Below are 43,886 nucleotides of genomic sequence, written 5' to 3' on the forward strand. Positions count from 1 at the left end.
TAAGTTCGAGATTATAACGTTCCTTCGATATCTCCAATAATCTTAACGTATATACATTATCCGACAACGTCTTTCCAAAAACATTTGCGAGCCGCGCAGCAAAGGCAGGACTAACATCAGTTGCAGAAACATCAAGATAGCCATCCTTGGCATTAAGAACAACATCAATATGGCTTTTTGTGGCTCGCAGTGTCGCATTACGGCTAGCAGTTCCGTAGTGCTTCGACAAGTTCATTTTTTTTGCGACCTGCTCAACCAATACCTCGTTGTTTAGAGCCCAGTTGTATACCGGCGCATTCTTCGATGGCGCAATTTTCAGTATCGCCGTATAGCGATCTGGAAGCGTAAACATCACGCAAGCAGCCACAATACCAGCTACGATTGGCAAGGCAATTAGCGCATGCCTATATCGATTCATTAGTATGAAAATATCCCGCAACGTGATATCCGTCTCTTGGGCTTTTCCCTGCAAATTATCAGAAGACATATAACCAGTGCCAAGTAGGCAATTCGCAATTAGAATCAAGAGCGCCCCAAATGGGGCGCTTCATTTTTTTAAATCAAGAAGCTGCATTAAAACCAGAAGCCAGCAGAATCATTTTGGTGATTCAACCTCGGCAGGTTGTACTCAAACCGCTTCTCGCTGCGCCACGCGCCCTCTTCCACGCGCGTTTCGAGCACAGCACTCATGATCGGTAGATTGCCGACCACAGCAATCAGGCGGCCACCAACGGCAAGTTGGTCTTTCAGTACCTGCGGCACGGCATCGAGCGAGGCGGTGACAATAATGACGTCGTACGGCGCCTTGGCGGCGAAGCCATGGCTGCCATCGGCAAGTTCGACATGGGCGTTCTTGATGCCGGCGCGCAGCAGGTTTTGCTCAGCGGCGGCCTTGAGGGCCGGGTCAATCTCCACGCCGTGCACTTCGGCAGCGAGGCCTGCCGCCAGCGCCATCAGGTAGCCGGTGCCGGCGCCGACCACCAGTACGCGGTCAGCCGGCTTGAGGCCCACTTCCTGCAGCAGGCGGCCTTCAACCTTGGGGGCGAGCATACAGGCGCCGTTGCCGAGCGGCAGTTCGGTATCGACAAAGGCGAGGTTTTTCTTGTCGTCGGGGACGAAATCCTCGCGCTTCACATCGAGGAAACGCTGCAGCACCTGCTGGTCGAGCACGTCCCACGGGCGGATTTGCTGTTCAACGAGAAAGTAGCGCGCGCGTTCCCAATCCATCTGACATAACCCCAATAAAAACAAGCCGATAAAGGCACAGTTAAATTAAATAACTTGTCATTATCCCACAGCTTCTATACGGTGACAGCTCTGTTTTCGCTAGGGGTTCCGCTACTTACCTTCCTCGGTATGTCAGCGGATGAGAGAGTCCCTCAGCACCTGATCCGGCTCATACCGGCGTAGGGAAGCGAATCCGTCGGCACGCTCGTGGCCGGCGTGTGCCTCTCCTGCGCCTTCTCACTTTGCAGGAGGCCTATCCTTGAACAAGCCCACCGAATTTCGCGCCAGCGACGCCCATGTCGACCAAGCTGCGATCCAGCCCTTGCCCAATTCACGCAAGGTCTATGTCGAAGGCTCACGCCCCGACATCCGCGTGCCGATGCGCGAAATCACCCAGACCGATACGCCAACGAGCTTCGGCGGCGAGCAAAATCCACCGATCTATGTCTACGACTGTTCCGGCCCCTACACCGATCCGCAGGCGCACATTGATGTGCGCCGTGGCCTCGCGCCGATCCGCGCAGCCTGGATCGATGAACGGGGTGATACGGATCTGCTGACCGGCCTGACCAGCGACTATGGCCGCCTGCGCGAGGCGGACGCCAGCCTCGACCCGCTGCGCTTCGAGCTCACGCGCAAGCCGCGCCGCGGCAAGCCCGGCGCCAATGTCACGCAGATGCACTACGCGCGCTGCGGCATCATCACCCCGGAAATGGAATACATCGCCATCCGCGAGAACCTGCAACGCGAAGCGTACATGGAGTCGCTGCGCGCGCTGGGAGCCAAGGGCGAGAAGATGGCAACGATGATGCTGCGCCAGCATCTGGGCCAGTCGTTCGGTGCTGCAATCCCGCCGGTGATCACGCCCGAGTTCGTGCGCGAGGAAGTGGCACGTGGCCGCGCCATCATTCCCGCCAACATCAACCACCCGGAACTGGAGCCGATGATCATCGGCCGCAATTTCCTGGTGAAGATCAACGGCAATATCGGCAACAGCGCCGTCACCTCGTCGATCAACGAGGAAGTGGACAAGATGACTTGGGGAATCCGCTGGGGTGCCGACACCATCATGGATCTGTCCACCGGTAAGAACATCCACGAAACCCGCGAGTGGATCCTGCGCAATTCGCCCGTGCCGATCGGCACCGTGCCGATCTACCAGGCGCTGGAGAAGGTCGATGGCAAGGCCGAGGACCTGACCTGGGCGCTGTTCCGCGACACGCTGATCGAGCAGGCCGAGCAAGGCGTGGATTACTTCACCATCCACGCCGGCGTGCTGCTCCGATACGTGCCGCTCACCGCCAACCGGATGACCGGCATCGTCTCGCGCGGCGGCTCCATCATGGCCAAGTGGTGCCTCGCGCACCATCAGGAGAACTTCCTCTACACGCATTTCGAGGAAATCTGCGACATCATGAAGGCTTACGACGTCAGCTTCTCGCTCGGCGATGGCCTGCGCCCCGGCTCGGTGTGGGATGCGAACGACGACGCGCAGTTGGGCGAACTGAAAACACTGGGCGAGCTGACGCAGATCGCATGGCAACACGACGTGCAGACCATGATCGAAGGCCCCGGCCATGTGCCGATGCAGCTGATCAAGGAGAACATGGACCTGCAGCTGGAATGGTGCGACGAAGCGCCGTTCTACACCCTCGGCCCACTGACCACCGACATCGCCCCCGGCTACGACCACATCACCTCGGCCATCGGCGCGGCGCAGATCGGCTGGTATGGCACCGCCATGCTTTGTTACGTCACCCCCAAGGAGCACCTGGGGCTGCCAAACAAGGATGACGTCAAGGAAGGCATCATCACCTACAAGCTCGCCGCCCACGCGGCCGATCTGGCCAAGGGCCACCCCGGCGCGCAGATCCGCGACAACGCGCTCTCGAAGGCGCGCTTCGAGTTCCGCTGGGAAGACCAGTTCAACCTGGGCCTCGACCCGGACCGTGCCCGTGAATTCCATGACGAGACGCTGCCACAGCAGGGTGCCAAGGTGGCGCACTTCTGCTCGATGTGCGGCCCGCACTTCTGTTCGATGAAGATCACCCAGGACGTGCGAGATTTTGCCGAGAAGCAGGGCATCGCCGAGGCCGAAGCGCTGCGGAAGGGCATGGAAGTGAAATCGATCGAGTTCGTGAAGCAGGGCGCCCAGGTCTATCACAAGGCCTGATCGCCGCCGTCGATGCGGCGGGCTAGCGTTTGCCGCGCCGATGGCATTTCAAGAACATGCTCGATTCAACTGCGAAGGGCCAGCCTGACCGCCCTGCCCGCGACATACCGCTCAGCACCGCCGTTGGAGCAAGGCTGCTCCGGTACTCCAGCAGATGCAGGCGCTGGGTACAGGAATCCGTCAGCCCCCGCCATGTCGCTGTTTTGGACCGGTGATCGGATCGGACCCGGTCCAGCGCGACAAGTGGCTGGCAAAAGCCGAACTTTTGGGCCATGCCGAAGCCTGACCCAAGTCGGCGGTCCTCGGGCGGGTGGCTGGCGGAAATCGACGGACGTTCAAGAACTTGCAGCAATCGCTGTCTATGCTGCGAGTTCTGACGCCTGTGTGGACGAGCGCAAGGACAGGACCGCGATGCAAGACTACAGCCCCATCTCGTGCGAGCTGCACGACTACCTGGAAATCGCCTGCACCTATCGCTACCCCTTGCTGGTGGAGCGTCACGGCGCGCCCGATTGCGAAGGCGTGGCCATCGATGTGTTCGGCGCCCGCGGCAGCGAATTCCTGCGCCTCTCCACCCGCGACGGCGTGCTCGATGTGCGTTTGGACAAACTGGTCGCCATCACGCCGCAGCATCAGGGTGCGCGTTTCGGCCGCGTTGTCTACCGCGGCCACTGAGCAGGTTGCGGAAAGCGCCGACGCGCATCACCCAGGCACGCGCTAAGCTCCAGCCATCCCCTTGCCGGAGCCTTCCATGGATGTCACCGCCGACTGGCTCGCCCGCCTGCCCAAGACCGAGCTGCACCTGCATATCGAAGGCACGCTGGAACCGGAGTTGATGTTCGCGCTGGCGCAGCGCAACGGCGTGCGCCTGCCATACGATTCGGTCGAGGCAGTGCGCGCCGCCTACGATTTTGCCAACCTGCAATCCTTCCTCGATCTCTATTACGCCGGCGCCGGCGTGCTGCTGACCGAGCAGGATTTCTACGATCTCACCGCAGCCTACCTGTTGCGCTGCCGCGCCGACCGCGTCGTGCATACCGAGCTCTTCTTCGATCCGCAAACGCATACCGCACGCGGCGTGCCCTATGCCACCGTGCTCGCCGGCATCCGCCGCGCACTGACCGACGCACACGAGCAGTTCGCCATCAGCTCCAAGCTGATCCTCTGCTTCCTGCGTCATCTGTCGGAGGAGGAAGGCTTTGCCACGCTGCGCGAGGCCGAGCCCTATCTCGACCTGATCGATGGCGTGGGCCTCGATTCCAGCGAAGTCGGCCACCCACCGGAGAAATTCGCCCGATTGTTCGCCCGCTGCAAGGCGCTGGGCCTGCCGCGGGTAGCCCACGCCGGGGAAGAAGGGCCACCTGACTACGTATGGCAGGCGCTCGACCTGCTCGATGTCTGCCGAATCGACCATGGTGTGCGGGCGCTGGAAGATCCTGCCCTCGTCGACGAACTGAAACGTCGACGGATTCCGCTCACCGTCTGCCCCCTATCCAACATCCGGCTCAAGGTGTTCCAACGATTGTCGGATCACAACCTGCGCGCGCTGCTCGAAGCGGGCCTCGTCGCCACGGTGAACTCGGACGACCCGGCCTACTTCGGCGGCTATGTCGGTGAAAACTGGCGTGCCTGTGCCGCGGCGCTGCAGCTGACACGGGCCGAGCTCAAGCAGCTGGCCGTGAACGGCTTTACCGGCAGCTGGCTGCCCGAGGTGGAACAGGCGCGCTGGATCGCCGAGATCGAGGCGATGTAGCCGCCGTACATCAGGGTTAGCCGCAGGCACACAGCGCACGGCGGATCGGCGACACTCGCGTATCGCCCCGACCCTGCCTTGCCATGTCCCAACGCACCACCGGCATCCTGCTGATCCTGCTCTCCGCCGTCGCCTTCGGCCTGATGCCCATCTTCGGCACCTGGGCCTACGCGGCCGGCGTCGATACCCAGGGCCTGCTGCTCATCCGCTTCAGCGTGGCTGCCCTGGTGATGGTCGCCATCATGGTCTGGCGCGGTGCGCGCTGGCCAAGGGGCCGCCTGCTGGCCGGGCTTGCCGCGATGGGCGGTATCGGTTACGCCGGGCAAGCGTTCAGCTACTTCACCGCGCTGCAGTACGCCAATGCCGCGCTCGCCGCATTGCTGCTCTATCTCTATCCGGCCATCGTCACCGTGCTGTCTGCCTGGTTGCTGCGCGAGCGGCTACGCCGCCGCGTGTGGGCGGCGCTGGCGCTGGCCTCGCTCGGACTGGTACTGACCATCGGTACGGCGCTCTCCGGCAAGGCCATCGGCATCGCCTTCGGCGTCGCCGCGGCGCTGATCTATTCGTGCTACATCCTCGCCGGCAGCCGGCTCACGCCGCAGGCCGGTGCACTGCCTTCCGCCACCGTGGTGATGCTGGCCGCCGCTGTGGTGCTGTGGGGTTCAACCGCCTTTGCCACACCACACTGGCCGGCCACCGGTAGCGGCTGGGGTGCAACCTTGGCCATCGCCATCGTTTCCACAGTGATCGCCATCTTCGCCTTCCTGGCCGGGCTCGATCATCTGACCGCCGCCGAAGCGTCAACCTTGTCGACGCTGGAGCCGGTGGTCAGCGTGCTGCTCGCCGCCTGGCTGCTGGCGGTGCCATTGACCGGGCTGCAGTGGCTGGGCGGTGCGGCCATTCTGGTTGCCGCGCTGGTGATCTCGCTGGCGCCGCCACTGCCGGCGCCGGAATAGCTGTAGCGGGCCGCGGCGGCCTAGAATGCCGGCCATGACTGCCCACATCCTGCTGATCGAAGACGAACCCGCCATCGCCGATACCCTGCTATTCGCGCTGCAGCGCGAAGGCTATGCGGTGGATTGGCAACGGCTGGCCCGCGATGGCGAAGCGGTACTGGCCGATGCGCAGTTAGTGATCCTTGATGTCGGCCTGCCCGACGACAGTGGCTTCGAAGTGCTGAAGCGCTTGCGCCGCCACAGCGAAGTGCCGGTGCTGATGCTGACCGCGCGCGCCGACGAGATCGACCGCATCGTCGGGCTGGAACTGGGCGCCGACGATTACGTGGTCAAGCCGTTCAGCCCGCGCGAAGTGGTGGCGCGGGTGCGCGCCATTCTCAAGCGGTTGCAACCGCGAGTGGCGGATACCGCCACGCCAGGCTTCGAGCACGACGCCGCCGGTCGGCGCATCCGTTATCGCGGCCAGTGGCTGGTGCTGACGCCATCCGAATACCGGCTGCTGGCGCTGCTGCTGTCCGCGCCTGGCCGGGTATTCAGCCGCGCCCAACTGCTCGATGCACTTGGCGAGGCCGCCGAGGACAGCTTCGAGCGCACCATCGACAGCCATGTGAAAAGCGTGCGCGCCAAGCTCAGGGACATCGCCGCCGAGGCCGACCCGATCGAGACGCACCGTGGCTTCGGCTACGCGCTCAAAGGCGCTGGCTGATGCGCTTCTCGCTGCGCATCTTCCTCGGTTACTTCCTCATCGTCGCGCTGTTAGCGTGGTACGTGGTCGACCTGATCCGCGACGAGATCAAGCCAGCCATGCGTCAGTCGGCCGAGGAAATCATGATCGATACCGCTAACCTGCTGGCCGAGCTGGTGCAGCCCGCCTTTCGCGATGGCAGGCTGGCCGACGGCGAGGTGGCACAGGCGATCGGACGCTACGTGGAGCGCTCGCCCAATGCGCGGATCTGGGGCGTGGCCAAGGGCGCGGTCGACATGCGCGTCTACATCACCGATGCGCGCGGCATCGTGCTGTTCGATTCCACCGGCAGCGCGGTCGGCCAGGATTATTCGCAATGGCGAGACGTCTACCTGACGCTGCGGGGCCGCTACGGTGCGCGCACCTCGCGCATCGAGTACGCCGACGACGCCACCACCGTGATGTACGTGGCCGCCCCCATCATCGAGGACGGCCGCATTGCCGGTGTGCTGACCGTGGCCAAGCCCAACCAGGCGATGCAGCCCTATATCGAGCGCGCCCACGGCAAGCTGTTGCGCGCCGGCTTGCTGGTGTTGGGACTAGGGCTGGCCTTCGGCGCAGCGTTCTCATGGTGGCTGTCGCGCGGCATCGGCAAGCTCACCGATTTTGCCCAGGACGTCAGCGCCGGTCGCCCGGCCGAGGTACCTGCGCTACCGGGCAACCGCGAGCTCGCGGTGCTGGCGCAGGCACTCGGCGAGATGCGCGAGCGGCTGGAGGGCAAGGCCTATGTCGAGCACTACGTGCACGGCCTCACCCATGAACTGAAAAGCCCGCTGGCCGGCATCCGCGGCGCGGCCGAACTGCTGGACGATGCCCTGCCCGACGCCGACCGCCAACGCTTCGCCGGCCACATCCGCCGCGAGGCGGAGCGGCTGCAGGCCATCGTCGACCGCCTGCTGGAGCTGGCACGGCTGGAGGCACGGCGCACGCTCGATCATGCCGAGCCAGTGCCGCTGCGCCCCGCGCTCGAGACGGTACTTACCGCGCTGGCACCGCAGCTCGACGCCGCCACCATCGCACTCGATCTCGCCATCCCCGAAGACGCCCGCGTGCGCGGCGAACGCTTCCTGATCGAGCAGGCGCTGCGCAACCTGCTGCAGAACGCCGCCGATTTCACGCCGACGCAGGGCGCGATCCGCATCGCCGCCGAGCGCACCGGCGGCGACTGGTTGATCACCATCGACAACGACGGCCCCGCCATTCCCGACTACGCCCTGCCACGACTGTTCGAGCGCTTCTACTCGCTGCGCCCGGACGGTACCGCCAAGGGCACCGGCCTCGGCCTTGCGCTGGCCCGGACCATTGCCGAGCTGCATGGTGGCAGCGCCACGGTCGGCAATGTCGCCAACGGCGTCAGCGCCCGGCTGCGGCTACCCGCCTGCTGAAAACCGGCCAGCCCAAGGGCCGGCCGGCTGCCGGTCACGGTGCGATGGTCATGCTGCCCACGGCGCACGTCACCCCCACCCGCTGCCAGCCGGTGATAGGGGCATTGGTATTGTTCCGGTACTGCACCAGCCAACCGCCGCGGTTGCCGTCCCAAGTCAACGTGCTGTACACGATGCTGGGGCCCACCGAGATGCCGGACGGTCCACCACTGATCGGCACCTCGCCCTGCTCGCACGCCGAAGCAACGAAATCCTCCTGGCCCGGCGCCAGATTGAGCGTCCGCTCATGGTGCCGCAGGATCAGCCGTACGCCGCCGGCTGCGGCGCAGGCGCCGAGCGAATTCCACGCCGACCAGCTGGTCGCCGCCGGCTGCTCGCCGATGGAATACCACTTGGCCTCATACAGCTGGTTGGCCTGGACCACCTTGGCTCCGGCGTTGTACCCGGTGCCGGATTGCCAGGCGGCCACCCCGCTGCATTCCGCAGCCTGAACCTGGCCAGACAACCACGCCGACAAACCCAACAGCGAGATGCAAATCCACTTCTGCTTCATGCCTACGCTCCTTCCATCCTGGTGAACGGCCTGATGGCCGAGCCGTCCATGCCGGATGCATGGATCGGTCCTGCAATTTAGGTTGCGGCACCGGCAACAACGGCTGCGGACCGGCCCAAAATCACCAATTGCAGGTTCGGCGCACGGCAAGTGGCTGATCCCACGGCATTTTCGGCGGATGCAAAACGGCCCTGCCATTCACCGATGGCAGGGCCGTTGGAGCACACACACCTCAGTGGGCGAGCGTGCGCTCGGTCGCGTCGTCCACGTCCTCGCCGAGGAATCCGCCGCTCTGGTGCGCCCACAGGCGGGCATAGAGCCCCCCCTGCGCCAGGAGCTCGGCATGCGTGCCCTCTTCGACGATCACGCCGTGGTCAAGCACGATCAGCCGATCCATCGCGGCGATGGTGGAGAGCCGGTGCGCGATCGCCACCACGGTCTTGCCTTCCATCAAGCGATAAAGGCTGCCCTGGATCGCCGCCTCGACTTCGGAGTCGAGCGCACTGGTCGCCTCGTCCAGCAACAGGATGGGCGCATCCTTCAACATCACCCGGGCGATGGCCACGCGTTGGCGCTGGCCACCGGACAGCTTCACGCCGCGCTCGCCGACATGCGCGTCGTAGCCGCTGCGCCCCTTCGGATCGCTCAGGCCCTGGATGAAGTCGTGCGCTTCGGCCCGCCGCGCGGCAGCGATCATCGCCGCATCGTCGGCATCGGGCCGGCCATACAGCAGGTTGTCGCGCACCGAGCGATGCAGCAGGCTGGTGTCCTGCGTGACCATGCCAATGGCGGCGCGCAGGCTGTCCTGGGTGACCGCGGCGACATCCTGGCCGTCGATCAGCACCCGGCCGGCATCGATGTCGTAAAAGCGCAGCAGCAAGTTCACCAGCGTACTTTTGCCCGCGCCGGAGCGACCGACGAGGCCGACCTTCTCGCCGGGACGGATCGTCAGGTTGAGTCGGTCGATCACCGGTTGCGGCTTGCCGTAACCGAAGCTCACCTCCTCGAAGCGGATCTCGCCGCGGCTCACCGTCAGCGGCTGGGCATCGGCCCGATCGGACACCGCGACTGGGCGCGTCAACGTGGTGATGCCGTCCTGCACCGTGCCGATCTGCTCGAACAGGTTGGCCATCTCCCACATGATCCAGTGCGAAATGCCGTTGAGGCGCAGCGCCATCGCAGTGGCGGCCGCAACCGCGCCGATGCCGACTTCGCCACGGCTCCACAGCCATAGCGTGGCACCGGTGGTGGCCACGATCAGCAGCATGTTGAGGAAGTGGTTGACGATCTCGAAGCCGCTCACCAATCGCATCTGCTGATGCACCGTATACATGAACTCGCGCATCGCGCTCTTCACGTAACCGGCCTCGCGGTGGGCGTGGCTGAACAGCTTGACGGTGACGATATTGGTGTAGGCATCGGTCACCCGGCCCGTCATCAGGCTGCGTGCATCGGCCTGCGCCGCCGAGGCCTTGCCCAGGCGCGGCACGAAATACCAGACCGCAACGCCATACAGCGCCAGCCAGACCACGAAGGGCCAGACCAGCCAGCCGTCGAACTGACCAACCACCACCAGCATGGTGACGAAGTAGATGGTGACGAACACCAGGATGTCGACGACGATCATCACCGACTCGCGCACCGCCAGCGCCGTCTGCATCACCTTGGTGGCGACGCGGCCGGCGAATTCGTCCTGGTAGAAGCTCATGCTCTGGCCGAGCAGGTAGCGGTGGAAGATCCAGCGCAGCCGCATCGGGAAGTTGCCGGCCAGCGCCTGGTATTTACAGAGCGCCTGCACAGCCACCAGCAGTGTGCTGCCCACCAGTGCGAGGCCCAGCCACAGCAGCGTGCGGCCCTCCCGGGCGAACAGCTCGGCCGGCGGCACCTTGGCCAGCCAGTCGACCACCGAGCCCAGCATGGCGAACAGCAGCGCTTCGAAGGCACCGATCGCGGCGGTGAGCAGCATCACGGTGAAGATCAGCCCGCGCATGCCGGCGGTGCCGGCCCAGACGAAGGCGAAGAAGCCGCGCGGGGGCGCGGCCGGGGGAGTTTCCGGATACGGTTGTACCCGTTTTTCGAACCATCCGAACACGTGTGCTCCTTGTGGGAAAACCCTTGCATGCCCCCTTGTAGGTTTCATGCAAGGACAGCCGGACATCTTGTCGCAGGAGGCCGCCAATCACAAGCCGCCGCCCACCGCGCGGCAAGGCCGGCACAGCAAGTATCGTGCTCGCCACTGGACAGCCCAAGGCAGCCGTCATGCAACCCCTTTCAACGGGTTGGATATATCTGGATACCACTGCAGATACCAGTCGCTTGCAAGCGCTTGATTGGCGCCCCACCGTTCATCGCCAGCCAAACGGCGTCACTTCATTACATAAACAAACAATTTAACTGTTTGATTTAATTAAATATTATAGCATTTAGTAAGGTATTGACACTATGCGCTCGCATGGCCGAACATCCGTCTTGCATGCAAAGGCGTTCGTGGCGCTTGTCGTTACGCCGCCCGTTGCCGCGTGCTGATACCCGTAGTGGTATTATCTGCAGCATAAAAAAACGGCGGTTCGCCACATGCACCGAACCGAAACAGGATGGAGACCTTGTTCATGTCGCAACACAATCGCTTCGTGCTGGCCGCGCTGCCCGCCGCGCTGCTGGCCGTCCATGCCTATGCCGCTTCCCCGGCTTGGCAGGAAGGCAACACCTACGCTGCTGGCGTTACCGTCAGCTACAACAACACCGAATATCAGGCGCTGGTTACCCACACCGCCTATGTCGGTGCCAACTGGAACCCGGCTGCTTCGCCCACACTGTGGAAGCTGCTCGGCGCCTCCACCGGTGGCACCCCGACGCCCGCTCCGGTAGCCACCCCGACCCCGGGTCCGGTTGCAACCCCGACGCCGAACCTGCCGACCGCCACCCCGGCACCGGTTGGTCAATACCCGGCCTGGAACGCCAGCACTGCCTACACCGGCGGCCAGCGCGTGACCTTCGAAGGCGCCGTGTATGAAGCCAAGTGGTGGACCCAGGGCGACAACCCCGGCCAATCCGGCGAATGGGGCGTATGGAAGAAGGTGAGCGTGGCCGGCCCGACGCCGACCCCGACTGTCACCCCGACGCCGACCGTTGCACCGACCGGCCCGACCCCGACGCCGACGGTTACCCCGACGCTGACCCCCACCCCGACTGTTACCCCGACTCGCGTCACGCCGACCCCGACGCCGACCGGCCCGACCCCGACTGTCACCCCGACCCCAGTCGTCGGTGGCCCGACCCCGCCCCCGATCACCGGCGCGCAAGTCGGTTCGTACTTCACCCAGTGGGGCGTGTACGGCCGCGGCTATCAAGTCAAGCATGTGGACACCAGCGGCACCGCTGCCAAGCTGACCTTCATCAACTATGCATTCGGCAACCTCTACCAGAAGAACGGCGGCTACGAGTGCGGCATCATCAACAAGCTCGAGCCGGGTGCGACCAACCCGAGCGATCCGCAAGCCGGTACCGGCGGCGATTCGTGGGCTGACTACCAGCGTGGCCTGAGTGCTGCCGACTCCGTGGACGGCGTGGCCGACCTGTGGGGCTGGCCGCAGTGGGACGACCCACGCAATGGCGTGTCCGGTCCGCTCAAGGGCAACTTCAACCAGCTGAAGAAGCTGAAGGCCAAGTACCCGAACCTGAAGGTCTACATCTCGCTGGGCGGCTGGACCTGGTCCAAGTGGTTCTCCGCTGCCGCCAAGACCGACGCCCTGCGCAAGCAGCTGGTCCGTTCTTGCATCGACGTGTACATCAAGGGCAACGTGCCGTTTGACGCCGGCTCCAACGCTGGCGGTCCGGGCACTGCAGCCGGTGTGTTCGACGGTATCGACATCGACTGGGAATTCCCGGGCGTGATCGGCCAGCCGTACAACACCGTCGCTCCGGAAGACAAGCAGAACTTCACGTTGCTGCTCAAGGAATTCCGCGAGCAGCTCGATGCGATCGGCGCAACCAACAAAGCCAACTATGGCCTGACCGTTGCCATCGGCGCCGGCAAGGACAAGATCGACATGACCGTTCCGGCCGAGTACAGCAAGTACCTCGACTGGATCAACGTGATGAACTACGACTACAACGGCGCCTGGGCAGCTCAAGGCCCGACCGACTTCCAGGCCCACCTGTACGTCGATCCGAACAACCCGCAGTACATCGATCCGAAGACTGGCAACCGCAGCCTGGTGTCGTACTACAACACCGACGACTCGATCAAGCAGCTGCTGGCCGCTGGCGTACCGGGCAAGAAGCTGCTGGTTGGCCTGCCGTTCTACGGCCGTGGCTGGACCGGTGTTGCAGCCGGCCCGAACGGTGATGGCCTGTACCAGGCCGCGACCGGCGGTGCCAAGGGCACGTACGAAACCGGTATCGAGGACTACAAGGTGCTGAAGAACGCAGCCGGTACCGTCCGCTTCCACCCGGTGACCAAGCAGTCGTGGAAGTATGACGGCAGCAACTGGTGGTCGTACGACACCCCGACCGACATCGCCACCAAGGTGAACTACGTCAAGGCCAACAGCCTGGGCGGCGTGTTCAGCTGGTCGCTGGACGGTGATACCACGAATGGTGAACTCGCCACCGAGATGGCCAAGGTTCGCCAGTAAACCAACACTCTTGGAAAGATTTGCGCATCCACACTCTCCGCGCAAACATTCGCCCCTGCCGCAAGGCAGGGGCTTTTTTTTTGCCTCGTCGGCAAGCACCTCACAACGGCAGCGTAGCTGTCCCGCGCGGTAACGCGCATGCAGCGGCCGCGCCGGCATCCATGTGCATTGGTCCGCAACAAGACCGGATAGGCTCAACTGCCCCAGCGCCATTGGACTGAGCCGGTGGCGCCATGCTGTGGCAGCCAATCCCCACCGCATACGCTGCAACGCGGCAGAGAGCAACAAGCCATTCAAGAAGAGGATTCGCCTCGCGACCGCGAGGGGTAGGCAGGCGCTACAGGAGCGCCGCGATGGAAGCAACCACGCTTGCGGGTTCGATCACGCCCGGCGTACCAGCCCGCAGCGCAAACCCGATGCATCACAATGCGGGCATGCGAACCGGTAGGCGAATGGGACTTACACGCTCAAGCTGGGCCATATTTGCCGACCGGCGCCAGTTGGGCAACGGCGCCGTGCTTTCGCTGATCGATCCGAAACGAGCACCGTCGTCAGCGGCACACCGTTTCGACCAGTTGGGCACCACGCAGTTGGCGATTGCTGCGTTCGAGCTGCGCACGCTGGGTTGCGCTGACATTGCTGAGCAGGAAGGTGGCCGGGCGCAGGGTATCGTCGCGCTCGCGCACCACAGCGGAACGCACACCCTTGTCCCGCAGCGCGACAACCCGGCGATCCGCCGCCTCACGGGTGGAGAACACGCCCAACGACACCGCGTTCTGCCAGCGCCCGCCGTTGTTGACGACGAAGTAGTCGTCGATCCCCAACCCCTGCAGCTCCTCGGCCTTGCGCTTGGCGGCCTCGATGTCGGCCAGCGGCGGGATGTAGACCCAGACCTTGGCCTGCTCGGCGCTTTGCAGCGTGCGCTCGCTCACCTTCAGCGCGGCCATCCGCGCACTGGCAATCTGCGCCTGCTCGGGTGACGGCACCGTCCAGCGCAGGCAGACCGCAGTGGCGGTCGGTTGGACCGGCGTGGGCGTCAATGCCACTGCCGCAACCTCCGATGCCGCACCCGCACTGGCCGGCAGCGGGCTGGGGGCGATCACCGGGACCGGTGTGAGTTTGGAGACATCGACCAGCCGCAGCTTGTCGGCATGCTGTTCGGGCGGCAGCACCACGGCCGGCGCCGCAGCGGGTGCCAGCTGGCTGTAGGCGTAGAACCCCGCGTTGGCAAGGACAAGCAGGACGAGCAGCCATTTCATGGCCGGGCATCTCCGTCGAAAGCGAGGGCGGCCAGCCCCCTGAGGACAAGGTGATCGATCTGGCGGCAGGGCAGGCGTTCCAGCCACGGTGCCAGCACGGCGGCGTCGCCGCCGGACAGCAGCAGCAGCGGCTCCTCGCCGCGCGCCACCAGCCGGTCGAGCGCGGCCGTCACGCAGCCAGCCAGCGCCGTCTGCACACCGGTTTCGATCGCATCTTCGGTCGAGGTCGGGAAATCGTGCACGTTGCCGCCGGCATCCGGCAACCGCGCAGTACCGGCGGCGAGCGCCGCCTTCATCATCCGGTAGCCCGGTACGATGACGCCACCGAGAAAGCGGCCATCGGCAGTCAGCGCATCGACGGTGAGTGCCGTGCCGGCAGTGGCGATGACGAGCGCCTGGCCGGGCTCCGCGGCCCGCGCACCGAGCACCGCCGCCCAGCGATCCGGCCCTTGCTGCTCCAGTCGGCGATAGCGGTTGCGTACGCCCAGCGCTTCGCGCTCGACCTGGATCCAGTCGATGCCGCGATCCCAGGTTTGCCGGCAGAAGGCATCGAGCGCAGCACCCAGTTCGGGCGCCGCCACGCTGCAGCCGACGATGCGACGGGGCGCCACCAGCTGCCGCCATTCGGCAAGCAGCGGCTGCAGTTCATCGGGGCTGGCGCTGCCGCGCGCAGGCCAGTCTTCCTGTGCCTCGGCCAGCGCCCATTTCAGACGGGTATTGCCCAGGTCGAGCAGCAGCACGCTCATGCCGCCACCCGCAGGCTAAGATCGCCGCTGTGGATGACTTCGTCGCGCTCGTCGCTGCGAAAACGCAGCGCGCCGTCGTCGGTCACCCCCATGGCACGGCCTTCGCGAGCCTGGCCATCGGCAGCGATCAACCGCACTGCGCGCCCTTGCCAAGCGTGGCGTGCTTCCCAGCGCCCGCGGAAATCGGCGAAACCGTGCGCGGCAAAGTCAGCCAAGCCGTGTTCGAGCGCGGTCAGCAAACGCGCCAGCAAGGCATTGCGATCGACCGCCAGCCCGTGCGCGGCGAGGCCAGCAGCCTGCAGGCCTTCGAGCTCAGGCGCTTGCAGGTTGAGGCCAATGCCGATCACGGCACAGACCGGCCCCATCGCGTCACCGGCGATTTCGATCAGGATACCGCCAGCCTTGGCGTGTTCGTCACCCACCGGCAGCAGCAGATCGTTGGGCCATTTGAGCGCAATACCGGCCACGCCGGCATCGGCCAGCGTTTCGGCGACCAGCACGCCGACCGCCAATGGCAGCCCGGCCAGAGTCGCAGCGCCACCGGGAAACTGCCAGCACAGCGAGAACATCAGCGAGCCCCCCAACCGGCCCTGCCAGCGGCGGCCAAGCCGGCCGCGACCGCCATCCTGCCATTCGGCGGCCATCACGCGGCCGTGCCGCGGCTCAGCGAGCAGGCGACGGTTGGTCGAATCGGTACGCTGGTGGATTTCCAGCGTCAACGCGGTCTGTGCGCCCAGCGCAGCGCGGACCACCGCCTCATCGAGCCATTGCAGCGGCTCGCGCAGCCGATAGCCGACGCCGTGGCGCCGCTCCAGCGCTACGCCGTATTGCTCGGCCTCGGCGAGCGCGGTCGAGACCGAGGCGCGCGACAGCGCGAGCTGTTCGGCGATCTGCTCGCCGGAAGTGGGATGGTCGGCGCTGAGGCGCCGCAGGCAGGCCAGGGTATGCACGGACATGGTGGCCGCGATTTTAGCCCGGATCAGCCATGTGGGGATGAACGCCGTGCAGCCACGGTTACGCGTTCGTCATGCGCGCCACGGTCGTGCCAGCAACAGGGCTAGTCGCTGGCCGCTTCGTCCGCGCCCATCGTTTCGATCACGTGGTTCTGGTTGGTGTAGATGCAGATGTCGCCGGCAATCTCCAGCGCCTTCTTCACCACCACCTCGGGCGCGAGCGTGGTGTTGTCGATCAGCGCCTTGGCGGCCGCCTGCGCATAGGCGCCACCGGAGCCGATGGCGGCGATGCCCTGCTCGGGCTCAAGCACATCGCCATTGCCGGTGATCACCAGCGTGGCCGTTTCATCGGCAACGATCAGCATGGCTTCCAGCCGCCGCAGCATGCGGTCGGTGCGCCAGTCCTTGGCGAGCTCGACCGCGGACTTGGTCAGATGGCCCTGATGCTTTTCCAGCTTGGACTCGAAGCGCTCGAACAGCGTGAATGCATCAGCGGTACCGCCGGCAAAGCCGACGATGACCTTGTCGTGGTAGAGCTTGCGCACCTTGCGGGCAGTGCCCTTGATCACCACATTGCCGAGCGTGACCTGCCCGTCGCCGCCCACGGCGACATGGCGGCCACGGCGGACGGAGACGATGGTGGTGCCGTCGAATTGCTGCATGGGGAAACTGCCTCTAGTTCCGATTGCGAATAGCCGGCAGTTGGGGGCAAAGCGGCGCCATTCAAGGCGCCGACGTCAATGCCGCTGGTAGGCGGGGCGGATATCGACGAGCTCGGTGATGCCCAGCAGATGCATCAGCCCGGCCACCAGTTCGTTGGGCTCGTGCAGCACCAGCGTGCGGCCTTGCTGGATCAGCTCCATGCACAGGTTGAGCAGCTGGCCGGCCGTCTCGAAATCGACCCGGCTCACCTTGCGCAGGTCCAGCACCGGTTTCGGGTGCGTATTGGCGAAATCGCGGATCGCCGCCAGCGCATTGGCGGCACCGCCGAGCAGCTCGCCCGACAACACCAGCTGATCCGGGGCGGACGGGTTCGGTGCCGGGCTGGCCGGCTGTGCCGCCGCAGCCTCGGCCTTTTGTTCCGGGCTGGGCGCCAGCTTGTCGTCCCACGACGGCGGCGATACCTCGAAGGTGACCGCATAGACGATGGCCAGGTTGTCGAAGCCTTCCTGATCGCCGGTGCTTTGCAGCACCTCCATCAGCAGCAGCCAGAACGGCGCCTCCATCGGTACCTTGCGGCCCGGTTCGATCTTGCCCTTGAGCAGCTCGATGAAATGATCACCGCCCAGGATCTGCAGCCGCGCCTTGGCCTTGCGCGCCCGTGCCCAGGCCGCCAGCAGCTCGGCGGCAGCCAGGCTCTCAATCTCGGTGACCTTGCTGAAATCGGCGCGCACCGCGCCACCGTCGGCACAGGCCTTCACCAGCTTGGCGGCCTCGACATCGGCGCCATCCGAGCGCAGCGCCGGCCCGAAGGCGACATAGGCGCTGCCAGGCGCGCCGGTGTGCGCCGTACTGGCCTTGGGCAGATCGCGCCAGGCAGGCGGTGACACCTCGAATTCGACGACGAACTGCAATGCCAGCTCGTCGAACGCCTTGCGATCACCCAATTGCTGGTAGAGCTCGAACAGCAGCAGCCAGGTTTCGTGGCGGCGACTACCGATCACGCCCGGCAAGGCGGCCTTGAGCGCGGCCACCGCAGCCTGTGCCTGCTTGTTGGCATACAACACGACGGCCTGCTCTTCGTCCGGCGTCAGATGGGCGCCGGCGTCCTCGACCTCGATCGAAAGCTCGCTGAGGTTGTAGGAGGCGCTGTCGGGCGTCTTGGGCGCTTCGGCCTGGGCAGGGGCGTGCTGCGGCGCGGGCTGCCCCGGCTTGGCAGCCGGTTGCGACAGCTCGGGCTTGTCAGGCTCGTTGTCTTTCTTGCGGAAAAAGGAGAACACGGCGGACTCCGGCACCCAGATCGCGGCGCCGCTTCGGTTGGTGATTGCCTGTAATTGTAAGTCGTTTGCCCTCAACATCCTAGTCGCGAACAATGCTGTCGGCCTTGCTGAAACCCGCAGCAAGCGCGGCTTGGCTACACTGGTCAGGCGCCCAAGGAAACATTCATGATCGTCGCCCGCCTCGTCCCCCTGCTCCGCGCCCACCGAGTCCGCCGCTATGCCGTCGCCGCCGTGGCAACAATCCTGCTGCTCGGCGTGCTCGGGCACTTCGCATTGCCGCCGCTGCTACGGCCGTGGCTGGAACAGCGCTTGTCAGAAAAACTCGCACGCGATGTGCACATCGGCGAGTTCGCCTTCAACCCCTATACCTTGACGGCGACGCTGGGCGACGTAGCGATCAAGGAGCGCAATGGCGCGCCATTCCTTGCATTCAAGTCACTTTCGGCCAATGCCGAGCTGTGGTCACTGTTCGTCGGCGGCCCGGTGTTCAAGCGCATCGAGCTCGACCAGCCGGCACTGCACCTCGTGCGGTTCAGCCGCGATCGCTTCAATTTCTCCGACCTGCCCGAGCGGCTGCGCAGCGATGCGCCCTCGGACGAGCTGCCGACGTTCTCGTTGAACAACATCATCGTGCGTCAGGGCCGCATCGCGCTCGACGACCGTTACCTTGGCAGCCGGCAGCGGCTCGATGCGCTCGATGTCGCGTTGCCCTTCCTCTCGACGCTGTCCTACCGGGTGGACGACTACGTGGAACCTGCCATTTCCGGGCGGCTCAACGGCGCGTTCTTCAAGCTGAGCGGGCGCAGCCGTCCGTTCGGCGCACACCAGCAGACCACGCTCGACGTCGACCTCGATCGCTTGTCGCTGCCGCAATATCTCGCCTACCTGCCGCTGCCCCATGGCCTGTCGCTACTCAAGGGTACGGTCAGCAGCAAACTGCAGCTGGTGTTCGAGCAGCAGCCGGCGCCGCGCCTGCTGATCCACGGCCATGCGCAGGTCGACGACCTGGCACTGACACGCGACGGCATGGCCCTGGCCGGCTGGAAGCGGCTGGGCGTGCAGATGGTTGCGGTGGAGCCGTTGCGCCAGCGCTATGCCTTCGGCACGGTGAAGCTGGACGCACCGAGTGCCGACCTTGATCGCACGCTGCTGACGCAGTGGCAGCAAGATGCACCCGATGCCGCCACCGCGAGCGACGTCGCGGCCCGGCCCAACCCGCCCGCGCTCCGGCTGAGCATCGCCGCGTTGCAGCTTGCCAGTGGCAGCCTGCGCTGGCGCGACGACACGGTTCAACCGGCAGTGGCCAAGCAACTGAACGAGATCACGCTCGACAGCCGTGGCTTCGCGCTCACGGCACGCACGCCCATCCCGCTGCGCGTCTCGGCCACTGGCGCGGACGGCGAAGCGCTCAGCGCCGACCTGCAGCTGCAGCCGCAACCATGGCGGCTGCGCGGCACGCTGGCAGCGCAACAGCTCGCGCCGGCCACGCTCGCCGGCTACTGGCGACCGGCGCTCGATGCCGAACTGGGCGGCATGGTCTCCGCCAGCGCCGCCATCGAGCTCGGTACCGCGCCGTTTGCACTGCGGCTGAGCAATGGCCGGATCGAGCTGGCCGGCCTCACCATCACGGAACCGCGCGGCCGCACGCCGCTACTGTCCATCCCCTCGCTCATCGCCTCGTCGATCGCACTCGATAGCGCTGCACGCACGCTGGTGGTGGGCGACATCGTGAGCGATGGCGGGCAAGTGCGCTTGACGCTGGATGAACACGGTCAACCAACGGCGCAGCGACTGTTGCAGCCGGCCCAGTCAAATACGACCGCAGCCCCGGCCGACCCACCGTGGCAGATCAGTCTGCCGAAACTCGCGCTCGACGACTGGCGTGCCGAGCTCAGCGATGCGCGGCTGCCCGGCGTGGCACCGGCCGGCTTCCGGCGCATCGGGCTGCAGCTGGCCAATGTCGACAACCACGGTGGGAATGCCACGCTGGCGCTGAGGGCGCGTGGCAAGGCCGGTGGCAACTACCGGATCGATGGCCAGTTCGTGCCGGCGCCGTTTGCCGGGCGCTTCAAGCTCGATCTGACCGACCTCGACGCGGCCTATGCCCAGCCCTACTTCACCCGTTATCTCAACATCACGCTGGCCAGTGGCTTCCTTTCCGCCCGCGGCGAGCTTGATCTGAAGACCGCCCCACGCTTTGATGGCGGCTATCAGGGCGCGCTGCGGGTGAGCCGCTTCCATGCCTTCGACAAGCAAAGCGGCGAGGATTTCCTCAAGTGGCAGACGCTGGAGCTCTCTGGCGTGCGCACCCGTTTTGCGCCGTTCTCGCTCGATGTGGCCGGCGTCGCGCTCAGCGATTTCTACTCGCGGCTGATCCTGTCATCGCAAGGCCGGCTCAACCTGCAGGACATCGTGGTCCGCGACGGCCAAGCCCGTTCGGTCACCCAGGCGGCCTCGGCACCGGCAAGCGTCGAGCCCGCCGAGGACAGCGGCGGCGGGCTGCCGCCGATCCGCATCGGCCAGATCACGCTGGCCGGCGGCAACATCAACTTCAGCGACCTGTTCATCCAGCCCAACTACGGCGCCAACCTCACCGACATGGCCGGCAGCATCGCCGGGCTGTCGACGCAGGCGGGCACCCGGGCGACGCTGGAATTGCGCGGCAGCGTGGACCGAATCGCACCGGTGACGGTGAGCGGCAGCCTCAATCCGCTCGCCGATCCGCTGTTCATCGACATCAAAGGCGGCGTGAAAGGCTACGACCTGACTGCCGCCTCCACCTACGCCGCCAAGTACGCCGGCTACGGCATCGAGAAGGGCAAGCTGTCGATGGATGTGAACTACTACGTCGAGAACGGCAAACTCAAGGCGAGCAATCAGTTGTTCCTCGATCAGCTGACGCTGGGCCAAGCCAGTGGCAGCCCGGAGGCGACCAAGCTGCCGGTGAAGTTCGCGCTGGCGCTGCTCACCGACCGGCGCGGCCAGATCAAGCTCAACCTGCCGATCGAGGGCTCGCTCGACGATCCGCAGTTCCGCATCGGCCGGGTGATCTGGCAGATCGTGGGCAACCTGCTGGAAAAGATCGTCACCGCGCCGTTCGATGCCCTGGCCAGCGCCTTTGGCGACGGCCCTTCGCTGTCGCACATCGTGTTCGAACCGGGCCACGCCACGCTCGATCCGACGGCACGCGGCGCCACGCAGAAACTGGCCGAGATCCTGGCTGACCGCCCCGCGCTCAAGCTCGACATTGCCGGCTGGGCCGATCCGGAGCGCGACGCCGACGGGCTGAAGCGCACACGGCTGCAGGACAAGCTGCGTGCACTCAAGGTGGAGGACCTAGCCGACAAGGGTGCCTCGGTGGACGAAGCGACGCTCGCCGTCACCGCCGAGGAATACCCGGCCTTGCTGAGCCGCGCCTACAAGCAGGAGAAATTCCCCAAGCCGCGCAATGCGGTGGGCTTGGCCAAAACCTTGCCGGCCGACGAGATGGAAAAACTGATCCTCGCCAATACCACGGTCGGCCCGGACGACCTACGCAAGCTGGCACTGGCCCGTGCCCAGGCAGTGAAGGATGCCCTCAAGGCAGCCGGCGTCGACGATGCCCGGCTGTTCGTGGTCACCCCCAAGGTCGACGCCAGCCCACGCGATCTCCAGGAAGGCACGACATCGCGGGCACAGCTCAAGCTGCAGGGCTGAAATAGCGGCTAGATCGCCAGGGCACAGGCAACGACCAGCAATGCGGCGGCCAGCAAGGAGGTCAGCGCGCCGATGAGATTGCCTGCATACACCAGCTGCGCCAGCAGCGGACCGCCCGCCGCCAGGCCACGATGCCCCCGGCTGGCACCGAGCGGCAGGGCGAATGCGAAGGCATAGCCGGACACGATCAAGGCAGCGGCAATGGCCAACGCCAAGCCGGGTGCGGCATGCAACAGCGGCAACAGTGCAGCCACCGCCAGCATCAGTGTCGCGCCGATCGGCAGGCTGGCATGCGCCACCCGCCACGCATGTATGGTCTGCACCGGCCGTTCGGCCTTGATCGCCTGGGCATAGGGTGCGCCGCAGAGCAGGCCGATCAGCAGCAGGATGGCGCCATGCAGCGCCAGGTGTCGGGCAATGGATTCCATGCAGACTCGCGAAGGACAGGGACCGGCGATCGCGGCGACCGGTCAGGCCGCCAGCACCTCGCCGGCCCAGAACTGCGCCTCCAGCAGGGCGCGATTGAGCTGGGCATAGCTGACGCCGCATTCGGCCAGCAGCACATCATCGGGGCCGTCGCCCTCCTCCGCGAGGATGGCAAGGCGCAGCCAGGGGCCGAAGCGGCCTTCACGGCTCAGCAGGGCGATACGCATTTCCTCCGGCAGCTCGATGCGGGCGACGATGGACCACAGCGGCAGGCGCAGCAGCGCCTCCAGATAGGAGAACATGCCGGCCGAAAACAGCTGCTCGCCCTCGATCTTGCCCAGCCGTTCGCCACCGAGCAGCTCCAGGGTACGGGCCCGGGTCAACGCTGCTTCCAGCAGGGTGTCCTGCAACGGGTCGCTGTCATCGAGGCTGAACATCAGCAACGACAGCCAGCGGTAGAGCGGGCGGTGGCCGAGCACGGTGATCGCCTGCTGCAGGCTGTCCACCTTGCGGGCGAGCCCGCTGGCGGCGGAGTTCACGTAGCGCAGCAGCTTGAAGCTGAGCAGCGGGTCGACGCGGATCACCTCGGCGATCTGCTCGAATTCGGCCCCGGCGCGGGTCAGGTTCAACGCCTCGATCAGCCGCAGGTAACCGGCATCGAGCTCGGCATGGCTGTCGATGCCGCGCGCCTCGTAGAAAAGGCCCTGCACCAGCTCGAACTGCATCTCGCTGACCGCCAGGTATTCCTCGAACTGGTCGACCTGGCTGGCGATGCGCCGGCAATGCGGTGCCACGCGCATCAGCACGTTCACCCGCTGGCTGAGCTGGGCAAGATCGAGCTCGCGGATCGGCACGCGTAGGTAGTCGGCCAGCTCGATGATGGCCACATCGCGCGGCAGGCCTTCGAAGCCGATCAGGTAGCCCGCGGCGCGCAGCGCCTGCAGCGCGGTGGCCTCAGGCGGCGGATGGTGCGCCAGGCCGAACAGCAGCACCACCTGCTCGGCGTTGGGCAGCGGATGCAGCAGCGGCAGATCGGCGGACAACGGCGACAGGCTGACCAGCGTCAGGGCTTCGCGGGTGCCGCCACGCCCCATGCGCTCGGCGAGCTCGCGCAGCACGATCTCATCGCACAGCCGCACGCTACGCGCCACTGGCGCAACGCGCGTCAACGGCTGGTGCAGGTGGTATTCGTGCCCCACCAGCTTGAGCTGGGCATCGACCAATGGCCGCCGACGCAGGATGCCGCGCTCCCAGTCCGGCTCATGGCTCTGCGGCACGACGGTATCGGGCCCTTCCGGGGCCTCGTCGGGCGATGGGTTCTTGCGCAGGCGTTGCAGCAGCTTGTCGAACATGGCGTCGTCGTCGGTTTCGGTTCCTGCAAACTAGCGTACCGCCGTGCCCGGAACAAGGCGCTTCAGTGTACGTAGCGCAGGATGCTCACGTACTGGCACAGGCTGCCCGCCAGTACGAACAGATGCCAGATGCCGTGGCCGTGCCGGATACGCTCGTCGAATACGAAGAACACGATGCCCACGGTGTAGAACAGTCCGCCCGCCGCCAGCCAGGCCAGGCCCGCGGTCGGCAGTGCCGCCACCAAAGGCCCCATGGCAAACAGGATCAGCCAGCCCATCAGCACGTAGATCAGCAGCGAGAACACCCGGGTGCGCCGGCCCAGCCACAGCTCCTGCACGATGCCGAGAATGGCAAGACCCCAGTTGATGCCGAAGATGCTCCAGCCCCAGCCGCCGCGCAGCGTCACCAGTGTAAATGGCGTGTAGCTGCCGGCGATCAACAGGTAGATCGCGCAATGGTCCAGCCGCTGGAATACCTGCTTGGCGCGGCCCCTGAGCGAGTGGTACAGCGTGGAGATGCTGTAGAGCAGGATCAGCGTGGCGCCGTAGATGGATACGCCGACGATCTTCCAGGCATCGTCGTACAGGCTGGCTGCGACAATGGCGTAGCTGGTGCCGGCCACGGCGAGCAGCGCACCGGCCAGGTGGCTGTAGCCGTTGAAACGCTCTCCGTAATACATGTGCCCCTCCCCGGCATCACCAAGCGCCACGATAGCGTCATGCCTGCGCGCTGTCTGGTGAAAATGGCAACCTGAAGCAGCTATGGTGAGGTGTTGCCTACTCCTCGCACAAGGAGCGAACGATGAGCAAGCTGCTGGTGGTGTACTACTCGATGTATGGCCATATCGAAACCATGGCACACGCGGTGGCCGAGGGCGCACGCTCGGTCGACGGGACCGAGGTCACGGTCAAGCGGGTGGCCGATATCATGCCGGAGGAAGCGGCCAAGAAGGCCGGTGCCAAGCTCGACCAAGCCGCGCCGATCGCCCAGCCCGCCGAGCTCGCAGACTACGACGCGATCATCTTCGGCACGCCCACTCGCTTCGGCAACATGTGTGCGCAGATGCGCAACTTCCTCGACCAGACGGGCGGGCTGTGGGCCAAGGGAGCACTGATCGGCAAGGTGGGCAGCGTGTTCACCAGCACCGCCACCCAGCACGGCGGCCAGGAAACCACGCTGACCTCGTTCCATACCACGCTGCTGCACCACGGCATGGTGGTGGTCGGCGTGCCGTATTCCGAGGCGCGGCAGATGACGTTGTCCGAGATCAGCGGCGGCAGCCCGTATGGCGCCACCACCATTGCCGCCGGTGACGGCAGCCGCCAGCCGTCCGAGAACGAGCTCGCCATTGCCCGCTTCCAGGGTACGCATGTGGCCGGTATCGCCAAGAAGCTGGCCGGCTGAATCTGCCAAGCGCGAAAAAGCCGGGGCATGCCCCGGCTTTTTCATGGTGCGAACAGCGTGGCCGATCAACCGGTCAGCTTCTCCAGCGCTTCGCGATACTTGGCAGCGGTCTTCTCGGCCACGTCCTGCGGCAGCGCCGGCGCCGGCGGGGTCTTGTCCCAGCCGGTGGTTTCCAGCCAGTCACGAACAAACTGCTTGTCGTAGGACGGCGGATTGCTGCCCGGCGCGTACTGGTCGGCCGGCCAGAAGCGGCTGGAATCGGGCGTCAGCGCTTCATCCATCAGGCATAGCGTGCCGCGTTCGTCGAGGCCGAACTCGAACTTGGTATCGGCGATGATGATGCCGCGGGTGGCGGCGAACTCGGCGGCGGTCTTGTACAGCAGGATGGCGGTATCGCGCACCTTGGCGGCAAGCTCGGCACCGATCAGCTCGGCGGTCTCTTCGAACGAGATCGGCTCGTCGTGATCGCCCACGGCAGCCTTGGTCGACGGCGTGAAGATCGGCTCGGGCAGCTGGTCCGCTTCGCGCAGCCCCGGCGGCAGCGTCACACCGCTGACCTTGCCACTCGCCTTGTAATCCTTCCAGCCGCCACCGGCGAGATAGCCACGCACCACGGCCTCGACCGGTACCGGCTTCAGGCGCTTGCATACCACGGCACGCCCTTCCACCTGCGGGCGATCAGCCGCGCTGACCACGTCTTCCGGCGCATCGCCGGTGAAGTGGCTCGGCACCACGTCCTTCAGCTTGTCGAACCAGAAATTGGAGATCGCGGTCAGGATCTTGCCCTTGTCCGGGATCGGCTCGGCGAGGATCACGTCGAACGCCGAAAGCCGGTCGGTGGCAATCATCAGCATCCGTGTCGCATCGATCTCGTACAGATCGCGCACCTTGCCCGAATAGATCTTCTTCAGGCTGCTGAGGTTGGTGGTGGTGAGGCCGGACATGATGGCTACGCTTCCCGATCGCAAAGACGCAATTATGCCAGCGATACGCGACCGATGCGGACTCCACGCCACGCCCCGCGCGACGGCTGGCCTGCGGCAGTCAGCGGACCAGCGCAGCAGGTTGCGGGGCCAGATCGCGGAATTCGGCGAGTGCGTGGGCGATCTGCTCCAGCCTTACCAGCAACCGCTGGCTGTCGGCCTGGCTCTCGGCGACGCCCTCGTCCCCCGGCCAGCGCTGCAAACGCCCCGCCAGCAGGGCCGCGTCGGCCTGGGCGCCGGCGAGCGGGGCTGCCAGGTGATCGGCCAGCCCGACCAGGTGCTGGCGGATCTGGATCAGTTCGTGTACCCGTGCCAGCTGCAGCGCAATCGACGGCAGATCGGGCGATGCGTCGGCGAGCAAGGCATTGGCCTGGTCCAGCGCCGCGGTGAGCTCGGTGAATGCCAGGGCCAGGCTGCGGCGCTCGTGCTGCACCAGCACCCGCACCATCAGATCGGCCAACATGCCACCCAGCAGCGCATCGTCCGGCGTCCAGTTGCGCTGATTGCCACGATGCTCGACCAGCAGCACGCCGCGGATGCGGCCGCCGACGCGCAGCGACCAGGCCATCAACGAAGCAATGCCGCGCTGCTTGAGCTCCGCTCCGGTGACCTCCCAGGCATGGCGGTGGTGCAGGGCGTCATGCGCGACCAGCGGCGCCGCCTGCTGCAGCCAATCGAACCAGGCCGGATAAGCCTGCCTTGACCAAGCCGGCAATACCTCGGGGGCAGCCGGGCCGGTCGCGGCCACACAGCGCAGCAGGCCGGCCTCCTCATCCAGCACCCAGGCGCTGGCCGCGGAGATGCCGAGGATGGGGATCGCCTCTTCCAGCACCAGTCGGCGCGCGGCATCCAGATCCGGCGCATCGAGCTGCGGGTTGGCCGCCAGCGCCGCCAGCCGGCGCGAGGCACTGGGCCGCAGCGCATCGCCCTGCACTGCCGGCTGCGCCGCCCGGCCCATCTGTCCCTGGTAGCGCACGTGCTGCTGCAGATGCGAGTACGCCAGCACCACATCGCCGCCAGCCTCGGCATAGCGCGCGGCGGCGCCATGCAGCCGCTGCAGCAGGTGCTGATAGTCGCTCTCCTCGGCCAGGGCGATGCCTTCATTGGCAATGGCCAGCGCGCGTTGCGGGTTGCCGAGCCGGATATTGACCTCGGCCTGCAAGGCGATGGCGTTCACTTCCACCCAGCGATAGGCGACGGTCTGCGCCAGCTGGCGCGCCTCGATCAGGTCGGACGAGGCTTGCGCCAGATCGCCCTCGGCCAGGCTGATCTCGCCCAGGCGAAAGCGCGCCTCGGCGGCATAGTCGAGCAGATAGTGCTCGAGGCAGACCACCAGCGCCTCGGACAGCAGCACCCGCGCCTCGATCCTATCGCCAAGCTGCACCAGGTTGACCGCGAGATTGATGCGGATCTTGGCCGCGAGATAGTGATCGTGCTCCTCGCCCATGCGCGACAATGCGGCACGATGATGGGCAACGGCCTGGGCATGGTTGCCCAGCGCGTCGTACACCTGACCGAGGCCGACCTTGCCGTAGATCCAGCTCTTGGCTTCCCCGCCGGGCTGCTCGGACAGCTCGACGCAGCGCGTCCAGTACTGCGTGGCCAGCCGGTATTCGCCGGTGGTGTAGTAGCTGCGCGCGATCTGCTCGGCCAGCCGCGCCTCGGCGGCGAAGGCCTGTGTGGCTTCCGCCAGCTGCAACGCCTCGAACAGCAGGTTGCGCCCCTCGTAGTTCTTGACGAGGCCATAGAGCTCGGTCGCCGCGAGCTGGGTGGCGGTGTCGTGGGCAGCGCGGGCGCTACGGATCAGGCGCTCGCAGCGCTCGATCGCATCGTCCTTGTGGTTGTTGATGCGCTGGCGGATCGCTTCGAGCTCGGCGGCGTGCGCCGCGAGGATGCCGGGGGGCTGGCTGGTCATGGGTGGGCGCGGGAGTCGTTTTCTTGCAGCTTAGTTCAGCCCCCTTGCGGCCGCCCTGCCGCTTGGCGCTCAGGCCAGGTGCTTGGCCGCCTCGCGGCGCGACAAGGCCGACAGCGAAGCGCCCTCGGCATCGAGGAAAGCCCGCACCGCATCGGGTGCCGTGCGTGCGTACTGGCGCAACGCCCAGCCGATGGCCTTGCGGATGAAGAAGTCGGGATGGCCGGCACTGCCGCGGCAGTAGCGGAACAGCCGCTCGGCATCGGTATTGGCGCCGTAGCCGAGCTGGAAGAGGATGGCGGCACGCCGGTGCCACAGCCGCTCGCCGGCAGCCCAGACATCCAGCGTGGGCAACAATGCCGGATGCTGCGCCACCAGCGGCCCGAGTACCTGCGCGGCAAGGCCGTCGACGCTGTCCCACCACGATTTGCTGTCGATCAGCGTATCGAGCAGCGGCAGCGCTGCAGCGCTCAGGCTCTGTGCCCGATCCGCCAGCAGATCGCAGGCGACCATCTGGCACTCGCGCCATGGCTGCTGCCATAGTCGGGCGGCGGTTTCCAGCCGTTCGACTTCGGTCAGCCCGCGTCGCGCCGTAGCGATCAACGGCTGGGACAAGGCCCGCCGCTGCGGCGTCTTGACGCCGGCGAAATCGAACTGATCGCGCATGTAGCGTCGCATCGCCGCCGCGTCAGCCGCATCGCCGGCGCTGCGCAACCCTTCGACGATGGCGTCGACGAAGCGCTCGGGCGTCAGCATCGCTCAGGCGTCGGCCGGGGTCCGCTCGCCGGCCAGCGTGGCGCGGATCGCCTCGGCCTGCTCCAGTGCGGCATCGCTGCTGCCCGCCAGCACGTTGAAATGGCCCATCTTGCGCCCGACCCGCGCCTCGCGCTTGCCGTAGAGATGCAGCTTGGCATTGGGTGCGGTCAGCAGCACTTCCCAGTTCGGCTCCGCACCGCCGTCGCCCCACACGTCGCCCAGCAGGTTGACCATCACCGCTGGCGACAGCAGATCAGTTCGGCCCGGATACAACCCGCACATGGCGCGCACCTGCTGCTCGAACTGGCTGGTCAGCGTGGCATCCAGCGTGTAGTGCCCGCTGTTGTGCGGACGCGGCGCCATCTCGTTGATCACGAGCTCGTCGCCATCAAGCACGAAGAACTCGACCGCCAGCACGCCAACGTAGTCGAGCGACTCGGCGAGCTGCATCGCCATCTGCCGCGCACGCTCGGTCACCGCCGGCGCGATGCGCGCCGGGACGATGGAAACATCGAGGATGCCGCCCTCGTGGCGGTTTTCCGCCACCGGGAAGCTCACCACCTCGTTGCGGCTGGTGCGCGCCACGATGACCGAGACCTCGGCCACCAGCGGCAGCATCTTTTCCAGCACACAGGCTTGGTGCTTCAGCTCGGACAGCGCGTAGCGCGCCTCCTCTGCCGTCTTTACCCGCACCTGACCCTTGCCGTCGTAACCGAGGCGCGCGGTCTTGAGGATGCCGGGCAGGTAGGGCGACAGGTCGCCTTCCAGGTCCTTGGCCGTATGCACGGCAAGGAACGGTGCCGTGGAAAGGCCAGCCTTGCGGATGAAGGTCTTCTCGACGATGCGGTCCTGTGCAATCGCCACGCACTCACCCGACGGCGAGACCGGTACGCGCTGCGCGGCCAGCCACTTCATCGAATCGGCGTTGACGTTCTCGAACTCGGTGGTGATCGCCGCACAGCCGGCGGCAAGCTCGGCGAGCGCCGCCTCATCGGTATACGGCTTGCACAGGTGGACATCGGCGAAATCAGCGGCCGGGGCCTGCGGATCGGGGTCGAGCACGGTCACCCGGTAGCCCATGGTCTTGGCGGCTGCGGCGAACATGCGCCCGAGCTGGCCGCCGCCGAGGATGCCCAGCATGGCCGGTGGCAGGATAGCCTTCACGATTTACTCTTCCTGTTTCTCTTTCAATGACTGTAGCTGGCTGTAGCCCCACTGGCCCCAGCCGTAGAATGCGCCGGCCACGAAGCCCAGCGGCAGATTGTCCGGCACCGCCCGCCAGAAATCGCTGGCGCGGCCGGTCATGACCTCGACCACGGCAAAGGCGAGCGCAAAGGTCACGCCCCACACCAGCGCCCCGCGTACCAGCACGCAGCGCAACCAGCCTTCGCGGCGGATGCGCTGCCAGCGGGACTCGCTCAGGGTCATACCTCGGGCAGCGTCATCGCCAGCACGGTTTCTTCCTGGCGCTTGCGGAACGCCGCCAGCGCCTCACCAAGGGCCGGCTGCTGCGCCGCCAGCATCGCCACGGCGAAGAGGCCGGCATTGGCGGCACCGGCTTCGCCGATGGCGAAAGTCGCCACCGGGATGCCCTTGGGCATCTGCACGATGGACAGCAGCGAATCCTCGCCCCGCAGGTACTTGGACGGCACCGGCACGCCCAGCACCGGCACCGTGGTCTTGGCCGCCAGCATGCCCGGCAGGTGTGCCGCGCCGCCGGCACCGGCGATGATGGCGGTCAGGCCGCGCGCCTCTGCGGTCTCGGCGTATTCGAACAGCAGGTCGGGGGTGCGGTGCGCGGAGACCACCCGGCACTCAAACGCCACACCGAAGGCCTTGAGCTGTTCCGCAGCATGGCGCATCACTTCCCAGTCGCTGTTGCTGCCCATGACGATGCCGACTTGCACCATGCCTCTTCCCTCGGGAAAAAGGGGCAATTGTACCGAATCCGTCGGTCACGTCGTCAGCTTGCTGATCGATGGGTCGCCCAGCCGGGCTTTTCCCAGATTGCGCATGTCATCCATCGGTGACGTACGTGAGAATATCAATATTGACTAATATTTATCTTGTAAGGAAAATAGATCATGAATGTTGACCGGCATAGCTGCCTGGTTTCATTTCCATCCTCTGTTTGAAACGCCAACCCCGGTTGGCGTTTTTTTTTGCCGCTGCCACGCAAGCGCCACCGTTCGTCTCACGGATGCCTCCGACCGAGCCAAGGCGCAAACCCAGGCCGCCCGGTGAGTCTAATAGCGCATCGTCCCGTAAAGGAGCGCGCCATGACCGCCCAGGCCATTCCCGACGGCTACGCTGCCGGCATCCCCTACCTGACCGTGAAGGACGCGGCCGCCGCGATCGCCTTCTACCAACGCGCCTTCGGAGCCGAGGAGATACTGCGCCTGCCCACGCCCGACGGCCAGATCATGCACGCAGAGCTCAGGATCGGCGCGGTCAACCTGATGCTGAGCGAGGAGGCGCCACAGTGGGGCGCGCTCAGCCCACAGACCATCGGCGGCTCCGCCACCACCATCATGTTCTACGTCGCGGATGCGGATGCCGCCGTGGCACAGGCGGAAAGCGCCGGCGCCACGGTGACGATGCCGGTGGCGGACCAGTTCTGGGGCGATCGGAGCGGCGCGCTGACCGATCCGTTCGGCCACAAATGGATGATCTCGACCCACATCGAAGATGTCAGCGCCGTGGAAATGCAGCGCCGCGCCACCGCAATGTTCGCCGACAACGGCCCTTGCAGCGCGAACCCTGGCTAGAGCCGATCGCGCAGCGCGTACATCGTGGCGGGATCAGGCGGATCGAGTTCGCGCACCACGCGGCACGGGTTGCCCGCGGCCAGCACGCAGGACGGCACGTCGCGCGTGACCACGCTGCCGGCGCCGATCACGCTGTGATCGCCGATGGTGACACCGGCGCAGATGATGGCGCCGGCGCCGATCCACACGTTCTCGCCAATGGTGATGGGCCTGGACCAGAACGCCCATTGCTGGCGCTCGGCCGGGTCCACCGGATGGGTCACGCCATGGATCTGTACGTGCGGCGCGATCAGCGTGTAGTCGCCGATGGTCACCGGCGCTGCGGCGGCGATGGTGACGCCGGCATTGATGAACACCCGCCGCCCCAGGTGCACGTCGCTACCGCGGGCCAGGATGAACGGCGCGGCCACGTTGGTTTCCTCGCCGCAACTGGCAACGAGCTCGGGCAGCATGGCATGGCGCTCGTCCCAGCTGAGCGTCGGATCGTTGTAGCGCCGCAGCAATTCGGCCTCCCGCATGAAGCGGGCGCGGTTTTCCGGATTGGCGATATCGTCGAAGCCGACGCGAAGCAAGGTGTCGTTCATGGGCAGCGCAACTGAGGGATAAAAGGCCAGCTTACGCCAGCCGCCCCCACGTTGCCGCACAAGCCGGCGGCTCGGCAAGTCCGGCCAAGTTGCGGTGCCTAGCTACCAGCGCACGATCTGCCCGGCATCGAACACGCGGCCGGCCTTGGCACGGCGATGCTGGATGAACACGTTGTCCACCGGCAGGCCGGTGCGGCGCGCCAGGCTGTCCGCCAGCACCTGCAACATCTTCTCGACTGTGGCCGGTGGATGGAAATCGGGCGTCACCAGCTCCACCAGCAGCGGGTGGCTGCCCCGCGGCTGCCGCTGCGCGGATCGACCGCCGACCGCATAGTGACCCGGCTCCAGCCAGCGCCAGGTGACAGTGATGTGCTCCAGGCCAACGCCGGCCGCCTCGGCAAAATCGACGCTGAAGGCCTCGATGGCGGAGGCGACATCGAAGGCGGATTCGAACGGTAATGCCTGGATGTGAATGAAGGGCATGGCGGGCTCCGGCAGTCGGCTCCCGCTTACCTTAGCCCATCCATTCAGGCCACGCCGAGTGCCTTGCGCATGCGCGCCAGCGCCTGGGTCAACGTGGCCTCGGGGCAGCCGAAATTCAGCCGCACGAAGCCCGGCAAGCCGAAATCGGCCCCGTCCGACAAGCCAACGCCAGCTTCCTCGAAGAAGCGCTGCGGCGAGGCAATGCCGGCGCTGCGGCAGTCGATCCAGGCGAGGTAGGTTGCTTCGGGCGGGGCGACGCGCAGGCCGGCCACCCCGTCGAGCGCTTCGATTACCCGGTCGCGATTGTGGCGCAGCACGGCAATCAGCTCATCGCGCCATGTAGCGCCATCGCGGTATGCCGCCTCGGCCGCCACATAGCCCAGTAAATTCACGTGCGGCACGATGCCGCGCATGGCGCGCTGGAATGCGTGGCGCAGTCCGGCGTCGGCAATGATGGCAAACGCGCAGGCAAGGCCGGCGACGTTGTAGGTCTTGGACGGCGCCATCAGCGTGATGGTGCGTGCCGCCAGCACCGGCGACAGCGTGGCCAGCGGCGTGTGGCGTGCGCCAGGCTCCAGCAGCAGGTCGCAATGGATCTCGTCGCTGACCACGGTGAGGTCGTGTCGCAGGGCGATGGCAGCCAGCCGATCCAGCTCGTCCGCCGTCCAGACCCGGCCCACCGGATTGTGCGGGTGGCACAACAACAGCGTGCGCGCCCCGGCCGCCTCGCGCTCCAGCGCCGCCCAGTCCCAGCGCCAACCCTCGTCGCCTGTTGGCTCCAGCAGCGGCACCTTCAGCAATGGCCGGCCGGAGAACGCCGGCGCGGACATGAACGGCGGATAGATCGGCGTTGCGCTGAGCACCCCATCGGCCGCGCCGCCGGTAGCGCGGCAGGCAATGTTGAGCCCGGCCACCAACCCCGGCAGCGGCACCAGCCATTCGGGCGCCACGGTCCAGCCATAGTCGCGCCACATCGCGCCGAGCACGGCGGCAATCACGCCCGGCGTCGGCTCGCTATAGCCGAAGCTCGCGCTCGCCACCCGCTGCTGCAGCGCCGCGGTGATCTCGGGCGGGCTGGCGAAGTCCATGTCCGCCACCCACAGCGGCAGCACGTCGCGACCGGCGTATTTGTTCCACTTGATGTTGTCTGCGACCGCTTGCACGGCCGGGGTGGTGAAGTCGTAGCGCATCGTTACCTCTGGTGGGCCAGTTCCAGCCGCGCCTCCACCCAGCGCTGCACCCGCTCGAAGGCGGCGCTCATCAGCCAGTAGAGCGCCGCGGCGGCAAGATACAACGGCAGCGGCTGGAAGGTCTGCGCGATCACTTCCTTGGTCGCCAGCATCAGTTCGGTGACGGTGATCACCGACACCAGCGACGTATCCTTGATCAGGCTGATCAGGCTGTTGGAGAGGCTGGGCACCGCCAGCCTGAGCGCCTGCGGCGCCACCACGTGGCGCATGGTCTGCCACCAGGTCAGCCCCAGCGAATAGCCGGCCTGCCATTGCCCGATGGTGACACCGGCAATGGCGCCGCGCATCGATTCCGAAAGATAGGCCGCCACGTTCAGTGTCAGTGCCAGCACGCCGGCGGTCACCGGCTCGAACGCGATGCCGACGCTGGGCAGGCCGTAGTAGATGACGAAGATCTGCACCAGCAGTGGCGTGCCACGCATCGCGCTGACGTAAATCGCCGCCAGCTGCGCCAGCAGCGGCACCTTTGCAATACGCAGCAGCGCCACCACGAAGCCGAGCGCCAGCCCCAGCACCATGGCCGCCAGCGCAAAGCCCAGCGTATAGAGCGCGCCCTTGAGCAGGAAAGGCCAGGCGAGCGGAATCAGGTCCAACCAGATTTGCAGCATGCAGATCATCCAAGGCAAAGCCCCCGGGCACCGGGGGCTTCGTCATTCTAGGCCCAGCAGGCCGGTGTTTCGCAGCGTGCCGCAGGCAACTAGTTGGCCTTGGGCGGCTTGGAAACGTCGCTGCCCAGCCACTGGGTGGAGATCTGCTTGAAGCGCCCTTCGCGGATCAGGTCCTGCAGCGCCTTGTCGATGGCGGCCTTGAACTTGGGATTGCCCTTGGCAAACGGGATGGCCGAGGTGACCACCTCGCCAACCGGCGCACCGGCCTTCACCGGCAGCCTGGATTCCTTGATCGCGAACGGAATCATCAGGCTGTCGTTCAGCGCCGCATCGAGCCGGCCTTGCGCCAGATCCTGCAGGTACTCCGGCGCACCCGGATAGGTCTTCACATCGATGCCCGGCACGGCCTTGGCCATGTCGGCGTAGTTGGTGCCCAGACCCAGGCCCAGCTTCTTGCCCTTGAGATCATCCAGCGATTTGAACTGGCGCGTCTCGTTCTTGCGCACGATCAGCTGGGCGCTGGAATAGGTGTAGGGCACCGAGAAATCGAACACCTCGCGGCGCTTGGCATTGTCGCCCACCTGGTTGATCACCACGTCGAACTTGCCGGCCTGCAGCCCGGCCAAGAGGCCGCTCCACTCACCGGTGACAAACACCGGCTTCACGCCCAACTTGGTGGCGATGGCCTTGGCCAGATCCACCTCGAAGCCCACTAGCTCGCCTCGCTTGTCCTTGAAATTGAACGGCGGGTAGGTGCCTTCCAGCGCCACCTTCAACGTGCCGTTGGCCTTCACCGTATCGAGCAGGTCGGCCGCCACGGCCCGAGCACCTGCGGCCACCAGGGCCAGCGCGATCAACAGTCGTTTCATCATAACTCCAAGTTTGAAGTGATAATTTCAAAATTCCATCAAAGCATAAAACACGCGATCTGGACTGGCTACTGCGGTTAGTGCTTATGCCCACCGTGCCGCGCTACTTGCTGCGCCCGACCAGCGCCACACCGGCCAGCACCACCAGTGCGCCCAGCCATTGCAATGGCGTCAGCACCTCGCCCAGCACGCCCATGCTCATCACGATGGTGAGTACCGGCCCCACGCTGCCGATCACCGCAGCCCGCCCGGCGCCGATGCGCTGCACCGCCATGTTCATCAGATAGACCGGCAGCACCGTGGATACCAGCGCCATCACCGCCGCCCACCCATACACCGGCCATGGCTGCACCAGTGCCGCCAGCGGCCGGGTGGCGACGAAATGCAGCAGCATGGCGATCGCGGCGACGGCCAGCGCCAGCTCGGTGAAGCGCAGCGCGCCGACGCGGGCGATCACCGGCGGGCTGAAGGTCAGGTAGAACGCGAACGCCACCGTGCTGGCCACGATCCAGGCCAAGCCCGCCACATCGACCCGCGCCTGCGCCAGATCCACTCCGACCACCAGCGCGATGCCGACATAGGTGAGTAGCAGGGCCGCCTTCATCCGCCCGGTGATCGCGTGGCCGAAGCACCAGGCCGACAACAGTACCGTCAGCGTCGGATACAGATAGAGCACCAGCCGCTCGATGCTGGCGCTGACGGTCATCAGGCCGGTGAAATCGAAGATGCTGGCGAGGTAATAGCCGAGCAGGCCCAGCCCCAGCACAGCACCCCAGTCCCGCCACGCCAGCGGCGACTCGGATGCCCGCCGCCAACTGCGCACCAAGCCGACGATCAGCAACACCCCCGCCAGCCGTAGTGCGAGCAGCGTGACCGCGTCGACGCCGTGGCGATAAGCCAGCTTGACGAATACCGCCTTGGCGGCAAAACCGGTGGCGGACAGTAGCGCCAGCACGGTGGCGGTGCGAAGGGCGGCAGGATCGGGGGAGGTGGCGGACATCATGGCTCCAGAAGTGAGAGGGAGCCGCGACGGGATGAAAACCAGGAACCACCGCGGCAAACCCACGGTGGCGAAAAACACGCGCTACCGCAGGGGGCTGTGCAGCCACCAGGCGGTCAGTGTTTTGGCGAAAGAGGTGATGTTGCGGTGCGACATGGGCACTACCGTAACAGCCCGCTCGCGCCGGCGTCAAACCATCCAAGATGGTGGTGACCCAGGTTCACGGCGTATCGATAAAGCGCTGTGTGCTGTACTCGGCGTCCGGCAAGCGGGCGAGTACTTTCGACGGGCCGGGCAGGCTGTCGAGATAGGCGAGAAAGGCTTCGGCATAGTCGAGGCCCACGTCGAGCCGGCGCTCACCGGTGATGGCTTTCAGCGGTGTGTAGTAGTCACCACCATCGGCAAGGAAATCGCTGGTGACCAGCGTGTAGCTGCGCGCCGGCTCCAGCGGCACCCAGCGACCTTGCTGTTTCACTTCCAGTGCATGGAAGCGACTGCCCGCTGGCCGGTTCAAGTCCGCCTGCCAGCGCAGCCCGGCGGCGTACGGATAGCTGCCGGTATTCCCGGCAATGACGGCAGCGAGGGCGGCTTCCAGGGTGGCCTTGAGCTCAGCGCCGCTGAGGTGGAGCCGCTGTAGCGTGTTCCTGAATGGCAGCGCGGTATAGATGCGCCGCACGTCCACCTCGCCGGCCGGCAGGTCGACGCGCACGCCGCCGCCGTTCTGCAGTGCGATCTCCGCGCCGAAATACCGTTGCCCCTGGGCGAGAAAGGCGGCAGCGACCAGCTGCTGCACGTCGCCACCGTGTGCGATGCCGTGCGGGTCGCGGTTGCAGGCGTCGCCAAGTGTCGAGCGGCTGGGGTCGCGTCGGCTGCCCGGCACCCGGCGCAAGCATAGGCCACTGGTGGCTTGGGCAACCACCTTGCTGCCGAATGCTTCCCGCTGCCGCGCGTAGGGCGCGAGCGCGGCTTGCGCCGAAGCATCCGGCGCGGTGATGCGCAGCACGCCGCCAGCGGCAATATCCGCAAGGACCGCCGCACGCTGCGTCGCCTGCAGTGTGCGGGCCCCCTGGCGGAAATCGTCGCCGATCAGCACGTGCGGCCTGCCGCGGCAGCCAGTGACCTCGCCGGCAGCATCGAAATCAACCGTCAACTCGCCAACCACATAGGCGTACTGCCACGCCTGCACGATGCATACCGGCTTGCCATGGCGATCCACCACCCGCGTTGGGTAGGGGCCGGCCGGGCTCAGGCCATACGCCTGGAGTGCTGCCGGCCCCAGCAGCGTATGGCTATCGCCACCAACGATGACATCAACGCCATCGAGCCGCGCCGCCAGTGCCTGATCCTGTTGGTAACCGTAGTGGCTCTGCACGATGATCTTGTTCACGCCCGCCGCGCGCAGCCGGTCGATCTCGGTCTGGGCGCGCTCGGCCTCGTCGCCGAACTGGGTATCGGCATCGGGACGCGAGGCGTGCTTGGTCTTGCCGGCGATGGTGATGCCGACAAGGCCGATGCGCTGCCCGCCGCGTTCGATCACGGCGGAGGGCCGCACCAGTCCTGGCGCCCGATCGGAATGCAACGGCGAGCCAGCGCCGAAGTCGACATTGGCCGACAGCACCGGCGTCTGGCAGCTGCCGGCATGCAGGAAGCCGATAAAGCGCTTCAAGCCAGCATCGCCGCGATCGAACTCGTGGTTACCCAGCGTGAAGCTGTCGAAGCAGACCACGTTCATCAGCGCGGCATCGGCCTCACCATCGCTCAGGTTGAAGTAGAGATCGCCGGTGACAGCATCACCGGCGTGGATCTTGATCACGTTGGGATGATCGGCTGCCAGTGCCTTGATCGCAGCAGCGACACGGGCAAAGCCGCCGTGCTCCACGTCGACTGCCTCACGGCCGTTGCCGGTATCGAGCTGCAACGCTAAGCGCTCGGGATCGAGGTGCGAGTGGTGGTCGTTGAGATGCAGCAGCGTCAGCGAGAATGGCGCAGCGGGCGGATTGGGCGCGAGCGCACCCGGGCCTGCGCAACCCGCCAGCCAAAGCACGATACTTAGCCATGCCATTGCCACCCTCTGCATCGCGCGCCTCCGGCCGCTGGGAAACCACGATGTTCGCTGCCGGCGATGAAGCCGGCATGACAGTGTGTGGCCGGAAAGCAGCCCAGCTGTCACTGTCATGATGGCCGGGGCGACCATGACAATGGCAGCAGGCCCAACCAGGAGTGCCGCATGCGCCTGATCGAAGATTTCTCGCTGTCCGCCGTCGTGGCGGGTTTCGTCACCGTGCTGGTCGGCTTCACCAGCTCGGCGGTGATCGTGTTCCAGGCCGCCCAGGCGCTGGGCGCGGGCCCGGCCGAGATCGCCTCGTGGATGTGGGCACTGGGCCTGGCGATGGGGCTGACCAGCATCGTCCTGTCGCTGCGATACCGTGTGCCGGTGGTCACCGCCTGGTCGACGCCGGGGGCAGCACTGCTGGTGACCAGCGTGGCCGGCATCTCGATGCCCGAAGCGATCGGCGCCTTTATCGTGTGCGGCGTGCTGATCACCATCGCCGGCGCCACCGGCTGGTTCGAGCGCGCCATGGCGCGTGTACCGGTCGCCATTGCCTCGGCCATGCTGGCCGGGGTGTTGCTGCGCTTTGGCATGGCCGCGTTCACCAGCCTGCAGAGCCAGTTCGTGCTGGTGCTCGCCATGCTCGGCACCTATCTCGCGATGCGCCGGCTCAAGCCGCGCTACGCGATTCCACTGGTGCTGCTGGTCGGCACCGTCATCGCCGCACTGCAGGGCCAGTTGCACCTGGGTGAGGTGCACTGGCAACTGGCGTCGCCGGTGTTCACCATGCCGACGCTGTCGTGGCAGGCGCTGCTGTCTGTGGCGCTGCCGCTGTTCCTCGTCACCATGGCCTCGCAGAACATTCCCGGCGTGGCGGTGCTCAAGGCGTCGGACTATCACCCGCCGCTGTCGCCGGTGATTGCCAGCACCGGGCTGACCACGGTGCTGCTGGCCCCATTCGGCGCCTTCGCCATCAACCTCGCGGCCATCACCGCCGCGATCTGCATGGGTCGCGAGGCGCACGAGGACAAGGACAAGCGCTATATGGCCGCTGTCGCGGCGGGGGTGTTCTACGTGATCGTCGGCCTGTTCGGCGCCACCGTCGCCGCGCTGTTCGCCGCCTTCCCCAAGGAGCTGGTGCTGGCCCTGGCCGGGCTCGCGCTGATCAACACCATCGGCAATGGCCTGCTCGCCGCGGTAAAGGACGAAGCGCAGCGCGAGCCGGCGCTGATCACCTTCCTCGTCACCGCTTCGGGTCTGACGCTGTCCGGCATCGGCTCGGCGTTCTGGGGGCTGGTGGCGGGCGGCCTTGCCTATGTGGCGCTGAACTGGCGGCGTTGAGCTCGCCTACTTCCCAATGCAGAACTTGCTGAAGATCACGCCCAGCAAATCATCCGAAGTGAATTCGCCGGTGATTTCATTGAGCGCGTTCTGCGCGAGGCGCAGCTCTTCGGCAAGCAGTTCGATCTGTTGGTAGGCCACCGCTGCGGTGTCGAGGTGGGTACTGGCACGGCGGATGGCATCGAGGTGGCGCTCGCGGGCGATGAAGACGCCGTCGTCGCTGCCTCGCCAGCCCACGTGGTGCAGCAAGCGCTGGCGTAGCGCTTCCAGGCCCTCGCCGCCTTTGGCGGAGACGTGGACCACGTCACGGGCGACATCGCCGGGCACGTCGCCAGTGAGGTCGATCTTGTTGAACACGCGCAGTACCGGCAGCGCCTTGGGTAGGCGCGTGAGGATGTCGAGATCGTGCCGGGTAACCCCCTCGCGGCTGTCGACCAACAGCAGCGCCAGATCGGCCTTCTCGACCGCCGCCCAGGTGCGGGCGATGCCGATGCGCTCGACCGGGTCGTCGGTTTCGCGCAGGCCGGCGGTATCGATCACGTGTACGGGAACGCCATCGATCAGGATCAGCTCGCGCACCGTATCGCGGGTGGTGCCAGCGATCTCGGTGACGATGGCGATGTCTTCGCCCGCAAGGGCATTCATCAGGCTGGATTTGCCGACATTGGGCTGACCGATCAGCACCACGTGCATGCCTTCGCGCAGCAGCTTGCCCTGCGTTGCCGTCATCAGCACGCGGGCGAGCTGGCCCTGGATGGTGCCGAGCTGGCCGCGTGCGTCGGCGGCGGCGAGGAAGTCGATGTCCTCCTCGGGGAAATCCAGCGTGGCCTCGACCAGCATGCGCAGATGGATCAACGCGTCGACCAGCGCGCGTACTTCCAGCGAGAACGCACCGTCGAGCGATTTGAGCGCGGAGCGCGCAGCGGCCTCCGATTGCGCGTCAATCAGGTCAGCCACCGCCTCAGCCTGGGCGAGGTCAAGCTTGCCATTGAGGAAGGCACGCTTGGAGAACTCGCCGGGCTCGGCGTGGCGCGCACCGAGCTCGATGCAGCGCTTGAGCAGCATGTTCATCACTACCGGACCGCCATGGCCCTGGATCTCCAGCACATCCTCGCCAGTGAAGGAGTTGGGGCCGGGGAAAAACAGTGCGAGGCCCTCGTCGATGGCACTGGTGTCGGCCGCGCGAAAGCGGGCGAAATGGGCGTGGCGGGCGGTGAGTGGCCGGCCGATCAGGCCTTCGACGATGGCGTCGAGCCGGCGACCGGACACGCGGATCACACCGACGCCGCCGCGACCGGGCGCGGTGGCAATGGCGGCGATGGGCTCAGGGATATACAGCATGGTGCAAAAAATCTGGATCGGGGCCACAACGGCGCAAGCCTATCACATGCTGCAACCGCACATGAGCCGTGGCGTGCAACAAAAAACCGCCCCGGAGGGCGGTTTCTGTGGCATTTGGATCAAGCTGGCTTGGCTTCGGCCTTGTCGATCTGCCGGGTAATCCACCATTGCTGCAGGATGGACAGGCAGTTGTTCACCACCCAGTAGATCACGAGGCCGGCCGGGAAGAAGAAGAAGAACACGCTGAACGCCAGCGGCATGATCTTCATCATCTTGGCCTGCATCGGATCGGGCGGGGGCGGCGACAGCAGCGTCTGCACGTACATCGACACCGTCATCAGTACCGGCAGCACGTAGAACGGATCCTTCAGCGACAGGTCGGTGATCCACAGGATCCACGGCGCCTGGCGCAGCTCGACGGCGGCCAGTAGCGCCCAGTACAGCGCGATGAACACGGGGATCTGCACCAGCATCGGCAGGCAACCACCGAGCGGGTTCACCTTCTCCGTTTTGTACATGTCCATCACGGCCTGCTGGAACTTCATCTTGTCGTCGCCGTACCGCTCCTTCATCTGCTGCATGCGCGGAGCCAGCTTGCGCATCTTGGCCATGGAACGGTAGCTGGCCGAAGCCAGCGGGTAGAACGCCAACTTGATCAGCACGGTGAGCAGCACAATCGCCCAGCCCCAGTTGCCGACCACCTTGTGGATCTGGTCCAGCACCCAGAACAGCGGACGAGAGAACACGGTGAAATAGCCGTAGTCCTTGACCAGATCAAAATCTGTCGCAACATCGTTGAGAATCCGAGTTTCCTGCGGGCCGACGAACAGCGGCACGCTGGTCTCGAACTTGCCGCCGGCAGCAATCTGCGGCAGGCGCACGATCAAACCGGCCGAGTAGAGGCCGTCGGACAGGCGCTTGACTTCGTATTCGCACGGCTTGGCACCGCACACAGACGGCTGACCCTTGGGCGAGGCGATCCAGGCACTGGCGAAGTAGTGCTGCACCATCGCCACCCAGCCATCCGGGGCCTGCTTCACGTAATCGGCCTCTCCCTTGTCAATTTTGTTGAAAGCAAGGGTTTGAAATTTAGCTGCCTGCGTATAAACCGCAGGACCAGTGAAGGTATGCGTGCCGAAGAAGCCGGGGTTCTCGACATGGCCATCGCGCAGCAGACGATAGTAGGCCGAGGCCGCCAGCGGCTTGCTGCCACCGTTGACGATCTCGTACTTCACGTCGACGAGGTAGGAGCCGCGCTTGAAGGTGTAGACCTTGGCGATCTGCACCCCATCGGGGCCAGGCGCGGTCAGGCGCACTGCCAGCGTGTCCTGGCCATTGGCCAGTGCGTACTGGCTGGCGTCGGCCTTGAAAGTGGCACGGTGCGTCGGCAGGCCGTCACCCAGCAGGCCGGTCTGGGCCACGTAGGTCTGATCCTTGCCGTCGTTCAACAGCAGGAACGGTTGCTCCGGCTTGCCCTGGGTGCCGTGCTTGAGCAGCGCGACGCGACGCAGGTCGGCACCGATGGTGTCGATCTCGACATCCAGCAGGTCGGTCTTCACATGGATGCGCTGGCCCGACTGCAAGCGACCGGAATCGGGCGCGGTCGCCGTGGTGGCGGCAGTGTCCTTGCCGGCCTGCGGCAGCTCGCTGCCGGCCGGGGCGCTGCTGCTGGCGGTCGCCGGTGCCTTGGCGGCCGGCGGGTACCGGTGGTCCATCCACTTCTGCCAGGCAAACAGAATGCCGAAGGACAACGCGATAAACAGGATCAGTCTCTTGGTATCCATCGTGGGCTCAAGAATCAGGGAACGGGGTCATAGCCGCTGCCGCCCCAGGGATGGCAGCGCGAAAGACGGCGAATTGTAAGCCAGCCACCGCGTAGGGCGCCATATTTCGCCAAGGCCTCAACGGCATAGTGCGAGCAGCTCGGGGTATAGCGGCAGCGGGGGCCGAGCAAGGGGCTGATCGTGTACTGATAGAGTTTCACCAGCATGATGCCGGCACCTGCCGCCAAGCCCCGCGTTCCGACCGGCCGATCCGGACAACGTTCACACATGGGGCGAGGGCGGCACGCGGCCACGCAGGCGGCGAAACAGCTGGATCAGCGCCTCGCGCGCGGCTGCGCCATCGGCGCGGCCGAACGCACGGCGCGGCCGCACCACCAGATCGATCCCGACGAGCTCGGCGGCGGCAAGGCGGAAACGTTCGCGCACGGTGCGCTTGATGTAGTTGCGCACCACCGCCCGTTTGTCGGTCCGGCGGCCGACCACCACGCCGAGTCGCGCCACAGGCAGACCGTTCGGCCGGCCGAGCACCTGGAAGAACTCGTTGCTGACCGACAGGCGCAAATTAAAAACGGATGAAAACTCATCCGTTTTGAGTAGGCGCATGGCCCGCGTATAGCGATAGCGGGAAGCGCCTTGCACGGCGCGCTGCAGGCTTAGGCCGACAGGCGAGCGCGACCCTTGGAGCGGCGAGCGGCGATCACGCCACGGCCACCACGGGTCTTCATGCGAGCGCGGAAACCGTGGGTGCGCTTGCGACGGATAACGGAGGGTTGGAAGGTACGCTTCATGATGGAATTCCTGGCCGGACTAAGTAAACCGTTAATTACACTGCCAAATTCCGTCAATGTCAACCATTGCCGCGAGTCGGTCCTGTGACGCGCCTGTGGATAACTGAGACGCAAGCGACTAGAATCTGCACCTCACCCCCGCCATCCGCACTCACTCCCGCGT

Annotated in this window: 41 protein-coding genes and 1 riboswitch (1 of these 42 running past the window's edge); of the genes, 11 read left to right on the plus strand and 30 right to left on the minus strand. The window is 65.8% G+C overall.

Going from position 1 to position 43,886, the window contains the following annotated elements; all coding sequences use genetic code 11:
• Positions 1-487 carry the start of a GumC domain-containing protein gene (locus tag FLM21_RS20490; protein WP_148717355.1) on the minus strand. The gene continues 518 nt to the left of window position 1, outside the view, so 487 of the gene's 1,005 nt are visible here — the first part of the coding sequence; it begins with the start codon at positions 485-487; the stop codon falls past the left edge of the window.
• Positions 488-573: 86 nt separating this feature from the next.
• Entirely contained in the window at positions 574-1,227 is a 654-nt protein-coding gene (locus tag FLM21_RS20495) for a protein-L-isoaspartate O-methyltransferase family protein (protein WP_148717356.1), read from the minus strand.
• A 91-nt stretch (positions 1,228-1,318) separates the two neighbouring features.
• Positions 1,319-1,430: riboswitch (TPP riboswitch) on the plus strand.
• 110 nt (positions 1,431-1,540) lie between these two features.
• Here FLM21_RS20495 and thiC point away from each other — a divergent pair.
• From thiC to creC, 6 genes are all read left to right on the plus strand, one after another.
• Positions 1,541-3,400 (plus strand): phosphomethylpyrimidine synthase ThiC, encoded by a 1,860-nt coding sequence (thiC, locus tag FLM21_RS20500; protein WP_505637352.1) that lies wholly within the window; start codon positions 1,541-1,543, stop codon positions 3,398-3,400.
• A 411-nt stretch (positions 3,401-3,811) separates the two neighbouring features.
• A complete protein-coding gene (locus tag FLM21_RS20505) occupies positions 3,812-4,075 on the plus strand; it encodes a Rho-binding antiterminator (RefSeq protein WP_148717358.1) in 264 nt (87 codons plus the stop codon).
• A 76-nt stretch (positions 4,076-4,151) separates the two neighbouring features.
• Positions 4,152-5,153, plus strand: coding sequence for an adenosine deaminase (locus tag FLM21_RS20510; RefSeq protein WP_148717359.1), 1,002 nt, complete (start codon positions 4,152-4,154; stop codon positions 5,151-5,153).
• 83 nt (positions 5,154-5,236) lie between these two features.
• Entirely contained in the window at positions 5,237-6,109 is an 873-nt protein-coding gene (locus FLM21_RS20515) for a DMT family transporter (RefSeq protein WP_148717360.1), read from the plus strand.
• 34 nt (positions 6,110-6,143) lie between these two features.
• Positions 6,144-6,815 carry a two-component system response regulator CreB gene (gene creB, locus FLM21_RS20520; RefSeq protein WP_148717361.1) on the plus strand — a complete coding sequence of 224 codons (672 nt, stop codon included), beginning with the start codon at positions 6,144-6,146 and terminating at the stop codon, positions 6,813-6,815.
• Positions 6,815-8,239: a two-component system sensor histidine kinase CreC gene (gene creC / locus FLM21_RS20525; RefSeq protein ID WP_148717362.1), complete on the plus strand. Its 1,425-nt coding sequence runs from the start codon at positions 6,815-6,817 to the stop codon at positions 8,237-8,239. The genes creB and creC overlap by 1 nt, the downstream gene beginning before the upstream one ends.
• 34 nt (positions 8,240-8,273) lie before the next feature.
• Here the strand turns inward: creC and FLM21_RS20530 are convergent, their stop codons facing one another.
• A complete protein-coding gene (locus FLM21_RS20530; protein ID WP_187360017.1) occupies positions 8,274-8,792 on the minus strand; it encodes a hypothetical protein in 519 nt (172 codons plus the stop codon).
• Between the two features lie 232 nt (positions 8,793-9,024).
• A complete protein-coding gene (locus tag FLM21_RS20535; protein ID WP_246120777.1) occupies positions 9,025-10,884 on the minus strand; it encodes an ABC transporter ATP-binding protein in 1,860 nt (619 codons plus the stop codon).
• Between the two features lie 517 nt (positions 10,885-11,401).
• Here FLM21_RS20535 and FLM21_RS20540 point away from each other — a divergent pair.
• Positions 11,402-13,429, plus strand: a complete 2,028-nt coding sequence (locus FLM21_RS20540; protein ID WP_148717365.1) for a glycosyl hydrolase family 18 protein — start codon at positions 11,402-11,404, stop codon at positions 13,427-13,429.
• 551 nt (positions 13,430-13,980) lie between these two features.
• On the opposite strand, the gene FLM21_RS20545 is transcribed toward FLM21_RS20540, so the two are convergent.
• The 5 genes from FLM21_RS20545 to FLM21_RS20565 form a co-directional block, all read right to left on the minus strand.
• Complete coding sequence (locus FLM21_RS20545; protein ID WP_148717366.1) at positions 13,981-14,688, minus strand: SPOR domain-containing protein; 708 nt, start codon at positions 14,686-14,688, stop codon at positions 13,981-13,983.
• The gene (locus FLM21_RS20550; RefSeq protein ID WP_148717367.1) at positions 14,685-15,434 is read right to left on the minus strand and encodes a type III pantothenate kinase; all 750 of its coding nucleotides are present in this window, start codon (positions 15,432-15,434) and stop codon (positions 14,685-14,687) included. Before FLM21_RS20550 ends, FLM21_RS20545 begins: the two co-directional genes overlap by 4 nt.
• Complete coding sequence (locus tag FLM21_RS20555) at positions 15,431-16,390, minus strand: biotin--[acetyl-CoA-carboxylase] ligase (protein ID WP_148717368.1); 960 nt, start codon at positions 16,388-16,390, stop codon at positions 15,431-15,433. Before FLM21_RS20555 ends, FLM21_RS20550 begins: the two co-directional genes overlap by 4 nt.
• A gap of 101 nt (positions 16,391-16,491) precedes the next feature.
• Positions 16,492-17,049 (minus strand): ATP-dependent protease subunit HslV, encoded by a 558-nt coding sequence (hslV, locus tag FLM21_RS20560; protein ID WP_148717369.1) that lies wholly within the window; start codon positions 17,047-17,049, stop codon positions 16,492-16,494.
• 75 nt (positions 17,050-17,124) lie between these two features.
• Complete coding sequence (locus FLM21_RS20565; RefSeq protein WP_148717370.1) at positions 17,125-18,327, minus strand: STAS domain-containing protein; 1,203 nt, start codon at positions 18,325-18,327, stop codon at positions 17,125-17,127.
• 165 nt (positions 18,328-18,492) lie between these two features.
• Between FLM21_RS20565 and FLM21_RS20570 the strand changes: the two genes are divergently transcribed.
• A complete protein-coding gene (locus FLM21_RS20570) occupies positions 18,493-22,023 on the plus strand; it encodes a DUF748 domain-containing protein (protein ID WP_148717371.1) in 3,531 nt (1,176 codons plus the stop codon).
• 8 nt (positions 22,024-22,031) lie between these two features.
• On the opposite strand, the gene FLM21_RS20575 is transcribed toward FLM21_RS20570, so the two are convergent.
• The 3 genes from FLM21_RS20575 to trhA all read right to left on the minus strand — a co-directional run bounded on the left by FLM21_RS20575 (position 22,032) and on the right by trhA (position 24,481).
• On the minus strand, positions 22,032-22,451 hold the full coding sequence (locus tag FLM21_RS20575; RefSeq protein WP_148717372.1) for a styrene oxide isomerase: 420 nt from the start codon (positions 22,449-22,451) through the stop codon (positions 22,032-22,034).
• Between the two features lie 42 nt (positions 22,452-22,493).
• Positions 22,494-23,801: an EAL and HDOD domain-containing protein gene (locus FLM21_RS20580; RefSeq protein ID WP_148717373.1), complete on the minus strand. Its 1,308-nt coding sequence runs from the start codon at positions 23,799-23,801 to the stop codon at positions 22,494-22,496.
• Between the two features lie 62 nt (positions 23,802-23,863).
• Positions 23,864-24,481 (minus strand): PAQR family membrane homeostasis protein TrhA, encoded by a 618-nt coding sequence (gene trhA, locus FLM21_RS20585; protein WP_148717374.1) that lies wholly within the window; start codon positions 24,479-24,481, stop codon positions 23,864-23,866.
• Positions 24,482-24,603: 122 nt separating this feature from the next.
• On the opposite strand from trhA, the gene wrbA reads away from it, so the two are divergent.
• Positions 24,604-25,206, plus strand: coding sequence for an NAD(P)H:quinone oxidoreductase (gene wrbA, locus FLM21_RS20590; RefSeq protein WP_148717375.1), 603 nt, complete (start codon positions 24,604-24,606; stop codon positions 25,204-25,206).
• A gap of 65 nt (positions 25,207-25,271) precedes the next feature.
• On the opposite strand, the gene FLM21_RS20595 is transcribed toward wrbA, so the two are convergent.
• The 6 genes from FLM21_RS20595 to purE all read right to left on the minus strand — a co-directional run bounded on the left by FLM21_RS20595 (position 25,272) and on the right by purE (position 30,767).
• On the minus strand, positions 25,272-26,150 hold the full coding sequence (locus tag FLM21_RS20595; RefSeq protein ID WP_148717376.1) for a phosphoribosylaminoimidazolesuccinocarboxamide synthase: 879 nt from the start codon (positions 26,148-26,150) through the stop codon (positions 25,272-25,274).
• A 100-nt stretch (positions 26,151-26,250) separates the two neighbouring features.
• On the minus strand, positions 26,251-28,104 hold the full coding sequence (locus FLM21_RS20600; RefSeq protein ID WP_148717377.1) for a GAF domain-containing protein: 1,854 nt from the start codon (positions 28,102-28,104) through the stop codon (positions 26,251-26,253).
• A gap of 69 nt (positions 28,105-28,173) precedes the next feature.
• Positions 28,174-28,857 carry a DNA alkylation repair protein gene (locus tag FLM21_RS20605; protein ID WP_148717378.1) on the minus strand — a complete coding sequence of 228 codons (684 nt, stop codon included), beginning with the start codon at positions 28,855-28,857 and terminating at the stop codon, positions 28,174-28,176.
• A 3-nt stretch (positions 28,858-28,860) separates the two neighbouring features.
• Positions 28,861-30,021, minus strand: a complete 1,161-nt coding sequence (locus tag FLM21_RS20610) for a 5-(carboxyamino)imidazole ribonucleotide synthase (RefSeq protein ID WP_148717379.1) — start codon at positions 30,019-30,021, stop codon at positions 28,861-28,863.
• A gap of 3 nt (positions 30,022-30,024) precedes the next feature.
• A complete protein-coding gene (locus FLM21_RS20615; RefSeq protein WP_148717380.1) occupies positions 30,025-30,285 on the minus strand; it encodes a hypothetical protein in 261 nt (86 codons plus the stop codon).
• On the minus strand, positions 30,282-30,767 hold the full coding sequence (purE, locus tag FLM21_RS20620; protein WP_148717381.1) for a 5-(carboxyamino)imidazole ribonucleotide mutase: 486 nt from the start codon (positions 30,765-30,767) through the stop codon (positions 30,282-30,284). Before purE ends, FLM21_RS20615 begins: the two co-directional genes overlap by 4 nt.
• 369 nt (positions 30,768-31,136) lie before the next feature.
• On the opposite strand from purE, the gene FLM21_RS20625 reads away from it, so the two are divergent.
• Positions 31,137-31,625: a VOC family protein gene (locus FLM21_RS20625; RefSeq protein WP_148717382.1), complete on the plus strand. Its 489-nt coding sequence runs from the start codon at positions 31,137-31,139 to the stop codon at positions 31,623-31,625.
• Here the strand turns inward: FLM21_RS20625 and FLM21_RS20630 are convergent.
• From FLM21_RS20630 to FLM21_RS20660, 7 genes are all read right to left on the minus strand, one after another.
• Complete coding sequence (locus FLM21_RS20630) at positions 31,622-32,209, minus strand: sugar O-acetyltransferase (protein ID WP_148717383.1); 588 nt, start codon at positions 32,207-32,209, stop codon at positions 31,622-31,624. The two genes, FLM21_RS20625 and FLM21_RS20630, sit on opposite strands and share 4 nt — an antisense overlap.
• A 102-nt stretch (positions 32,210-32,311) precedes the next feature.
• Positions 32,312-32,692: a tautomerase family protein gene (locus FLM21_RS20635; RefSeq protein ID WP_148717384.1), complete on the minus strand. Its 381-nt coding sequence runs from the start codon at positions 32,690-32,692 to the stop codon at positions 32,312-32,314.
• 44 nt (positions 32,693-32,736) lie between these two features.
• On the minus strand, positions 32,737-33,882 hold the full coding sequence (locus tag FLM21_RS20640) for a MalY/PatB family protein (RefSeq protein ID WP_148717385.1): 1,146 nt from the start codon (positions 33,880-33,882) through the stop codon (positions 32,737-32,739).
• 2 nt (positions 33,883-33,884) lie between these two features.
• The gene (locus FLM21_RS20645) at positions 33,885-34,550 is read right to left on the minus strand and encodes an amino acid ABC transporter permease (protein ID WP_246120779.1); all 666 of its coding nucleotides are present in this window, start codon (positions 34,548-34,550) and stop codon (positions 33,885-33,887) included.
• 89 nt (positions 34,551-34,639) lie between these two features.
• A complete protein-coding gene (locus tag FLM21_RS20650; RefSeq protein ID WP_148717386.1) occupies positions 34,640-35,419 on the minus strand; it encodes a transporter substrate-binding domain-containing protein in 780 nt (259 codons plus the stop codon).
• 103 nt (positions 35,420-35,522) lie between these two features.
• Positions 35,523-36,422, minus strand: a complete 900-nt coding sequence (locus FLM21_RS20655; protein ID WP_148717387.1) for a DMT family transporter — start codon at positions 36,420-36,422, stop codon at positions 35,523-35,525.
• Between the two features lie 217 nt (positions 36,423-36,639).
• On the minus strand, positions 36,640-38,481 hold the full coding sequence (locus tag FLM21_RS20660) for a bifunctional metallophosphatase/5'-nucleotidase (protein WP_246120781.1): 1,842 nt from the start codon (positions 38,479-38,481) through the stop codon (positions 36,640-36,642).
• 165 nt (positions 38,482-38,646) lie between these two features.
• Between FLM21_RS20660 and FLM21_RS20665 the strand changes: the two genes are divergently transcribed.
• Entirely contained in the window at positions 38,647-39,810 is a 1,164-nt protein-coding gene (locus tag FLM21_RS20665) for a benzoate/H(+) symporter BenE family transporter (RefSeq protein ID WP_148717389.1), read from the plus strand.
• Between the two features lie 6 nt (positions 39,811-39,816).
• Here FLM21_RS20665 and mnmE read toward each other — a convergent pair whose 3' ends face one another.
• The 5 genes from mnmE to rpmH form a co-directional block, all read right to left on the minus strand.
• The gene (gene mnmE / locus FLM21_RS20670; RefSeq protein WP_148717390.1) at positions 39,817-41,151 is read right to left on the minus strand and encodes a tRNA uridine-5-carboxymethylaminomethyl(34) synthesis GTPase MnmE; all 1,335 of its coding nucleotides are present in this window, start codon (positions 41,149-41,151) and stop codon (positions 39,817-39,819) included.
• A 119-nt stretch (positions 41,152-41,270) separates the two neighbouring features.
• On the minus strand, positions 41,271-42,935 hold the full coding sequence (gene yidC / locus FLM21_RS20675; RefSeq protein WP_148717391.1) for a membrane protein insertase YidC: 1,665 nt from the start codon (positions 42,933-42,935) through the stop codon (positions 41,271-41,273).
• Positions 42,936-42,949: 14 nt separating this feature from the next.
• Entirely contained in the window at positions 42,950-43,141 is a 192-nt protein-coding gene (gene yidD, locus FLM21_RS20680) for a membrane protein insertion efficiency factor YidD (protein WP_246120783.1), read from the minus strand.
• A 55-nt stretch (positions 43,142-43,196) separates the two neighbouring features.
• Positions 43,197-43,538: a ribonuclease P protein component gene (gene rnpA / locus FLM21_RS20685; protein WP_148717627.1), complete on the minus strand. Its 342-nt coding sequence runs from the start codon at positions 43,536-43,538 to the stop codon at positions 43,197-43,199.
• A gap of 50 nt (positions 43,539-43,588) precedes the next feature.
• Positions 43,589-43,723, minus strand: coding sequence for a 50S ribosomal protein L34 (rpmH, locus tag FLM21_RS20690; protein WP_148717393.1), 135 nt, complete (start codon positions 43,721-43,723; stop codon positions 43,589-43,591).
• Positions 43,724-43,886 lie beyond the last annotated feature (163 nt).

The organism is Chitinolyticbacter meiyuanensis, assembly GCF_008033135.1.
Taxonomy (GTDB): domain Bacteria; phylum Pseudomonadota; class Gammaproteobacteria; order Burkholderiales; family Chitinibacteraceae; genus Chitinolyticbacter; species Chitinolyticbacter meiyuanensis.

What these genes read in the sequence shown, in the direction of transcription:
- FLM21_RS20495 (WP_148717356.1), bottom strand. Translation starts at nt 1,227, where the DNA reads ATGGATTGGGAACGCGCGCGCTACTTTCTCGTTGAACAGCAAATCCGC.
- FLM21_RS20505 (WP_148717358.1), top strand. Translation starts at nt 3,812, where the DNA reads ATGCAAGACTACAGCCCCATCTCGTGCGAGCTGCACGACTACCTGGAA.
- FLM21_RS20510 (WP_148717359.1), top strand. Translation starts at nt 4,152, where the DNA reads ATGGATGTCACCGCCGACTGGCTCGCCCGCCTGCCCAAGACCGAGCTG.
- FLM21_RS20515 (WP_148717360.1), top strand. Translation starts at nt 5,237, where the DNA reads ATGTCCCAACGCACCACCGGCATCCTGCTGATCCTGCTCTCCGCCGTC.
- creB (WP_148717361.1), top strand. Translation starts at nt 6,144, where the DNA reads ATGACTGCCCACATCCTGCTGATCGAAGACGAACCCGCCATCGCCGAT.
- creC (WP_148717362.1), top strand. Translation starts at nt 6,815, where the DNA reads ATGCGCTTCTCGCTGCGCATCTTCCTCGGTTACTTCCTCATCGTCGCG.
- FLM21_RS20530 (WP_187360017.1), bottom strand. Translation starts at nt 8,792, where the DNA reads ATGAAGCAGAAGTGGATTTGCATCTCGCTGTTGGGTTTGTCGGCGTGG.
- FLM21_RS20540 (WP_148717365.1), top strand. Translation starts at nt 11,402, where the DNA reads ATGTCGCAACACAATCGCTTCGTGCTGGCCGCGCTGCCCGCCGCGCTG.
- FLM21_RS20545 (WP_148717366.1), bottom strand. Translation starts at nt 14,688, where the DNA reads ATGAAATGGCTGCTCGTCCTGCTTGTCCTTGCCAACGCGGGGTTCTAC.
- FLM21_RS20550 (WP_148717367.1), bottom strand. Translation starts at nt 15,434, where the DNA reads ATGAGCGTGCTGCTGCTCGACCTGGGCAATACCCGTCTGAAATGGGCG.
- FLM21_RS20555 (WP_148717368.1), bottom strand. Translation starts at nt 16,390, where the DNA reads ATGTCCGTGCATACCCTGGCCTGCCTGCGGCGCCTCAGCGCCGACCAT.
- hslV (WP_148717369.1), bottom strand. Translation starts at nt 17,049, where the DNA reads ATGCAGCAATTCGACGGCACCACCATCGTCTCCGTCCGCCGTGGCCGC.
- FLM21_RS20570 (WP_148717371.1), top strand. Translation starts at nt 18,493, where the DNA reads ATGATCGTCGCCCGCCTCGTCCCCCTGCTCCGCGCCCACCGAGTCCGC.
- FLM21_RS20575 (WP_148717372.1), bottom strand. Translation starts at nt 22,451, where the DNA reads ATGGAATCCATTGCCCGACACCTGGCGCTGCATGGCGCCATCCTGCTG.
- FLM21_RS20580 (WP_148717373.1), bottom strand. Translation starts at nt 23,801, where the DNA reads ATGTTCGACAAGCTGCTGCAACGCCTGCGCAAGAACCCATCGCCCGAC.
- trhA (WP_148717374.1), bottom strand. Translation starts at nt 24,481, where the DNA reads ATGTATTACGGAGAGCGTTTCAACGGCTACAGCCACCTGGCCGGTGCG.
- wrbA (WP_148717375.1), top strand. Translation starts at nt 24,604, where the DNA reads ATGAGCAAGCTGCTGGTGGTGTACTACTCGATGTATGGCCATATCGAA.
- FLM21_RS20595 (WP_148717376.1), bottom strand. Translation starts at nt 26,150, where the DNA reads ATGTCCGGCCTCACCACCACCAACCTCAGCAGCCTGAAGAAGATCTAT.
- FLM21_RS20600 (WP_148717377.1), bottom strand. Translation starts at nt 28,104, where the DNA reads ATGACCAGCCAGCCCCCCGGCATCCTCGCGGCGCACGCCGCCGAGCTC.
- FLM21_RS20605 (WP_148717378.1), bottom strand. Translation starts at nt 28,857, where the DNA reads ATGCTGACGCCCGAGCGCTTCGTCGACGCCATCGTCGAAGGGTTGCGC.
- FLM21_RS20615 (WP_148717380.1), bottom strand. Translation starts at nt 30,285, where the DNA reads ATGACCCTGAGCGAGTCCCGCTGGCAGCGCATCCGCCGCGAAGGCTGG.
- purE (WP_148717381.1), bottom strand. Translation starts at nt 30,767, where the DNA reads ATGGTGCAAGTCGGCATCGTCATGGGCAGCAACAGCGACTGGGAAGTG.
- FLM21_RS20625 (WP_148717382.1), top strand. Translation starts at nt 31,137, where the DNA reads ATGACCGCCCAGGCCATTCCCGACGGCTACGCTGCCGGCATCCCCTAC.
- FLM21_RS20630 (WP_148717383.1), bottom strand. Translation starts at nt 32,209, where the DNA reads ATGAACGACACCTTGCTTCGCGTCGGCTTCGACGATATCGCCAATCCG.
- FLM21_RS20635 (WP_148717384.1), bottom strand. Translation starts at nt 32,692, where the DNA reads ATGCCCTTCATTCACATCCAGGCATTACCGTTCGAATCCGCCTTCGAT.
- FLM21_RS20640 (WP_148717385.1), bottom strand. Translation starts at nt 33,882, where the DNA reads ATGCGCTACGACTTCACCACCCCGGCCGTGCAAGCGGTCGCAGACAAC.
- FLM21_RS20645 (WP_246120779.1), bottom strand. Translation starts at nt 34,550, where the DNA reads ATGCTGCAAATCTGGTTGGACCTGATTCCGCTCGCCTGGCCTTTCCTG.
- FLM21_RS20650 (WP_148717386.1), bottom strand. Translation starts at nt 35,419, where the DNA reads ATGAAACGACTGTTGATCGCGCTGGCCCTGGTGGCCGCAGGTGCTCGG.
- FLM21_RS20655 (WP_148717387.1), bottom strand. Translation starts at nt 36,422, where the DNA reads ATGATGTCCGCCACCTCCCCCGATCCTGCCGCCCTTCGCACCGCCACC.
- FLM21_RS20660 (WP_246120781.1), bottom strand. Translation starts at nt 38,481, where the DNA reads ATGGCATGGCTAAGTATCGTGCTTTGGCTGGCGGGTTGCGCAGGCCCG.
- FLM21_RS20665 (WP_148717389.1), top strand. Translation starts at nt 38,647, where the DNA reads ATGCGCCTGATCGAAGATTTCTCGCTGTCCGCCGTCGTGGCGGGTTTC.
- mnmE (WP_148717390.1), bottom strand. Translation starts at nt 41,151, where the DNA reads ATGCTGTATATCCCTGAGCCCATCGCCGCCATTGCCACCGCGCCCGGT.
- yidC (WP_148717391.1), bottom strand. Translation starts at nt 42,935, where the DNA reads ATGGATACCAAGAGACTGATCCTGTTTATCGCGTTGTCCTTCGGCATT.
- yidD (WP_246120783.1), bottom strand. Translation starts at nt 43,141, where the DNA reads ATGCTGGTGAAACTCTATCAGTACACGATCAGCCCCTTGCTCGGCCCC.
- rnpA (WP_148717627.1), bottom strand. Translation starts at nt 43,538, where the DNA reads ATGCGCCTACTCAAAACGGATGAGTTTTCATCCGTTTTTAATTTGCGC.
- rpmH (WP_148717393.1), bottom strand. Translation starts at nt 43,723, where the DNA reads ATGAAGCGTACCTTCCAACCCTCCGTTATCCGTCGCAAGCGCACCCAC.